The sequence below is a fragment of the Megasphaera sp. SW808 genome (assembly GCF_012027795.1).
Lineage (GTDB): Bacteria > Bacillota > Negativicutes > Veillonellales > Megasphaeraceae > Megasphaera > Megasphaera stantonii.
Genome location: NZ_SJOT01000009.1, coordinates 1 through 57048, shown reverse-complemented (window position 1 = coordinate 57048; position 57048 = coordinate 1). Strand labels below are relative to the sequence as shown.

Below are 57048 nucleotides of genomic sequence, written 5' to 3'. Positions count from 1 at the left end.
ATATCGGCGAAACGCCGCCTCTCCGTTCATGCCGTCCCCCTCCTTTTTCTCCTTATTGTACACTATTTTCCCGCCCTTTGCCTACTCTTTCCGCCTATGCAAAAACCAGCCTCCCCCTAGCGAGGAAAGACTGGTTTCTCTTGCGCCTATTATTTTAAGAAGCCCTGGATGATCATTTCTTCCGCTTCTTCTGCCGTAAGGCCTAACGTCATGAGCTTGGTCAGCTGTTCGCCGGCAATCTTGCCGATAGCCGCTTCGTGAATCAGGGCCGCGTCCGTATCGTTGGCCGTCAGCTCAGGAATCGCCGAAATCTTGGCGTCGTCCATGATGATGGAGTCGCAGGCCGAATGGCCGTGGCACTGGGCGTTGCCGATGACCTTGGCCCGGAAAATCTGGTGGGACGTGCCGCGGGCAACGGCGCGGGATACGACGTCCGTGCTGGAATCCTTGCCGTTCAGTTCAACTTCAAACTCCGTTTCGGCAAACTGCACGCCGTCGGTCATGAGCTTTTCCTTGACGATAAACGTCGCGCTGGCTGCCAAATCAGCCTTCGTGACGCGCTTCGTCGAGTCGACGCCCTTGATCTGCGTCGTTTCCATTTCCATATAGCTGCCTTCTTCCATATGGACGATGGTTTCCGGGTTCATGATCTTCTGGCCCTTGCCGTCCCCGTCGCCGTAGTGCTTTTCTACATAGCGGACGCGGGCATTCTTGCCGATATGGAAGGTATGAATGCCGTCGTGCTGCGAGCCGTCGTCGCTACCGCAGTGGATGCCACAACCGGCGACGATAACCACATCGGCCCCTTCTCCGACGTAAAAATCATTGTATACGACATCCTTGAGACCGGCCTGGCTCAGGACGACGGGAATATGCACGGCTTCGTGCTGCGTTTCCGGCTTAATATACACGTTGATGCCCGGACGGTCTTTCTGCGGTTCGATTTCGATATGAGCCGTTGAAGCGCGGCCGACGCTCTGGCCGTTCGAACGGATATTATATGCGCCTTCAGGAATGCCATGCAAATCGGCGATGACTTCCAGCAAATGTTCTTGATACTTATCCATCAGTCTTCCTCCTTATAAAACTTGCAGTTTCCTACGACGTCCATCAATTCGGGAAGAACTTCTTCCTTCGTGCCGACCTTGCGGACCGTGCCGTCGGCAATGAGGACGATTTCATCGGCAATGTTGAGAATGCGTTCCTGATGGGAAATGATGAGAATCGACTGCTTCTGATCGTGCATTCTTTCAAATACCTTGATGAGTTTATGGAAGCTCCACAAGTCGATACCTGCTTCCGGTTCGTCAAAAATAGCCAGCTCCGTGTTCTTGCGGGCTACGATCGTAGCGATTTCAATGCGCTTCAATTCGCCGCCCGACAAGGACGCGTCCACTTCGCGGTTGATGTAATTTTCCGCGCAAAGGCCGACTTCGGACAGGTATTGACAGACGACGCATTTGTCGAGCTTCTTATTGCCCGCCGCCAGACAGAGCAGGTCCATGACGGTGATGCCCTTGAAGCGCACAGGCTGCTGGAAAGCGTAGCCGATGCCGTTCTGGGCCCGCTTCGTAATGTCCCAGTCCGTAATGTCCTGGCCGTTGAAGAAAATCTGGCCGCTCGTCGGCTTTTCAATGCCGGCGATTAATTTAGCCAGCGTCGATTTGCCGCCGCCGTTCGGGCCGGTAATGACGACGAATTTCTGTTCGTCGATGACCAGATTGATATCTTTTAAAATTTCCTTTGTATTTTTCGTACCATTTTCGTCGGGAACGGAAAACGATACATGGCGTAATTCTAACATGTATTCTTTCACTCCTTTAATGGTTAGGACTGACTTTCGTCATTCATACAGTAGTATATCATACTAATATGGTGATGTATACATAAAAAAATATAAAATTCCGGATAAAATTGTTTCTCCACCTCGGCAGATAAAAAATAATTCCCTGCAGCTGATTCACTGTACCAACTGCAGGGAATTCCCAGAACAAAGGAGCTTATATGTCAGGATAAAATTACGCTTTTACCATGCGGCGAGACACGCCGAGAATGCGCACGCTGTTCAATACGACGGCCAGCGTCGCTGTATTGTGGATGACTGCGGCCCATAAGGGGCTGATGCGCCCCAGCGCGCCGAGAAGCATAGCCGCTGAATTGACGACAATCGTCGCCGTAAAATTCTGATTGATGACCTTCATGGTCTGCCGGCCAATCTTCAATGCATCATACAATTTTCCCGGATCTTCGGAGCGAATCGTAATAGCTGCCGATTCAGCCGCTATATCCGTCTTGTTGCCGCCCAGGCTGACGCCGATATCGGCAAAGGCCAGTGCCGGTGCGTCGTTGATGCCGTCGCCGACCATCATGACGCTGCCCCGCTTCTGCAGCTTCATGACGTAATTAGCCTTATCTTCCGGCAGTATTTCAGCATGATAGGAATCAATGTCCATTTCGCGGGCCACTTCTGCCGCCACTTCCTTGGAATCGCCAGTCAGCATGATGACTTCGTCTACGCCGATGCGGCGCATTTGATTGAGAGTCTTCTTCATGGCCGGGCGAACCGGGTCTTCAATCGTCAGGCAGCCGATATACTGCTTGTCCCGCGCGACAAACAACAGATTTTTTCCCCATGATTTGTCGCTTTTTTCCGGCATGCCCTGCACGCATTCTTCCTGCATGAAGCGGCGGCTTCCGACGAGGACGTCGCCGCCGGCAAAGTCTTCAAAGGGAGGCACGGAGGCCCTCATGCCGCGGGCAACGACCGTCTCGGACATATCGTGATGCGGTACGTCCCAGCCGTGAGCCTTGACGTATTTCTGCACCGCTACGGCCAGCGGATGAACGGAGTGCATTTCCGCCGACGCAGCCAGTAAAATCATTTCCTTTTCATCTACTCCGGGAACCGTAGAAATATGGGCAATCTGCGGTACGCCCATGGTAATCGTGCCGGTCTTATCGAGGACAACCGTGTCAATATCGGCCAGATTTTCGATGTAGTTGCCGCCTTTAATGAGAATCCCCTTGCGGGCCGCCATGCCGATGGCCGCAGAAATGGCCGTCGCCGTCGACAGCTTCAGGCCGCAGGAGAAGTCGATGAACAGCAGGTTCAGCACGCGCTGCCAGTCCTTCGTCGCCCCATAGACAATGGCCGCGCCGATAAAGGAAATAGGAACAAGCATATTGGCCATTTTATCGGCAAAATTCTGCACCGGCGCGCGGCGGGTCTGCGCCTCTTCGACCAAGTGGATAATCTGGGCCAGTGACGTATCGGCGCCGACCTTTTCGACCTTGACGACGAGGTCTCCGGCTTCGATGACGCTGCCGGCATATACAAAGGTTCCGGGCTGCTTGATAGCCGGATTCGATTCGCCCGTAATGGAAGCCTGATTGACTGCCGCATTCCCGCCGACGACTTTCCCGTCCACGCAGATCTTTTCACCCAGATGAACGGCAATCGTATCGCCTACCTTCAGTGAGTCGACAGGAACCTTTCGTTCCCGGCCATTTTCCACGAGCCATACGTCCCGCTGATCCAGCTTCAAGAGGCCCGAAATCTGGCGGCGCGCCCGCTCGGCCGCATATTCCGTCAGCATTTCCGCTCCATTGGAAAGGGCCAGCAAGGTCAGGCTCGATTCGGGCTTGCCAGCCAGGACGGACGCGGCCACAGCCGTAGCGGTCAGCGTATCGGCATTAGCCTGCTTGTCCCGGATAACGCCCATGACGCCGTTCTGGATAAACCGCCGGGCGATAAATAAGGTAAACAAGCGCCGGAACAGGAGAATGCCGTCGTAAAATTCCGGATTCGTTTTGCGTAAAATATTCATGGCGATAAAGCCGCCGACAGAAATAATCGCTTCGCGCCGGTATGCCGCTACGTCCCATTCTTTTTTATCTTCCTTAGCTTTTCCGTATTTCTGCTCAAAGGAGCGGACCAACATGCGGATAATCCGCAGATCCACCTTCCCCTGGTAGTATATGGTCAGCTTTTGCTCGTCAGACGAGGCGGCAGCCACGCCGGGAATCTGGCGCAGCTTGACGCTCAGGATAGAGCGCATGCGCAGGGGCAGCACGCTGTGAAGCGGCAGGGTACAACACGTATACATCTTATCTCCGCCCCCTCATCAGCGACGTAGCCCACCACAGCATCTGCGGTCCCGACGGGCGCTGATTCTGGCCGATCATCTTGCGCATGCCCCGCACGGCCAAAAAGAGAGACAAGAGGGAACGCAAATCAAAGACGTTGGCCGTCTTCTGCGATACGGCAGAATTCAAGAAATTCAGCGTCTCATACAGCACATCCGTATAAGCCGACGCAGCCGTTTTCGTCTGCACAGGCGCCGGCACATACGGCGGAGCCGGAACAGCGGGAAAAATACGTTCCCCTAAATAACGTTCCAACGCATCCAGAGCCCCTTCATTATCCGAGCATACCAGAATACTCCCTGTCGCCGCATTGACTTCCACGCGCCGCGCCGCCGGCAAACTGCCGAGAGCCTGCTGCAGAAGCTCGGCCAGGGGCTGATTCTGCACTAATGCGGCAGCCCGATATCGGCGTCGGCCCCGTGTAGAAGATACACAGGCAAAAGCCGGTATATTCGGTCTGACAGGCGCGGCAGGCATAGCCGGAGCCGCATAGGGAGGATTGGCAGCCTGTTTTCCCATTCCCTTGCCCCTTCCTCCGGCTGGAGAAAATCCGCCGCCGGACACCATGTTATGAATCGCCTTTCCGATAGAAGCTCCCAACATAAATCCGGAAGCATAAGACATAATCAACCTCTCCTTTCCGCATGGTTCATGATATACTGTTCCACCCGGGCCAATTCGGCATTGCTCCGCAGCGCCTGCGGCCTGTACAAAATCAGCACGGAACCGGTAACAATATTGATTTCTACCTTATCAATTTCCCTATAGCTGGCCACATAGGCATATATCTTTCCGGCCAGCTCCGCATTGCCGACCAGCTTGCGGCTGTACAAGCGGATGCGCCCCGGAAGATACGATGAAATGCGCACAGCGCGGATGATAAAATCCCATTTCGATACAGGAAGCACGTGAGTAAGCCGTCCCTTCTTATCAATGATTACCAGTGTAAAAAAGACCGTCACCGCCATGGCGACAGTCTTTTCTATAACGCTTCTTATTTTACCGCTGCTTCCTGCGCCGCAATCAAGTCTTCCAATTCTTCTTTTTGACGCTGTAATTCAGCCAAAGGCACATCGGCCGTAACCGTCCCGGCTGCCGGCTGCTGCAGGGCCAACAGCTGCTGCTCCCGTTCTGTAAGCAGTTTATACCCAAATACGCCGGCGACGACGCCAATACCTAAGCCAATCCAAAAATCGCTGTTCTGAAACATAGCCAACCTCTCCTTCGTAAATAGAAACTGATACTTATTACTCATTTATTATATATCAAATGAAGGCTGATGTAAATATTTTTGATAATAATTATTTTATTTAATATTGAAATTTGAACAAAAAAATGGAGAGTCCCTTTTGGTACTCTCCATTTCACGCATCCATTTATTTTGTCATCAAATCTTTCAAATACTTCCGGAAGGGCTCTCCCAAATCAGGACGGCGCAGGGCGTACTCGACCGTCGCCTTTAAAAAGCCCAGCTTATCGCCTACGTCGTAGCGTTTGCCTTTAAAGCAGTAAGCGTATACGGCTTCGCGCGACGCCATGGTCTGAATGGCGTCGGTCAGCTGGATTTCGCCGCCCTTGCCCGGCTCGGTGCGGGCCAGCACTTCAAAGACGTCGGGCGTAATGATGTAACGGCCCAGGACGGCCGTACGGCTCGGCGCTTCTTCGACAGACGGCTTTTCAATCATATTCGTAACCCGCAGGACATTCTTTCCTTCGACGGGAACGCCGGCTACGATTCCATAGGACGATACTTTCTCCAAGGGCACTTCCTGGCAGCCCAAAATCGTCGCGCCCAAGTCGTTATAAATGTCGATCATCTGGCGCAGAGCCGGGTTCGTTTCGTTGTATACGACGTCGTCGCCGAGAAGGACGGCAAAGGGTTCGTCGTCGATAAAGGACCGGGCGCACAAGATAGCGTCGCCTAAGCCGCGCATGTGCTTCTGCCGGATGTAGTGGATGTTGATTTCCGAAATACTGCGGACCATCTTCAGCAGCGACTCCTGCCCGTGGCTTTCCAAATGCATTTCCAGGCCCGGATTCGTATCAAAATGGTCCTCGATGGCCCGCTTGGCGTGGCCGCTGATGATCAGGATTTCTTCGATGCCGCTCTGCAGGGCTTCCTCTACAATATATTGAATTGTCGGCTTATCGACGATAGGCAGCATTTCCTTCGGCGTAGCCTTCGTCGCCGGCAAAAAACGGGTGCCGAAGCCGGCAGCCGGTATGACGGCCTTGCGAATTTTCTTCATAGCAGATCCTCCTTATTCAAACCAGCGGGACAAATCGAATTCTTCGCCGATCTGTTCCTTGATATATCCCTGCGCTAAATACAAGCCTAAGAGCGACAAGGTGGAAATGCGCAGCATCGTGCTGTCCCAAATGTCGCCCAAATCGGCCAGTACCGGCGAAATATCTTCCATGATATCCAAGGCTTCTTCGCCGCCGAAGCCGGCAGGCCGTTTTTTCGCCAGCCGCAGCAGCTGCGACTGCATGGCCCTGTCGGAAATACCGGCCAGGCGGAAGAACCGCGTCGCCATGCTTTCGTCGATCATAGCCAGCTTCACCAGGGGCGAATTGAAGGAACGGACGATATATTCCGCCGGCATGGGCGTTCCCTTCAGCACCTTGCGCAGTTCCTCTTCCGTAAAGCCGCGGTAGCGGAACAAGAGCGGATACGAATCAGCCAGGATTTCAGCAAAGTGCGTTTCCTTGCCTTCAAAGGCCGTGCAGTGGAGATAATCGAGCTGCTGGTAATAGGGCCGTTCCGTCGGGAATCCGTCGAGGAAGGGCAGTACGTACTTGTCGATGTACTGGCCGAAGGTTTCGGCGTCGACGTTGTGGGAATTGCGCGAATACAGGAACAGCAGCAGGACAGACAGTATCTTATAGTGGTTGTCCGACAGATAAGGCATGATTTTCAAGGCGTCGACGGCGACGAGATGGCGCGTCGAAACAGGCGAGCCCTGCACGATATCGGCAAAGGCCTGCAATGCCATCGCCGCGACGTAATCCTTCGGATGGGCCACGTAGGCCTTTTGCACGTTCTGCAGCGCTTCCTGGGCCAGCAGCGACGACAGGACTTTCTTTCGTTCGCCGTCGGAGTGGCAGCCGATGCGGCGGAAGGCCGCCGCCGTAATCGAAGCAGCCTGCGCTTTCATATCCTCGGTCACCATGCCGAATTGACGCAGGAAATGAGCCGTGCATTGGGACATAAAGGGCGAATCGGCTTCGGGAGCCGCTTCCCAAATAGACGGCCGGCCGGCCATTGGCGCAGCTTTCGCCGCCGAGCGGGACAGGTCGTTGCCCCAGGGGCTCTTCTGCTGCTTCGTCTCGTTGCCGGCGTCAGTATGCGTATGCTGCCGTACCGGCGGCATGACGGCCGTTTCGTCGCTTGCCGGGGCCGCGCCGGTCTGACGCACGGCATCAGACAAGCGGCCTGCGTCGAACATAACTGTTTCGTCTGCCGCAGCAGCCGTTTCTTCCTGCTTTCTGCGCAGCTCGGCCGGACTGATGACCTGCGTTTCGTCGGAGACGCTTTTGGCGGCAGCCTTGGCCGTTTCAGCCATGACTTCCTGCACGATGCGGCGTCCCGGCCGCACCGCGGCTTCGCCCTGCGATTTCGCCTCTAAATCGGCGGCTACGACGGCGGCCATATCGGCCAAGGCGGCGCGGGGAGCCTCTTCGTCTTCCCGTTCTCCCTCAGACCGTTCAGCGGCTTTGGCGCTCCGCAATGTTTCAGCCATGTCTTTCTTCTTGGCTTCTTCTTCCTTCGCCTTGTGAGCCGCAGCTTCTTCTTTATCGATTTTATCCATGGCTTCTAATATTTCTTCGCGCGACAATACCTGTGTCGCGTCGAGATGTTCCTGCTTCTTAGCCGGACGATGCGGTTCTTCGTATACGATTTTTCCGTCGCGGCGTACGGCTTCTCCCTTCGTCGTCACGAAGGCCGTTTCGTCGGGATTTTCCTGACGCTCCCGCACGGTTACGTTAGAAATGCGAGGAATGGGCGCCGTATCTTCCCTGACGGGCTGCTGCGGCTGCGCCGAGCGTCTTTTTTCCGCCTCGTCATACCCAAGGGACGACTTGCCCTGGCCTGGCCGTTCGGACACGGCGCGGCTGTGGCGGTTCTTTCCTTTTTTCTCTTCCTTTTCCGAGCTGCCGCCGGAAAATAAAATATAGCATACTACAAAAAAGACAACTGCAATGCCAGCTACAATAGCATATGGTAACAAATTTGCCATATCAACCTCTCCTCTATCTTGCTCTATCAAATATCTTTCCCTATTGTATCATACTGCATCTATTTTAGCACTAGCCTATTTAGGTTGAAGCCCCATGAATTTAGGAAGCTATCGCCGTTGGACAAAGACCGCCGGGAACGGTATACTATGGGTATACTGCGCAAAGGAGGCGGGCCGTCATGCCCCATGAAATAAACCATTCGTACAAAGCCGTCATCTTCGATATGGACGGCACGGTTCTCGATACGTTGTCCGAGCTGACTCATAGTCTAAATCATATATTCAGGCTCCACCAGATGCCGGAGCTCCCTCCGCAGGAGGTGCGCCTCTGCCTGGGCTACGGCTATACGGGATTGATCGAGCGGGCCGCTCCGTCCGTGCCGGCCGACGAGCAGGCCCTGTTAGCGGAAGAGTTCAAGCAATATTACAGCGCCCACTGCCAAGGCAATACCCGTCCCTACGACGGCGTCGCAGACATGCTGGCAGCGCTGCGGAACGGCGGATACAAGACGGCCATCGTTTCCAACAAAGGACAAGGCGCCGTATCGCTCCTCCACGACGAGTTCTTCCGCCAGCTCGTCGATTTCTCCATAGGCGAATCGCCGCAGTACCGCAAAAAACCTGCGCCGGACATGATAGAAAAAGCCCTGCACCTCTTGAACTGCCGGCCCGAGCAGGCCGTCTACGTCGGCGATTCGGAAGTAGATAAGGAAACGGCGGACAACGCCGGCCTGACGTCGGTCCTCGTCACCTGGGGCTTTCGGGATTCGTCCTTTTTAGAAAGCCTTCATCCTGATTACCTCGTCCATTCCTGTCAAGAACTGACCCACCTATTTCTCCCCAACGACTAAAAACCGACCCTTCAAAGTGAAGCCTGAAACGCTGACTTGGAAGGGTCGGTTTATTTTAGTTTCCTTTTTTTTAATTCATCACGTCGTTTTCCACGTAAGCGATGGCGTTGGACGTCGCCTGGTCTACGAGGGGCGAATAGCTGATATTGTCGTGACGGCGGCCGCGGCGGTCCACGTCGTAGCCTTCGCCGTCACCGCTGCGATTTTCCTGCACATGGACGGCCTTTCCCGGAGCGGCCAGGGTTTCAATGCGGATAACGCCTGCTCCCACCCGCTCGGTCAATGCCTTGAGGGTCTGCTCGCTCACCGGGCGGCGGACCGTAACGACGACCTGCTCGTTGACGTAATCAGGAATGGAGCCGACGTAGATCTGTACGCCTTCCGTCCGCACGATCGTATTAACGGCGCTGTTCAGAATGCGGTCGTAGTCGCTCCGGCTCAAGCGGACGCGGCGAATAGACACGGCGTCGGCGCGAGTCACTTCATGCTCAATGCGGTCTTCCAAATACCGGCCTGGGCTGCCTTTTATACCTAATACGAGGGTGTTGCCTTCCCAGTACATCGTCCCATACCGGAAATAGGCCACGGCCGAGCCGTATTCGGCGTTGAGGCATTTCATGACCTGCATTTCCACCTGCACGTGGGATACGTAGTCTTCGTCCGAATGGAGCAGGCGGTATATGACCTCGGCCGCTTCCATGCGGGTAATGCCGTCTTTCGGACGGAAATAGTTATCGTCGGGCACCATGATATTCTTGCTGTGCAGCACCTGAACGGCCGTCAGCTCAGCCGGCGATACGTCGCTTTCATCGGCGTATGCTTCCACTTCACCGTCGGCGTCCGCCAGGCGGCAGTACTGCAGATACCGGTACAGGACGCCGGCAAATTCTTCCCGCGTCACTTCTTTATCCGGCTGGAACGAGCCGTCTTCATAGCCCGTCAAAATGCCCTGGGCCGCTACGGCCGCCATGGCGTCGGCAGCCCGTCCTGGCTGGACGTCCTTAAACTCCGGATTCGCTAACGGCATATTGGCAGCAGCGTTGTAAATGAGCTGGGCCAAATCGCCGCGAGTCAACACGGTATTCGGATGAAACTGATCGCCCGTAACGAAGGTCAGGCACTGCGTATCGTACAAGTAGTCGACGGCAGCCCGCTGGGGCAATGCGTTCAAGTCCGTATACGGCGCTTCTGCCGAAGCAGCGCCTGCGGATAGTATAGCGGCGGTGCCTAAAACCGCCGCCAAGGCTCTATATTTCATGCAAATGTCTCCTTTTGCGACAATATTTACTGAACTACGATGCGCAGCGCACCGCCGAGGGCGTCGTCCAGGTTGGCCCGCGTTTCTTCCGAAATGGACTGTACGGTGAGGACGACTTTTTCATTGAGATAGTCGACGTCGGTCTTGACGACGGCATCTGTAGCTTCCGTAGCTCTGTATACTTCTTCGGCTTTGGACATCATCTTCTTATAGTCGTCATAGCTGTATTTAGCCGTCTGTACGTATACGACATTTTTCGGTATCGTCTTATCCGCCGCCAGGACGCTTTCCAGTTCGTCCTTATTCTTCTGCGTCTTCACGCCGATGTGGAGGGTATCGCCCTGCCAGTACATAATGCCGTCGCCGGCAAATTTCTTAATCGAACCATAGGCCTCTGTAATATCCTTAAATACTTTCGTTTCCAGGGACGCTTCCTCCGGCGTTGCTTCCGGCGCCGCCGCCTGAGCCGAATCGGCAGTCATGACGATGCGGTACAATACGTTGACCGCTTCGCCGCGGGTGACGTATTCCCTCGGATTGAAGATGTTGTTGGAGCCCGTCATGTAGCCTGCCGCGCCCATCGCGTTGACGGCTTCCTTAGCCCACGGAGAAATCTTGGCTTCGTCGGCGAAGGGGACGGTCTGCTCGCCCGTCGTAGCCATGCCTTTATAGCTCATGTAATTGTAGGCGATAACGGCGAACTCTTCCCGCGTGATTTTCTGAGTCGGCCGGAAGGTGCCGTTGCTGTAGCCGCTCATAATCTGCTTATCGACAAGAGAAGAAATGGCCCGTTCAGACCAGCGGCCCTTGACGTCCTTAAAGTCCGTCGTCACCGCCGCCGAATCTTCGCCGATCATGTTGTTGATAATCGCCGCGATGCCTTCGCGGGTAATATCCTCATTCGGGCGGAATTTTCCGTTTGTGCCGCTGACATAATGGCGGTCATAGAAATACTGTACGGCCGCTTTTCCCCAGTAATTGTCGATGTCCGTCAGCTGCGACGCATTATTCGCCGCAAAGGCGGCCGTGCTGAGGCCGGCAGCCAAGGCAGCTGTTATGAAAACTTTCGCATATTTTCTCATCGTGCATCTCTCCTGTCCATACTATATAGTTCACAGCATCGCTGTATACGTTATTCTCATATCTTTTTTATTTTATCACACTCAAAACGAATAGGGAATAGGCCGTCCTTGGCCAATCAGTATTCCCGGAAGGCCTCTTTGATCTCCTGGATATTCCTCGTTTTGAGCAGGGCCAGCTGCAGCAGGATTTTTGCCTTCTGCGGCGTCAGCGTATCGGCGCAGATCGTGCCCTCGTATTCAGCGATAGGTGTAACGGCCCCGCCCAGGGTCCGGCTGGCCCGCACGACGACGAGGCCCTCTTTCATTGCTTTCTGCAGGGACTGCCATACGGCTCCGGGCATGCGGCCGTGGCCAAAGCCGGCCAGCACGAGGCCGCAGACACCCTGCGGGACGAGGGATTCTATCCAGCGTTCCATGCCGACATAGGCGTAGGCAACAACGACGGTCGGCAGGGCGGCACAGCCGCTGCAGGACAAGCCGGACTCATAGGTATGGCGGCGCAGCGGGGCTTGATAAAACATGGGCATTCCGTCCTGCATCAGTCCTATATAGCCGAGCTGACGGCTTTTAAAGGTGTCGACGTGAGTCGTATCGGTCTTTTCTACAAACCGGGCGCTGCAAATCGTCCCGTTCATGACGATGACGACGCCGTAACGGCCCGTTTCGGCCTGGGCCGCCGCCTGCACGGCTTCCAGCAGATTTAAGGGACCGTCGGCGCTGATAGCCGTCGCCGGACGCATGGAGCCGACGAAGACGACGGGCTTTTCCGTATGGACGGCCAGATTCAGAAAATACGCCGTTTCTTCCATCGTATCGGTGCCGTGGGTAACGACGATACCGTCTACGTCGTCCCTGCCGGCCAGCTCCTGCACCCGGGCGGCCAAGGCCAGCCACAGCCCTTCGCTCATATCAGAGCTGTCTATGCTGCAGAATTGCTCGCCCCGAATCCGGGCATACTGATGAACGGCGGGCACAGCCTGCAGCACCTCGTCTATCGTCGCCGCTCCGGCAGTGTATCCTGTCAAATCTTCTTCTGTCGCCGCCTTTCCGGCAATTGTCCCGCCGCAGGCTACGATGTATATATTAGGCAAAGCCATACATAATTTCCTCCAATCGTCTTTATATGAAAAAAGACCGGCATCGCACAGACGCCCAGTCTTTTTCCATGATTCAGTGTATTTCCGCAAGCCGGCTACCTCACGGGAACAGCCAGCGCTTCATCCAGCCATTGCACGGCGTCGCCCATCATATTCGTCGTCACGAAATGGCCCAGGCCGTCGTACGTCCCGTAACGGCTGATAACCTGGCTGTCTTTCGCCAGCTTCTCCATATACAGCTCCTGAGCCTTATTGTCGACGACGTCGTCGGCGCCGCCGTTAAGAGCCAGGACGGAGCGGCCGGCCAGCTTATGCGTATAGGCGTAGGGGTCCATGGCCTGAATCTGCATGGCCAGCACGCGGTAGCTTCTCGGCTTTTCGATGTGGAGCGCCGCCCGGAACCGGCGGTCCGATTCATCCCACCAGCCGGAGCCGTTCAGGGCTACGGCCGTACGGAATTCGGTATAGTGAGTCATGACGCCCAAGGCCGTAAAGGCCCCCATAGAATGGCCCATGACGGCGCACGGCACATGCCGCCGCCACTTGCGTATGTACTTGATGATCGACGGCGCTTCGCGGATGTTTTGAAAAATCGTCTGCCAAAATTCACCGTACGACGCAGGGCTGTTGTAGTCGATGGGGCCGCGCTCGCCGTGGTTTACGGCTTCGGGAATGAGCACGTCGTATCCGTAAGCTGCCAGTAGATGGCCGCGGACGGACTGATATTCCTTCTGCGACGTCCAGCCGTGATAAAACAGCACGACGCCTTTCGGCATATCGCCGCAGGTGATCTGCAGGGCCGGAATGCCGTCTATATTAATTCGAGTTTCTCGTATCATATCCTATCCTCACTTTATCTCATTATGTCCGATGGAGGACCTTAGCGCCGGTTGCGGCGGCGGGCCAATGGCGGCTGCAGCAGCTCTTCCCATACGAGGCCGGCGTAAAGATCCCGTGCTTCGGGCGTCAGGCCGCTCCACGGTTCTGTTTTTGTCTTGGCCAGCCGAACCGGCGCAGCCGATTTGGGCTGAGGCGGCAGCGACGCGGCGTATGCCGCCAGCTGTGCCGCAGCGGCAGGAATGGCGGCAGCTGGTTCTTCTGCCGGCGCCTTGACCTTTCGCGACCGTATAGGAACGCGGCGCGGCGCCGTTCGGACCGGTTCCGGTTCTTTCTTAGCCGGCGCAGGCGGCTGCGGTTTCTCTGCCGGCGGGGTCTGACGCTTCGGATAACGCCGCTTTTTACGCATGGCGTCGGGCAGAGAAAACAGGATAATCATAATAATGGGTATGACGTAATTTAAGAGGCTGCCGTCGAATATATCCATGGTATCACCTGCTTATTCTTCCGCCTCAGACGTAAATCCGCCTTTATGGCCTTCGTCCTTCGCCGGCGCCGGCTTCGCCTTGGGGATGCCGGCCTGGGCCACAGCCGAGCGCATTTCCGTATCAGCCATGATATTTTTCATATTATAGTAGTCCATCACGCCAAGCGTTCCGTCCCGCAGGGCCTGAGCCAAGGCCAAGGGAACTTCCGCCTGTGCTTCGACAACTTTGGCCTGCATTTCCTGAGTATAAGCCTGCATTTCCTGTTCCTTCGCTACAGCCATGGCCCGCCGTTCTTCCGCTTTGGCCTGGGCGATCTGCTTATCCGCTTCCGCCTGGTCCGTCTGGAGGCGCGCGCCGATGTTGCGGCCTACGTCGACATCGGCAATATCGATAGACAGGATTTCAAAGGCCGTACCGGCGTCGAGGCCTTTGTTCAGCACGGTCTTGGAAATTTCATCGGGATTTTCCAGCACCTGTGAATGGTCGCTGGCCGAGCCGACGCTGGTAACGATGCCTTCGCCGACGCGGGCGATGACCGTCGCTTCGCCGGCGCCGCCAACGAGGCGGTCGATATTGGCCCGGACCGTCACGCGGGCCCGTACTTTCAGCTCGATGCCGTTTTGGGCGACAGCCGAAATAAAGGGCGTTTCAATGACCTTGGGGTTGACGCTCATCTGCACGGCTTCCAGTACGTCGCGGCCGGCCAAATCGATGGCGCAGGCCCGTTCAAAGGTCAGGGCCATCGTAGCCCGGTGCGCCGCAATGAGGGCGTCGACGACGCGGTCTACGTCGCCGCCGGCCAGATAATGGGCTTCCAGCTGGTTGGCATTGACGTTGAGGCCCGCTTTATTCGCCTTGACCAGCGGCAGGATAATCTTCGACGGCACGACGCGGCGCAGGCGCATGCCGATGAGATTGACGATGCCGACGGACACGCCGGCAGCCATGGCCGAAATCCACAAGCCGATGGGCACGAAGTGCAGAAACAGGGATATGGCCACAATGGCTATGACGATGACGATAATCGGTACGGCAAGAACTGATAATATGGACATAAGGTACCTCCTTTACTCGCTGCGTTTGGGAACCGGCTCGACGACGACGCGCGTTCCTTCTACTTCTACGACGCGCACTTCTACGTCCCTCTCGATGAACGAGCCTGCCGATACGGCGTCGACTCGCTCCTTGCCGATGCGGATGGTGCCGGCCGGCCGTAAAATAGTAATGGTTTTTCCCCGCTGATACAGGTACTTGCTCTTATCAGACTGGGACGAATAGCCTTTCTCCTTCGTCGACTGCGTCGTCAGCATGAACTTCGCCGCCAGCCGGCTCTTCGGCAGACGCTTGCCGACAAAATAAAACAAAACTAAAGACAAGACGGTTCCGCCGGCTAAAATGTAGACGGAATCTATAGTCGCCCCCAGCGTATAAAATAAGCTGCCGAAGAGCAGCAGCACGCCCAGGACGCCGAAAATCCCCATGCCGGGAGACAGGATTTCCATCCCGACGAAGAACAGGCTGCCGATAAACGCGCCTAAGACGATCAGGCTGTCGCCCAGGGAATCCTCGCCGGATAAGAACAGCAGGCCGCCTAAGACGATGGCCGTGATGATGCCTACGCCGATGCCGGCCGTCTTGATTTCTACGAAAATCGCCATCAGGATGAGGGCGATGACGACCATGCGGACGTACTCGTTCTGCAGGATGCCGATGATGCTGTCCTTCCAGCTCTTTTCTTCATACTGCACCGATGCGTCGCCCAAGCTGAACAGCTTCAGCGCTTCTTCCGGCGAATTGGCCGTCCCTTCAGAAATGCCGAGCTCCTTGGCCTGCATATCCGACAAGGACAATATCTCGCCGGGCTCGGCGTAGTCGGGATAGCCATGGGTCTTGTCAACCATGGCTTCAGCTACGCGGGGATTGTGGCCCATGTGGGAAGCTGTCGCGCTGAATTCCGATTTCATAGCGGCGATATTTTTCTCCGTATTGGGAATCGGCTCGGCTGCACCGATGCTGCTTCCCGGAGCCATGACGATGTGGCGGCACGATAAGGCGATGAGGGCGCCTGCCGACCAGGCCCGCGACTTGACGAAAGCGATCGTCGGCAAAGATGTGCTCCGCAGCATATCCCGTATTTTGAGGGCGCTGTCCGCCCTGCCGCCCATGGTGTCGATAGACACGACGACGGCCGTATCGCCCGACTCTTCTGCCAGTTCCAGGCCACGCCGCACGAGAGCGGCCTGGCTCCCGTCGATTTCACCGGAAATGACGATAGCCCGCACCGAATCGGCCGCCTGAACGGACGGCAGCGCAGCCGCCGAACATATAATAAACCATCCAAGAACAACTAAACAAATGCGCCGCACTGCACTCATAGGCACCTCCTTTGGTCACTCCTCGCCTTCCGGCGCGTCGACGCACCGGAAATATCCGGCCTGCCGCAGCGTATGCAGCTCTTCCTGCGACAGCGAATGGGCCGCCTGCTTTTCCAATTCCTCTATCGGCTTGGCTTCCATCGCGCGAACGCGCTCCGCCACGGCCTCGTATACGGCGGCCGGCTTATTTTCCTTCATCCATTCCAGCATATGGTCCAGCCACTTCCGGCACGACCACGACTCGTCGCCGTGATTATGGCCGCGCAGGATCTGTACCTGTTCCTTTTCCGGAATTTGAGATAAAAACCAGTTCCATTTTTCCCGAGCAATCACATAGCGGTACATGGCGTCCACATCGCGCAGATGCCGTTCATGCAACTCTAATGTATATCTCGACCAAAATAAACTGAGCGTCATAAGGACTACCTCCACTTACTAAAGTATATTTGCCTTATTTATTATACGTTTCCACACTCGGCAGGTAAATACCTTCTTTTTCAAAAAAATTTCCCGCCGAAATGCATATACTATATGTATCAGCATATGATCCTTATTATACTAAATATACAACTTGTATCGCAAAATATTTTTATAAAAAAATAAGGCTTGCCGATCGAAAATCGGTAAACCTTATTTTCTATTTCTTTAAACTCTTGTCAGCCGGAATGATTCATTTCATCCAGGGACAAGGAAAAACTCGGCGCGTAGTCGGCCAAGAACATATCGACTTCCGGCATGCCCAGCTGTTCCAGCCGTGCCTTCAGCGACGAGAAGGCCTCGGCAAACTCGCGGTTTCCCGCCGCCAGTTCCTGCCGGCATTTCAAATACGCGCTCAGCGTATCGGCCGCCTTGACGAAGGGCCACGCCGGATCCTCCTCGGCGCTGCAGATGAGCGGCTTGTAATGGGCCTGCAGTTCCTCCGGCAGCGTCTGAACCAGCTTTTCCTGGGCCATGGCCTCTACGTCGCCGTAGGTACGGCGCATCTTTTCGTTGAAATATTTCACCGGCGTCGGCATATCTCCCGTAAAGATTTCCGCTGCGTCATGATACAGAGCCAACACGGCCGCCTGCTTCGGGTCCGTCCGGCCGCCGAAATGCAGGTTGCTGAGAAGGCAGAGATGATAGGCAATCATAGCCGTCTGCAGCGTATGCTCCTGGATGTTTTCTTCCTGCGTGTTGTGCATCAGGCTCCAGCGGCGAATGAATTTCATCCGCGCCAGGAGCGCAAAGAAATGGCTCATGACGGCCTCTTATTTCCGGTTCAGGCCCATAGCGCGGACGACTTTTTCGTACGTTTCGCTGGCCTTGGCATGGGCTTTCGCCGCGCCTTTGTCGAGAATTTCGTCCAGTTCCGGGTCGTTGACCAGCTGGGCGTAGCGGGCCTGAATCGGCTCGAGGGCGGCGATTACGGCTTCGGCCACGTCTTTCTTGAACGCGCCGTAGCCCTTGCCGGCATACGCTGCTTCGACTTCTTCATGAGTATGATCCGTCACGGCCGAGAAAATTTCAATCAGGTTGGAAATGCCCGGCTTGTTTTCCCTGTCGTAGTGGACGGAGTTTTCGCTGTCCGTCTGGGCCCGCTTGATTTTCTTTTCAATGGCCTTCGGTTCATCGAGCAGATAAATCGTCGCCGTCGTATTGTCGTCGGACTTGCTCATCTTCTTCGTCGGTTCCTGGAGGCTCATGACGCGCGTGCCGTCGTGTCCCAGGTAAATATCGGGAATCGTAAATACTTCGCCGTACAGGCGATTGAAACGCTGCGCCAGGTCGCGGGTAATTTCCATATGCTGCTTCTGGTCATCGCCGACGGGTACGTAATTGGTCTGATACAAGAGAATATCCGCAGCCATGAGAGGCGGGTAGACGAGCAGGCCGGCAGGAATCGAATCGCCCCGCTTCGCCGCCTTATCCTTGTACTGGGTCATGCGTTCCAGCTCGCCTACGTAAGACTGGGTCATCATAATCCAGCCCAGCAGGGCGTGTTCCGGCACTTCGGACTGTACGAACAGCGTAGATTTTTCCGGGTCGAGGCCCGATGCGATGTAAATAGCCGCCAGAGCCCGCGTCCGTTCATGGAGAAGCTTCGGGTCCTGGGGCACCGTAATGGCGTGCTGGTTGACGACGCAGTAATAGCATTCGTTGCCGTCCTGCATCTTCGAAAAATTGCGCAGGGCGCCTAAATAATTTCCCAATGTAAGATTGCCGCTCGGCTGAATGCCGGAAAAAATAATCGACATAGTATCATCCTCCTCAAATTCAACACATTGCTATGCTATAAAAAAAATCCTTCCATCCCTCTATGATAGGGACGAAAGGAAAGACATTTCCGCGGTACCACCCTGGTTGGCAAGCTGCCCGGCTCATACGCGCACGTTTCATGCGCTCTTCCTCATAACGGCGGAAGTCCCGGCGGCGCCTACTCGTCGTTCAGACCGCATCTCCCGGGCCCATTCCCGCCTGCGTCCTCATGCCGGCCTTCCACTGCCGCCGGCTCGCTGCAAAGGGTGCCGCAAGGGTACTTACTCCCGTTCATCGACATTCTCTATTACGTTCAATATTGTATATCCTGCACATCCCCTTGTCAAGCGCCGCAGCAGCACCGATTTAAGGGCATGCCATGCCTCCATCGTATTTCTTGCCATAAAAGGCAAGCATTAGACATGATCAGATTTAAAACCTATAATGTAATTAGTAAGAATACCTTATGTTAAAGGTCTTGACTTAAAGCAAACTCCATGTGATATGATAAAGTTCATCTCAGGATATACACCGCAAGGAGGGCTGCAAATGAATAAAAAGAAACTGTTGAAACGAATTGTTCCCGTATTGCTCATCGCCTGCGCCGCCGCGTACGCCTTCATTCCCGGCGTCAAGACGGCAGCCCAGCAGAGCCTTCGGACAACGAAGTCCCTGGCCGCTCATTACGAGCTCACCAGCAATGTAGACGCCATGAACATACGCCAGGTCATTACGAAAAACAGCGAGACGTCGCGGACCATCATGTGGCAGTCGGCAATGGCCGAAGACGATGCTGTCGTAGAATATCATGAGCAGGGACAGGACGAGGTCTACGCTGTCGCGGCGACGAGCGAAGCCTTTACGGACGACGGCGTAACGACGTATATCCATAAAGCAACGCTGACGGAGCTGTCGCCCGGCACAGCCTACGAATACCGCGTCGGCTACGGCCAAAAGCGAAGCGCCTGGATTCGCCTGCACACGGCAGAAGGAAACGAATTTAAAGCCCTGATATTTCCCGACTCGCAATCCAGCGATTACAGCGTATGGGCCGCCACGCTGGACCCGGCCTGGCAGGCTCATCCCGACGCCCAATTCGCCATCTCTATGGGCGACCTCGTCGACAACGGCCAGGATCATTACCAGTGGAATGCCTGGTTCGACGCTGCGGAGGATATGATCAGCAAGATCCCCATCGCGCCCGCCATGGGAAATCACGAAACGTACAACCGCGACTGGAAGATCCGCATGCCCGAAGCCTATCTCCGCCTGTTCGCCCTGCCGGCCAACGCGCCTGAGCCGTATCGGAACCAATTTTATTCCTTTGATTACGGCGACGTCCACTTCGTCGTCCTCAACACGCAGATTTCCGAAATGGCTCAGTTCCAGCCCAAGCTGCTGGAAGATGAAATGGCCTGGTTCCGCCAGGACATGGCCCGCACGACAAAGAAATGGAAAGTCGTCGTCATGCACAAGGATGTCCTGCAGTACGGGTTCCAAAACCGCCCGCAGCCCCGCGAAGAAGGCTTTTCCGAAGAAGGCCGCCAATGGATGCCCCTCTTTGACGAATACGGCGTCGACGTCGTATTATCAGCCCATCTCCACAGCTATCGCGACCGCGGCCATATCCGCAACTTCCAGCGCGATGCTTCAGGTCCGCTGTACATCCTGACGGGCGTAGCCGGCAGTGTCCAATATCCCGGCCTATGGAAAAACCATTCCCTGGACGAATACGCAGCGCCTCAGCCGGAAACGGAAAACTACCTGGTCATGGAAGCCTCCGACGCTGCCCTTACCTTTACGGGGTACCTGCCTTCCGGAGAGGAACTCCATACCGTCTCCATCCAAAAATAATATATATCGGTCTGCACAGCCCTTCCCCAACAGCATACTCGGGGAAGGGCTTTTTTATCGGCGCGGCATAGCATACTGGCAGCGCCGATAGTCTGCGTTCTTCCCTTTGAGAAACAAAAAACATCCCGCCTGACGAAAGAGCAGACGGGATGCATACGAATAGAATATTTACTTATTTCAAGACGGAAACGCAGCGTGCGCACAGCGTCGGATGTTCGGCATCAGCGCCGACGGTTTCACTGTGAATCCAGCAGCGTTCGCATTTTTCATGAGTCGACGGAGCGACGACGACCTTCATATCGCCATGGTCTTCGCCGGAAACGGCTTCAGCCGGGGCCGCTTCGTTCAGCAAGGAAACTTCGCTGACGATGAGCAGCGTCGCCAGCTGGTCTTTCCACTGGCTGAGGAAGTCGTAGTCTTCGCCGGAGGCGTAAATCGCAACGGCAGCGTCCAGGGCATGGCCGATCTTCTTATCCTGACGAGCGCCTTCAAGGATACGCGTCAAATCGCGGCGGTACGACAGCAGCGTATTCCAGCGAGCTTCCAAATCGGCGTTCAAATATTCCGGATGAGCTTTCGGCCAATCCGTCAGAAGAACGCTTTCTTCCTTGCCGGGAATCTGCGGCATGTTCTGCCAAACTTCTTCTGCCGTGAAGGACAATACGGGCGAAATGATCTTGACCAGCGTATCGAGAATCTGGTACATTGCCGTCTGGGCGCTGCGGCGGACCTGCGAGTCGGCCTTTTCCGTGTACAGGCGATCTTTGATGACGTCGAGGTACATAGCGCTCAAGTCGACGGTGCAGAAGTTGTGAATCGCATGGTACATGACGTGGAACTGGTAGTTTTCATAGGCTTCCGTAACCGTTTCATATACTTGTTCCAGACGCATAAGAGCCCATTTATCGAGTTCGGTCATATCGGCATAAGCGACGGCGTCCGTTTCCGGATTGAAGTCGCTGAGGTTGCCCAAAAGATAGCGGAAGGTGTTGCGGATCTTGCGGTATACGTCAGACAGCTGCTTCAAAATCTTCGGGGACAGGCGGATATCGCCCTGGTAGTCGGCCGAGGATACCCACAGGCGCATGACGTCGGCGCCGTACTGTTCGATGACTTCCTGCGGAGCTACCGTATTGCCGACGGATTTACTCATCTTGCGGCCTTCGCCGTCGACGGTAAAGCCGTGAGTCAGTACGGATTTATACGGAGCGCAGCCATTGACGGCCACGGACGTCAGCAGGGACGAGTTAAACCAGCCGCGGTGCTGGTCCGAGCCTTCCAGGTACATTTCGCAGGGATAATCCAATTCCGGATCGTTGCAGAGAACGCCCTGATGGGTGCAGCCGCTGTCGAACCATACGTCCATGATGTCGCTTTCCTTCTGGAAATGGGTGCCGCCGCAGTGGGGGCACGTAAAGCCTTCGGGCAGCAGTTCCTTTTCATCGTGCATCCACCACGTATCGGAGCCTTCTTCGGCAAACATCGTCTGCAAATGAGCGATCGTTTCGTCGTTGATGATGTGTTCGCCGCAGTCCTTGCAGTAGAAAATAGGAATCGGAACGCCCCATACGCGCTGACGGGAAATACACCAGTCGCCGCGGTCGTGAATCATGTTGTAAATGCGGTCGTGACCCCAGCCAGGAATCCACTGTACCTGGTCAATCGCTTCCAGCGCTTTCTGACGATAGCCGTCGACAGAGGAGAACCACTGTTCCGTCGCGCGGTAGATAATCGGGTTCTTGCAGCGCCAGCAATGGGGATACTGATGGCGGAAGGTGCTCTTGGCGAAGAGTGCTCCCATTTCAGCCAGCCGCTTGATGATAGGCACGTTCATATCGAAGACAAACTTGCCTTCATAATCGGGAACCTTATCTGTATAGCAGCCGTTGGAGCCGACGGTGCCGATCGGCTTGACACCCCAGGATGCATATTTCACGCAGACGTCAAAGTCGTCCTGGCCGTGGTCCGGAGCCGTATGGACGAGGCCCGTGCCGGCGTCGAGCGTAACGTGGTCGCCGAGAAGGACGGGAACCTTGCGGTCTGCGTAGAAGGGATGCTGGAAGACGAGGCCTTCGATCTGCTTGCCCGTCATGACCTCAGGCAATACTTCGTAGTCTTCTGCCTTGCCGGCCTTCATCGTCGCTTCGACGAGTTCCTTAGCCATGAGCAGGTATTCTTCGCCGATTTTGACCCATACGTATTCAAAGTTTTCATTGGCGCAAATGGCCATGTTGGCCGGAATCGTCCAAGGTGTCGTCGTCCAAATCAAGGCGAATACCTTATCCGGATCGGCACCCTTCGGCATGTGGCAATTCAAGTCAACAGCCTGGAATTTTACATAGATGGAGAAGGATTTGTCGTCCTTGTATTCGATTTCAGCTTCAGCCAGGGCCGTTTCACAGTGCGGGCACCAGTAAACGGTTTTGAGGCCTTTGTAAATATAGCCCTTCTTGGCCATTTTGCCGAATACGCCGATCTGAGCCACTTCGACCTGCTTATGAAGCGTCAGGTAGGGATGATCCCAATCGCCGAGAACGCCGAAGCGGATGAAGTCCTGCTTCTGTTCTTCTACGCGTTCCAAGGCATAATCGCGGCATTTCGCCCGCAAATCGAGGGCAGACATTTCATGGCGGTTCAGGCCCGTATCCTTAATGACGGCGTGTTCAATCGGCAGGCCGTGCGTATCCCAGCCGGGAATATACTTCGTATAATAGCCCTGCTGCGTCTTATATTTTAAAATAATATCCTTTAATACTTTATTTAAAGCATGGCCGATATGGAGCTTGCCGTTTGCATACGGAGGGCCGTCGTGCAGAATAAATTTCGGCGCGCCGTCGCGCTTCTGCAGCCGTTTTTCATAAATCTTGTGTTCTTGCCAGAATTTTAAAAAGTCCGGTTCCCGTTTCGGCAGATTGCCGCGCATGGGGAAATCCGTTTTTGGCAGATGTAAGGTCTTGCCGTAGTCCATTGTGTTTCCTCCTCATTCAGTAAAAAAAATAACGCCTCCATCCCTAAGGGACGAAGACGTAATCACCGTGGTACCACCCTATTGACTGCAGTGCAGCCACTCTATGCCCGTAACGGAGCTACCCGTCGGCTGGTTCACAGCCGAAGCTTCCAAGTGATCCGCCTGCATACCGTCTTTCCCGGGCTCACACTCTTCCCGGTTCGCTGTAAAGACCTCCGATGCAGGCCGTCTTGTTCATCGCATTTTAATATACATAAACTTGTATATAGCCGTATTTTAATAGTTTATATGATATTTGTCAAGACGTTTCAAAGATGAACCCGAAACGAAGGGCTCCTACATGCGCATCCCGGCCGCTGTGCGGCAAAAAAAAATAAACCTTACTATGAACTAGTAAGGTTTACGTGTGTGGTGGGCGGTAATGGATTCGAACCATCGACCCCCTCGATGTCAACGAGATACTCTAACCAACTGAGCTAACCGCCCTCAACAGTGCCGCTCCATGCGACTTGTTTATTATACGGCAAAATCAGCGAATTTGTCAATAGTAATTTTATAACTTTTTCACGCTGCCATCAACTTTTTTCCCTTCCTACCATCGATGCAGGAACCATGGTGAATAGGCACCAAAAAGGAATTTCCATCGAGGCCTATTCTGCCAATCCAAACGGGAATATCAATACGGACCAGCCTTCTGAGCGCAGCAACTCGCAACCCAAGGCTTTCGCCCAATACGTCACGGTTCCATCCCTCTTTCCACCATATAAGCCAACGATCTTTCATCGGGCAGCCCTGCGACTCTGTCGGAAATGGCTCCGCCTTTGCGGATCATGACGCACTGCGGGACTTCATATACGTTATAGTCGTCGGCGACAGACAAGGCGCCCGTATAAAAGGGCATGGCATAGGCATGCTGCAAATAAAAGGAGCGGGCTTCTTCTGCCGTGCTGCCGAAAGAAAGGGCGACGACATGGATATCATCGCCGTACCTTCGGTATATATTTTCCAGCACAGGCATTCCCTCTTTGCTGTCGTCGCTCCAGGGCATCCAGAAATAGATGAGCACGGGCTTGTCGTTATATAAATCTCGTATTTCTGTATCTTGCCCGTCCATGGCGCGGATATGGCCGTTATGAGCCAAGATTTCCGTATCGGCTATCATGGCTTCTTCCGCTGCTTTTTCATAGGCCTCCAGCGTCGCCTCTTTCTCCGTCCCCATCCAGAAAGAGACAAAATACGCCGCACAAGCGACGGCGAGGGCCGCGATGATTTTATTTTTTATACCGGCACGTGTTTTATTCATGACATCACCTTATCGTATTTTTTTCAGTATATCATACCCCGTCAAGGACAGCGAATTTCCATCCGTCTCTTGACTTATAGTAAACTCCATACTGTATAGTAAGGGTACTAGGAGGGAATCTATCATGAAAATCAAAGAAGTAAGCGAGCAATACGACATTACGCCGGACACGCTGCGGTATTACGAACGCATCGGCCTGATCCGCAACGTCCCGCGCGATAAAAACGGCATCCGCAATTATTCAGAGGAAAACTGCAATACCATCGCCTTTATTAAATGCATGCGTTCGGGCAACGTATCCATCGAAGGCCTGACGGAGTACATCGAGCTGTACAACCAGGGCAGCCGCGAGACCTATGAGGCGAGAAAGGCCATCCTCGTCCGCGAACGGGACCGTCTCAAAGAGCGGATGAGCGCCATGCAGGAAGCCTTGGCGTATTTAAATCGAAAAATAGCGACGTACGACCGCTGGAGCAAGTGACAAACTCCAGAGCCGACGGAGCAGGTGCTTTTTACAAAAAAAATGGCGTACACCTCATGGGTTACGCCATTTTTGATTGCATAGGTTTTAGAGTAGTTATTATGAAAATGATTAACGTTTGGAGAACTGAGAAGCCTTGCGGGCTTTCTTCAAGCCGTATTTCCGACGTTCTTTTTCACGAGGATCGCGAGTCAGGAGACCAGCCTTTTTCAAGGACTGACGGAAATCCTGGTCGACTTCCAACAGCGCGCGGCTGATGCCGTGACGGATTGCGCCGGCCTGGCCGGACGGTCCGCCGCCCTTTACGTCAGCGATGACGTCGTACTGTTCCGTTACGCCAGTCAGTACGAGGGGCTGTCTAATGATCAATTCCAGCGTTTTACGGCCGAAATATTCGTTCAAATCTTTTTTATTAACTGTGATTTTGCCTTGACCCGGAACCAGACGAACTCTGGCAACGGAGGTCTTTCTACGGCCAGTGCCGTAGTACTGTGCTACTGCCATGAAATCTTCCTCCCGGTATGATTAACGAATGTTTAAATTCAGAACTTCAGGTTTCTGAGCCTGATGCGGATGTTCTGCACCAGCGTACACATTGAGCTTGCGGTACATCTGTTCGCCTAATTTGTTTTTCGGCAGCATACCGCGGATAGCCATTTCTACGACCCGTTCCGGACGGTTTTCGAGCATGTGGCCGAGCTGCGTGAATTTAGCTCCGCCGGGATAACCGGAATGACGGAAATATGTTTTCTGAACCAATTTTTTGCCAGTTACTTTTACTTTTGCTGCGTTGACTACGATAACATAGTCGCCTGTATCTACATGCGGGGTAAATGTAGGTTTATGTTTTCCCCGAAGAACTTTGGCTACTTCGGCAGCAAGACGTCCTAATGTCTGGCCTTCAGCGTCAACAACAAACCATTTGCGTTCGATGTTGCCGGCATTAGCCATAAATGTAGTTTTCATGCTGTGTGATTCCTCCCTGATACGACTAACTAACCAAGCTTTAAGGCTCTTTCTCCGGGGCTAAGTGGAGTCCAAGTGAAAAGCTTACCTAATTATTTTACAGATTACGGCACCCCTTGTCAAGTGATTTTTTCGTAAATTTACCGGCCCTCCGCAGGCCCTGCCGAAGAACCGCATTGGCCGAAAGAATAGACGGATTATCTCGATTTTCCTTTATTCGTTATCGTTGGCCTCGAAGATGATTTCAAATTTTATTTGACAAACGGCTCATTTGATGCTAAACTTAGCGTCAACAACTTGATAGTATTGCAATGAAGAGAAGAGTACATGAAAAAGAACGGCACAGAGAGTTCCCGCTGTGGTGAAAGGGAATCCGGGGCGTTTCATGGAAGATGGACTCCGAGCAGGTTAGTCGAATCATTAGACTGCCCGGGCGCGCCCGTTACAGTGCTATGGTATTCAGGGCTTCGGCCTGCGTACCTGAAGAGGCCGGTCCTGCGAAGGTCCGGTGAAATTGGGTGGTATCACGGTGCTTCCGTCCCTTTGGGGACGGGAGCTTTTTTTATTGCCTGCTATCGGCTTGTCATATATCTTTTTACAATGGGAGGAACACATCATGAACCCTATCGACACCTATGAATTTGAAACACTGCAGCAGCACGCCGGACAAATTCCCGATCCTGCGACGGGAGCCCGGGCCGTCCCCATTTATCAGACGACGTCGTACGTCTTCGCCAGCGCCCAGGACGGTGAGGATATCTTCGCCCTGCGCAAGCCCGGCTACATTTACAGCCGCCTGACCAATCCGACGCAGGACGTGCTGGAAAAGAGAATCGCCGCGCTGGAAGGCGGAACGGCCGCCTTAGCCGTCGCCAGCGGTTCGGCAGCCATCGCTTACACCATACTGAACCTTGCCGGCGCAGGCGATGAAATCATCGCGGCCCCGACTTTATATGGCGGCACCTTCGAATTATTTACGGAAACGCTGCAGCGCTTCGGCATTACGACCCGTTTCGCCGACGCCGACGACCCGTCGACCTTTGAAGCCCTCATTACGGATCATACGAAAGCGTTGTACATCGAAAGCCTGGGCAATCCGGCCATCAATATTCCCGACTTCGAAGCCCTGGCCCATATCGCCCACCGAAACGGCCTGCCCCTCGTCGTCGACAGCACTTTCGCCACGCCGTATTTATTCCGCCCCTTCGAGCACGGCGCCGACATCGTCGTCCATTCGGCGACGAAATTCATCGGCGGCCACGGCACGACCCTCGGCGGCCTCATCGTCGAAAACGGCGCCTTCGACTGGACGTCGGGCAGATTTCCCAACATCGCATCGCCGGACCCGTCGTACAACGGCATCAATTTCGCGACCGATATGCCCGGAGCCGGCTTCGTCACCCGCATTCGTGCCAAAAGCCTCCGCGATCTCGGGGCCTGCATCAGCCCCTTCAACGCCTGGCTCCTCCTCCAAGGGATGGAAACGCTGTCCCTGCGCATGGAGCGCCACGTCGCCAACGCCCAAAAAATCGCCGAATACCTGGAAAGCCACCCCGCCGTCGCCAAGGTCAACTATCCGTCCCTGCCCTCTTCGCCGTACTGCGCCCTGGCTCAGAAATATTTCCCCAAGGGAACGGGTTCTATTTTCTCCTTCGAGCTGGCAGGAGGCTATCATGCAGCCCGGGCCTTTATCGACCACGCCGAGATTTTTTCCAATTTAGCCAACGTAGGCGATTCCAAATCCCTGCTGGTTCATCCGGCTTCGACGACGCATCAGCAGCTGTCGGAAGAAGCGCAGCGGGCCTGCGGCATCACGCCCGGCACAGTACGCATCTCCGTCGGCCTGGAAAACGTCAACGACCTGCTGGCAGATGTCGAGCAAGCCCTGTCCGCCGCCAAATAAAGACAAATTTACTTGCAAAGGAAGATAGCCATATGCCCATTAAAATTACAGACGGCCTGTCGGCCAAAGAACTGCTGCATGAAGAAGGAATATTTACTATAGACAAGGGCTCGGCCCTCCGTCAGGATATCCGCCCCCTTCGCATCCTCATCTTCAATCTCATGCCCCTGAAAAAACCGACGGAGCTGCAGCTCCTCCGCCTGCTCGGCGATTCGCCCCTCCAGGTTGAAGTAGATTTCTGCCGCACGACGAGCCATGATAGCGTTCATACAGACCCGTCGTATTTGGAACAAAATTACTATACCTTCGACGACATTAAGAATAACTATTACGACGGCCTGATCATCACCGGCGCGCCTGTCGAGCAGATTCCCTTCGAAGACGTCGACTACTGGCCCGAGCTGACGACGTATCTGGACTGGTCTGCAGGGCACGCCTTTTCCACCTTGTATTTCTGCTGGGGCGCACAGGCGGCTCTCTATCATTATTACGGCGTCGAAAAGCGCCTGCTGCCGGAAAAATTATTCGGCATCTTCGAATACCAGCTCACGCAGAAAGGCCATCCCCTCCTGCGCGGCTTCGACGACAGGTATTTCATTCCCCAATCCCGTCACACCGCCATCGACGATATCAAGGTGTACAACACGCCGGCCCTGGACATCTTATCCCGTTCTCCGGAAAATGGCATCAACATCATCGGCACCGCCGACCATCGTCGCTTTTTCGTCCTCGGTCACTTCGAATACGACCGGCGGACGCTGGAAACCGAATACCTGCGCGACAAAAACAAAGGCTTGCCCATCAGCGTTCCCAAACATTACTATCCCAAGGACAACGACAAGAACCGGCCGGTCTTCACCTGGTGCAGCTACGCCCATCTGTTCTACCATAACTGGCTCAATATCGTATATCAGGAAACGCCGTACTGCCTGGAGGACATCGGCCGCGGAAAATTCTGCGTCCGCTGACAGCCGGCACGGCTCCTGCATACAGAAAAGGCTGGATACCTTCTGCCGTATCCAGCCCTTTCGTTTCGTATATCCAATATAGAATGGTTCTTGTTACTTCGTGCCGAAAATCCTGTCGCCGGCGTCGCCGAGGCCGGGAACGATATAGCCGTGTTCATTCAGCGTATCGTCCAGGGCCGCCACGTAAATGCGCACGTCCGGGTGATCCTTATTGACCCGCTGCACGCCCTGAGGCGCCGCAACGAGGCACATGAGCTTAATATTCTGCACGCCCTTGTCCTTCAGCAGGGTAATCGCCGCCGACGCGCTGCCGCCCGTAGCCAGCATGGGGTCGACGATGATGAAATCGCGGTCCTGCACATCGGGCAGCTTGCAGTAATATTCGACGGGCTCCAGCGTTTCCGGATCCCGGTACAGCCCGATATGACCGACTCTGGCCATGGGAATTAAATTGAGCAGGCCCTGCACCATGCCCAGGCCGGCGCGGAGAACGGGCACGATGCCCAGCTTCTTGCCGCTGATCTGTTTTCCCGTCGTCGGCGCAACAGGAGTCTCAATGGCAATATCTTCCAGCGGCAAATCCCGCGTAATTTCATACCCCATGAGCATTGTAATTTCTTCCAGCAAATTGCGGAAATCAGTAGAACCGGTTTCCTTCTTCCGCATCAGCGTCACCTTGTGCTGAATCAGCGGGTGATCCATTACCTGTACCTGCATACTCTGCGGCTCCCTTCCCAATTATTTGTCCATTTCCGTAATCATCGCAACGCGGTCGGCATGACGGCCGCCGTCGAAACCCGTCGTCAAGAAGACCCGCACGATTTCTCTGGCAACGCCCGGCCCGATGACCCGGCCGCCCATGGTCAGGATATTAGCGTCGTTGTGGCGGCGGCAATATTCCGCCGAGAACAAGTCGTGGCACAAAGCGGCGCGGATGCCGTGCACCTTATTCGCCGCAATGCCGATGCCGATGCCCGTACCGCAGAACAGGATGCCCCGGTCAAAGGTACCGTCCGCTACGGCTTCGGCCACCTTTTTGGCGACTTCCGGGTAATCGCACCGTTCGCCCGTGAGGGTACCATAATCGGTAAATTCGATTCCCTGTTCGTTCAAATATTCCTTGATGTTTTCTTTCAAATCAAAGCCGCCGTGATCAGCGCCAAGTACTAATTTCATCGTCGTTCCTCCTTATGTCTCCGGACATATTATATATAGTATATATTCATTATACTCTGCAATAGAGAAGATGAACAGATTGAAATACAATTTATAAGATGATGACGTTGCCGCCGGCGGCTTTCTTCATGCGGTTCATAATCGCCATGCCCAAGCCGTCGCCGTCGACGCCTTCCGCCAGAATGAGGTCTACCTTGTCCGTATCGAAGGACAGCAACCCCGTATACAGCTGGTTGGCCAGGGCTACCTTATCGCCCCGCCGTCCCCATATGTACATATCGTCTTTTGGGAAATGAGCGCCCACTTCCTGGCTGACTAAAAAGCCAACTGTTTTTCCATCGGCCAATGCGTCTTCATACAAGTCTTTCAACTTAGCCGTTACGGCTTCTTCCGAGCCTACGACGACGGTCATCGGAGCCGACGGAGCGTAGTGGCGGTATTTCATGCCCGGCGCTTTGGGAGCGCCCTGGCCGGTCACTAGGTTCGTATCCAGACGCACGTACGTGACGACTTCCTTCAGCATGTCCATCGTAATGCCGCCCGGCCGTAGAATCGTAACGGAATCGTCTCCGTCGCATTCGACAATCGTCGATTCGACGCCGATGCAGCAGGGTCCTCCGTCGATAACCATGTCGACGCGCCCGTCCATGTCGTGCATGACTTCTTCCGCCGTCGTCGGGCTGGGACGGGTCGATAAATTGGCGCTCGGGCCGGCAACGGGAACGTCGGCGCAGCGCAGGAAGGCCCGGCATACGTCGTGATCCGGACAGCGCAGGGCGACCGTATCTAATCCGCCCGTAGCCGCGTCGGGAACCTGGGGCTGCCGGGGAAAGATAATCGTCAACGGCCCCGGCCAAAAGCGGTCCATCAGCTTTTTCGCCGTCGGCGTAATGCAGGCCGCCACTTTTTCCGCCCCGTGCTGATCCGGCACGGTTAAAATCAGCGGATTATCGCTGGGCCGGCCCTTCGCGGCGTATATGCTCCGGCAGGCGTCGGCATCGAGGCCGTTGGCGCCGATACCGTACACCGTTTCCGTCGGAAACACGACCAGCCCGCCGGCGCGGATGATGCGTCCCGCTTCTTCCAGTACGGCTTTATCTTTTTCGATGTCTGTAATATGTACAAGTTTTGTCTGTTTCATCTACATCTGCTCTTTTCGTATAAATAAGATGACCCGTTCTATTCCGCCGTAATCGGTTACGGTTTTCTCATGACCATAGGCTCCCGTATCCGTAAAGATGCGCACGACGTCTTCCGTCTGACCCGCGCCGATTTCTACGGCGCAGCAGCCGCCAGGCCGCAGAAAGGCCGGGGATTGCTCCGCAATGCGCCGGTAAGCGTCGAGCCCGTCGTCGCCGCCGAACAGCGCCTGCGGCGGATCGTAGCGGACTTCCGGCTGGAGCCGCTCCATGTCGTCCCGCGTCAAATACGGCGGATTCGATACAATCCAGTCAAATCGCTGTTCCGGCAGCGCGGCGCACACGTCGCTCTCCACCCAGGTCACGCGGTCGGCCAGTCCCAGGGCCTCGCCGTTTTGACGAGCGACGGCCAGTGCCTTAGGAGAAATGTCGACGCCCGTGCCTGCCGCCTCGGGCAGGTAATGAAGGAGGCTCAGGATAATCGCGCCGCTTCCCGTGCCGATATCCAATATCGACGCCGGCGGCTGCGATTTCGCCGCGTCCAGCATCGTCTCGACGAGCATTTCCGTCTCTGGCCGCGGTACCAGCACGTCCGTCGTGACCTGGAAGTCGAGTCCCATAAAGGCCTTCGTGCCTAAAATATGGGCGACGGACAACCGGCCAGCCCGCTTCTTGACCATTTCCCGGTACGCCGCCAGCTCCGGCGGGTTCATAGGCTGGTCGTAGTGGGCGTATAAATAAATCCGTTCCTTCTGCAGGACGTGGGCCAGCAATATTTCCGCATCCAAACGGGGCGTATCAACGCCCTTTTGGGCGAAATACTCCTGCGTCCACTGCAGGAGGCTCCCAATAGTCCACAGCTTATTCATGATTTTCTTCTTTCATGAGCTCGGCCCGGCGGGCTTCAGCCAAGGCCTGAATGAATTCGTCGATATCGCCGTTCAAAATATTTTCCAGCTTGTACAGCGTTAGGTTAATGCGATGGTCCGTCACGCGGCCCTGGGGGAAGTTGTAGGTACGGATTCGTTCGCTCCGGTCGCCTGTGCCGACCTGGCTGCGCCGTTCCTCCGTAATTTCCGCATCGGCAGCCTGCTGGGCCTGGTCCAGCAGCCGTGCCTTTAATACCCGCATCGCCTTGGCCCGGTTTTCCAGCTGCGACCGTTCGTCCTGGCATTCTACAACCATGCCTGTCGGAATATGGGTCATGCGCACGGCCGAACTCGTCTTGTTGACGTGCTGGCCGCCGGCGCCGCTGGCGCGGAAATAGTCGACGCGGACGTCGTCCATGTTCAAATCGACTTCTACGTCTTCTGCTTCCGGCAGGACGGCGACAGTCGCCGTCGACGTGTGAATACGGCCGCCGGCTTCCGTCACCGGCACGCGCTGTACGCGGTGTACGCCCGATTCGTATTTCAGCTTGCCGAATACGCCCGAGCCTTCGACGGAAAAGATAACTTCCTTAAAGCCGCCCAGCTCCGGAGCGTTGGAGCTGATAATGCTCGCCTTCCAGCCAGGCTGTTTTTCAATATATTTCATATACATGCGGAACAAATCCCCGGCGAACAGCGCCGCTTCATCGCCGCCGGCGCCGCCGCGGATTTCCATGATGACGTTTTTATCATCCCTCGGGTCCTTGGGCAGCATGAGGATATGGAGCTGTTCTTCCAGCTCGGCCAATTCCTTCGACGCTTCGCCGAGCTCTTCCTTCGCCATGGCGATGAGGTCGGCGTCGCTGTCCGGATCGTTCAGGATGTCCTTATCTCCCTCGACGGTATTGGCGACTTCCTTATATTTCCGGAATGTTTCTACCAGCGGCATGAGCGACGCGTGTTCCTTTGTCAGCTTCTGCCATTCGTCCTGTCGGGCAATGACCGACGGGTCGCTGATGCGCTGCTCCAAATCCATGAATTTATTTTCCACGTCCTGCACTTTATCAATAAACACCTGTATCTCTCTCCCATCCTATGCGTATATCCCCTAGCGAAGGTCCGAATCGGCCCGCGCTTCCTGCTTTTCTTCCGGCTTAGCCGCTTCCAGAGCCCGAATAGCAACTTCGATCTGGTCGTCGTGGGGCTCTCTCGTCGTCAAATACTGCAGCCACAGGCCCGGCTTGAACAAGGTCTGCAGCAGCTGGCTTTCCGTCCGGCTGGCCAGCCGTATCATTTCATAGCTGATTCCGGCTACGACGGGCATGAGGACGATGCGCGACGCGACGCGTTCCAGCAGGCTGGGCCAGCCCAAAAAGGCAAATACGAAAATCGACACAACCATGACGATGAGCAGGAAATTCGTACCGCAGCGCGGGTGAAGGCGGCTGTGGCGGCGGACATTTTCCACCGTCAGCTCCTGTCCCGATTCGTAGGTCCAGATCGTCTTGTGCTCGGCTCCGTGGTATTCAAATACGCGCCGAATATCTTTTGTCAGGGATATGCCCCATATATACAATAAAAAGATAGCCAGCCGCAGCACGCCTTCTACAATATTCATCCACACGGCGCTGTGCTCAATGCCGGGAATAAATTTGACGGCGTACGTCGGGATAAGCAAAAAAAAGACGACAGCCAATACGATGGAAAAAGCCATCGTCAGAGCCATTTCCGTGTTGGTAATCTGTTCGTCTTCCTCTCCGGCAGCCTGCGCCGAATAGGACAAGCTCTTCATGCCGTATACCAGCGACTCGCACAGGGCGACGGTGCCGCGCAGGAAGGGCTTTTTCAGTATCGGATACCGCTCCGTAATCGAATGGACCGTATCCTTTTTTACGGTAATCTCGCCGGACGGCGTTCGGACCGCCGTGGCGATATACTCGGGGCCGCGCATCATGACGCCTTCGATGACGGCCTGTCCGCCTACATATATCTTCGTCTGCTTCACTGCTTGTCCCCCTTATTTATTTCTGCATATACAAAGAGAGCAGAGCATCGCTGCTCTGCCGCCAACTTTGTACTTCTTATTTAGCTTTTTTACCATAACGTTTATTGAACTGTTCGATACGGCCGCGAGCCTGCTGTGCACGCTGCTGACCCGTAAAGAACGGATGGCATTTAGAGCAAATTTCAACGCGCAGTTCGGATTTCGTCGAACCGGTTTCAAACGTATTGCCGCAAGCGCACGTAACTACGGCAGTGCCGTACTTCGGATGAATACCTTCTTTCACTATTCACACCTCTTTCTTATCTATCATACCAAACCTATGCTAAGATAGTATAGCATAGTGCCCCATGAAATGCAAGGACATAAATTTACAAATTTTACGTCCCCTGTCCCGGACCTTATCTCCCATCCGGCCAAAGAAGCACGGCCTTTCCGGCCTCGCGGCTTTTCGCCACGTCGATAACCCGCTGGTTCGACGAGCCGCGGAAATACAATCCCGGGTCCTTCAGGGCGTCGACGAAGGGGCCGTCGACGAGGACATCGCAGGCCGCCAGCAGAGCTTTCCGAGCCGGCTGGGCCAGGATTTCTTCGTACAAAAATCCCGAATACACCCAGATGCTTTTTCCCGGCACGGCGCGGCGGACGGCCTGCACCAGCTCCAGCAGGTCTTCGGCATTTTCCATCGGCTCTCCGCCGAGAAGGGTCAGCCCGCTGTTCGTATCGTCCTGCAGATAGGATATGAGCCGTTCTGTTTCGGCCGCCGTCCATTCGCTGCCGGCGTTAAAATCCTGATATTCTTCATTGAAGCAGTTGACGCAGCGCCGGCTGCAGCCCGTCACAAATACGGTCGCCCGTATGCCCGGACCGTTGGCGATGTCGTACTGCCTGATTTGTCCATATCTCATGACCCGGCCTCCTAGATATGCAGGACGCGGTTCTTAATTTCCTGCGTTCGCCCTTCGTTCCAGAAATTTTCTCCCAAATAGCCGCAGGTCCGCCGGATAACCGTCAGCTTGGAGCGGTCCCGGTTATGGCAGCGCGGGCATTCCCACTCGTTGTCGCCGTTGAGGACGATTTCCCCGTCAAAGCCGCATTCGTGGCAGTAATCCAGCTTCGTGTTGAATTCAGCGTAGGTAATGCGATCGTAAATATATTGGATCATCGTCAGGACAGCGGGAATATTATGAGCCATGTTCGGGATTTCCGCGTAGCTGATGCAGCCCCCTGTCGATTTATCTTCAAATTCCGCTTCAAAGGCAAATTTGTCGAAGACGTTGATAGGCTCGCGGACGTCGACGTGGTAGCTGTTCGTATAGTACCCCTTGTCGGTCACGTCCTTAATGACGCCAAAGCGGGCCGTATCGATTTTGCAGAAGCGGTTCGTCAGGTTTTCCGCCGGCGTGCCGTACAGGGCGAAGCCGATGTTCGTTTCTTCCTTCCACCGCTTGATGTGGGCGTTGAATTCGTCCATAATGCGGTGGGCAAACCGCTTCCCTTCCGGAGCCGTATGGGAGCAGCCCTTCGTGAGAAGCGTCGCTTCATATATGCCGATATATCCCAGGGATAAGGTCGCATAGCCGCCGTACATAAATTTCTCAATCGACTCGCCCGGCTTGAGTCGTGCGATGGCCCCGTACTGCCAGTGGACGGGCGACACGTCGGACGTGATCTTTTTGAGCAGCTCTACGCGCAGCAGCAGAGCCTTTTTGCAAAGCTCCAGCCGCTTATGGAGAATCTGGAAAAACTTGTCTTCGTCGCCGTCGGCCAGAATGCCGATTTGCGGCAGGTTAATCGACACGACGCCCATGTTGAAGCGGCCGTCGAATTTATACTTGCCGTTTTCGTCTTTCCAAGGGCTCAGGAAGGAGCGGCAGCCCATGGGGCTGAACACGTTGCCTTCGTAGGTTTCGCGCATCTTCTTGGCCGAAATATAGTCGGGATACATGCGCTTGGCCGTGCATTCGGCAGCCAGCTCGGTCAGGTAGAAATAGGGGCTGCCCTTACGGACGTTGTGCTCGTCCAATACGTATATCAATTTCGGAAAGGCCGGCGTGACGTAGACGTTGGCCTCGTTTTTGATGCCCTGAATGCGCTGGCGCAGCAGCTCCTCGTCGATCATAGCCGCTTCCCTGGCATATTCATAGTCAGGCTGGAAATACATAAACAACGTCACAAACGGAGCCTGGCCGTTCGTCGTCATGAGCGTATTGATCTGATACTGAATCGTCTGGATACCGTCTTTAATCTCTTTTTTCGTCCTCTTCCAGGCAATTTCTTCGGCTTTCTCCATGTCCGGCTCGATGCCGTAAACTTCCTTCTGCTCTTCTACGACGGCTTCCATGTATTTATTGAAGGATTTGCGGACGTAAGGAGCCAAAATGCGGTCGATGCCGTTGATGGACTGGCCTCCGTACTGACCGCTGGCTACCTGGGCGATGATCTGCGTCGTCACCGTACAGGCTACCTGAAACGATTTCGGCGTGTCGATTTTCTTGCCGTTGATGACCGTGCCGTTGGCCAGCATGTCTTCCAGATTGATGAGGCAGCAGTTGAACATAGGCTGGATGATGTAATCCATGTCGTGGAAATGAATGGCCCCGCTGTCATGAGCCTGGACGATATCGGCCGGAATGAGCTTGCGGCGGGCAATATCCTTAGACACCTCGCCGGCGATCAAATCGCGCTGCGTCGACACGACGTGGCCGTTTTTATTGGAATTTTCATCAAGGACCTCGAGATTGGTATTGTTCAGCAGGCCGAAGACGTCCGAATCAGTCGTATTGGTCTGGCGCTTGAAGGCCTGAATGGCTTTGTAATTTTCATAGGCCCGGGCCGTCGCCGGATTGTTGTATTGAATCAGGCGGTAATACACCTGATCTTCAATGGCATATATGGTCATATCCTTGTGCATGGTCGAGGCATAGGCTTCAATCTCCCTGGCGATTTTCTCCGCCTGGCCCTCTTCATAAATGCCGCTGCTGCTGTTCATGGCTTTTTCTATAGCCGCGACGATTTTATTGCGGTCAAAGGGCGCTCTCTGCCCGTTGCGCTTGATGACTTCCAACATGTGCATACCTCCCATGATATAGTGTATATTTACCTAAAAATCAACGCTGCATATACAATATATATGATTTCTCTTTCGTAAAACAGTGCACACCCATATTACTATATCTGGTATATGTTGTCAATCGCCCAATACTTGATACTGTTGTTATCAAGTCCTATCAAAAAGAGCGGCAAGCCTTCAAAAAAACTGCGTTTCTGAAAGCCTGCCGCCTGTGTATAACTCGATAAAAAATTTTTTATGGGATTTGGAGAAGATCCCGTATCACCGCTCCGGCTAAAATGAGTCCGGCTGCCGACGGCACGAAGGAAATACTGCCTATGCCGGAACAGCCTTCTTCCCGCCGTACTGGCCGGGGCGGCTCTTTGGAATATACGACCTTGACGCGGCGGATATTCCGCTTTTTCAGCTCCCTCCGCATCACCTTGGCCAGGGGATCGACAGACGTCTTCTCGATCTCGGCAATTTCAAACAGCTCCGGATGGAGCTTATTCCCCGCTCCCATAGCGGAAATGACGGGAATACCGGCCTCATAGGCTTCTGCTATGATATCGACCTTCGCCGCTACTGTATCAATGGCGTCAACGACGTAATCAGCGCCCGACTGCGCAACCAGGCCCGGCCGCTCTGCCGGCAGGTAAAACACGTGATGCGTTTCGACCTCTATGTCCGGATTAATCGACAAAAACCGCTCCTTCATGACCTCGACCTTAGGCCGGCCAATAGCCGGCACAGTCGCCCCAAGCTGGCGGTTTACATTAGACGGGTCGTATACGTCGCCGTCGACGAGAGTCAAGCGGCCGATGCCGGCCCGGCAAAGAGCCTCGGCCGCAAAGGAACCGACGCCGCCGACGCCGAACACCAGCACTGCTTTGCCCGCTAGGGCTTCTACCTTATCCCATCCCAGCAGTAGCGCCGTCCGCTGGGCGTATTCCTCCCTCACGGCTTACCGTTCCGGAACGACTTCCAGCCAGTAGCCGTCGGGGTCGACGATAAAATAAATGCCCATAGCCGGATTTTCATAGACGACACAGCCCATTTCCTTATGTTTGGCCAGGGCCGCATCCATATCCTTGACGGAAAAGGCCGTATGGAACTCGTTTTCGCCGAGATTATAGGGCTCTTTTCTGTCTTTGAGCCACGTCAGCTCCAGCTGGAAATCAGAAACGCCGTCGCCGAGATAAACAATCGTAAAATCAGGCTTTTCAATACGGCGCACTTCCGTAAGGCCCAGGGCTTCTTTGTAAAACTCCATGCTGCGCTGCAAGTCCAGCACGTTAAAATTAGTATGTCTGAATGTAAACTGCATGTGTAGGTTCCTCCTTATGCTTCTTCCTGCCAGCCTTTGGAAACGTCGACCCAGCCTTGAGACCGGGCGTAGAGTTCCAATTCCGGCAGCGTCAGTTCGATGGCGCTGTTGCCGCTGCCGCAGGCCGGAAAAACCGTTTCAAACCGCTTCAGCGATTCGTCCAGATATACGGTCACGCCGGGATTAACGGCAAAGGGGCAGACGCCGCCGACGGGATGTCCAATTAACCGTTCCACGTCGTCATGCTTGATCATCGTCGCCTTTTTATGGAACCGCGCCTTGAATTTATGGTTGTCCACGCGGGCGTCGCCGGCAAACAATACTAAAATTGGCCCGTCTTCCAATAAAAACGACATGGATTTGGCGATGCGTCTGCCTTCCGTATGAAGGGCCGCCGCCGCTTCGTCGACAGTCGCGCTGGACTGATCCAGTTCCAACACGCGGTCAGCCATGCCCCACTGGGCAAAATACTCCCTTACCTTCTGAATAGACATCCTTTCTGTCCCCTCCTGTATCATAGCGTTATTAGGTTTCATTATATTACCATTTGGAAAGGGATTCAAATAATTTTTACGAATTACGGCAATTCGAAGTCAGCCGTACTGCCCCTGTCGGTCTTGTGGACGGCCAGGCGCGCGTCGATTCGCTCTCTCAGCTCCGGTACGTGGGAGATAATGCCGACGAGACGGCCGCCCTGCTTGAGCTCCATCAGAGCCTTTAAGGCGAAATCCAGCGTTTCTCCGTCGAGAGTACCGAATCCTTCGTCGATAAATATCGTATCGAGGTGAATGCCGCCGGAATAGGCCTGTACCACGTCGGCCAGTCCCAGGGCTAAGGCCAGGGAAGCCAAAAAGGTCTCGCCGCCGGAGAGCGTATTAGCCGGGCGGGCGTATCCCGTATAGTTGTCGAATACTTCGATATCCAGGCCGATGCGCCGCACGCGCTTGTCGTCCCACGAGCGGGAGCGCTGCAGCTCATACCGCCGGCGGCTCATCAAATCGAGGCGGGCGTTGGCCGCCACCAAGACTTCGTCGAGAAGTGCTCCCAGCACATACCGCTCGAAGTTGACACCCGTATGCTGGCCGGAAATCAGTTCATATATGGAACCGACTGCCTCATACCGAGCCGACAGCTCCGCTTGCTCTCCCTGCCAGGCAGCAATCTGCTCCCGCCCCCGGCACAGTTCCTGTCGGCGTATCGCCGCGGCGGCACAGGATTCAGATAATCGCTGGCACAGCTTGTTTTTTTCGTCAAGCTGCGCCTTATATGCCGCCATATCCGGCTCCGGCTGCGAGGCGACGGCCTTTTCTTCCTGCGCTATCCGGCCCTGTATCTGCTGTACGTCCCGGTTATACTCGTCGACAGCCTGCTGCTCTCTGTCGATGGAGCCTACAAAGGGCTGCAGTTCCCGGCATTGCTGCAGGCTGTCAATTCCAGCCTGTCGAACCCGTTCCTTCAAATCGGCGGCGTACTCTTTATATTGCTTTCGCAGAGCCGTTACCTGTTCCTGCAGCAGGCGTTCCTGCTCCGTCCAGCGCGCGGCCTCCTTTTCGGCGTCGACAACGGCCTTTCGGCTTCGTTCTGCCTGTTCTTCATAGGCTTTAACGCGCTGGCTCAAATCAGCCATATGCCGTCTCAGTACGGCGGCGTCCCGATATTCTGCCGGTACGTCCGCTTCGGCTTGTTTCTTCGCCAACTGGCTCTGCGCGGCGGCGAGTCGAGCCGCTTCCGCCTGCTGGCGGGCCTGCTCTTCTTTTTGTATCCCTTCTTTTTGCTTCATCTCCCATTGCGTCACGGCGGCCCTCGTCCGTTCTGCCCGGGCGGCTTGTTCGCCCAGGAGGCTAACCTTCTGCTTCTGCGTGCCCAGCCGTACCCGCCATTGGGCGGACGTACATTCAAAAGGATACTGAGCACGCAGGTCGTCGCGCTGCCGCTTCAGACTTTGGAACTCCGCCTGTACGCGCTGGAGAGTCAGTTCAGCCTGACAGCGCTCCTCATCGCGCTGCTGAACCTGCCGTTTCCGCGCTTCTACGTCCTCCTTCCGCGGCATATGGGCCGCCAAAGGAGCCGGCATGGGATGCTCCGTCGCGCCGCAAACAGGACAAGGATCTCCGGCTTTCAGCTCCTTGGCCAGCAAAGCAGCCTGTCCCTGCAAAAACAAGGCTTGTACGCCTTCGTAATCCAACTGCGCCTGCGCCGCCCCGGCGGCAGCCCGGCTGCAGGTGTCCTCAGCGGCCCGGCACGCTGTATCCCGCTGCGCGATTTCCTCGGACAAGGCCTCTATCGACGCTTCCCGGCTCAGCCGTTCTTCCCAGGCAGCGGCCTGCCCTTTAGCCTGTTCCCACGCCGCGGCCAGCTCGGGCTGGTTAGCTACCTCTGCTCGTCCAGCGTCTATTCGGGCCTGCAAGGCCTCCCGTTCCTTCTGCAGCGCCGCCAATACCTCATCGGCGTGCCGGCTCTGGTCCGCCAGCTTCCGGGCCCTGCGGCACAGCTCTCCATACTGCTCAGCTTTTTCCGCCATGTTCTGCAGCAGGACGAGCTGCCTTGCGTCGGCGTCATGCGCCGCGCCCTGCGCCTGCAGTACTTCGGCCTCTTTGCGCACGGCCTGAAGGCGCTGCAGCGCCCGTTCGGCTTGTACGGCAGCTTCGCCGGCTTTTTGGCCGGCAGCGACGCCCTGGGCCTGTATCTCGTCGAGCTGGCGGCACGGTTCCGCCAGCAGCTGGGCGCGGCGCAGCACGTCGATATAGGCCTGTTTCTCCGCCATAGCTGTTTCCTGCTGACGCAGCTGTTCCCGCAGCCTGCGGCTTTCCTTCAAATTCTGCCAATGGCTGTACACTACCTGCGCGTCCTGGACTGTTTTCTGATAGATATCGCGGTCGGCTATGGCCGCGTCCAATTCACCCTGACGCAGCCGCTGTTCTTCGTCTGCAGCTTGTTCCATAGCAGTCAGCGCCGCTGCATCGCCGGCTCCCAGGCTCTGCAAAAGCTGAGCGATGCGCTCCTTGCGCAAGTCGTACTGCGACAGGATATCGTCGTATTTTTCCTTTGCCAGCTCCTGCAGCCGGGCGTAGCGCTGGGTATGAAACAAGGTCTGCATAATCTGCTGGCGGTCCGCCGAGCTGGCCAGCAGCAAACGGCGGAAATCTCCCTGGGGCAGCAGGACGACCTGCCGGAACTGCTCGGCCTTAAAGCCCAGCAGCCGTTCCACCTCTTCGCCGACCTTTTTCGTCGCGATGACCGCCGTCTTTTCTCCCCTTTCATCTACGGCGTATAAGGCGGCCGACGCCGCCGATTTCTTTAAGCCAGTGCCGCGCTTTTTCGCTATCTGCTGCTCCGGCCTTCGCTCGACGCAGTACCGCGCCGGTCCAATGGCAAAGGCAAAGACGACGTACGTCTCCTCTTCCGGCGAAGCATATTCACTGCGCATATGGGCGCCCGAGCGGCGGTTTCCGCTCGTTTCGCCGTACAGGGCATAGCACATCGCATCCAGTACCGTCGTCTTGCCGGCGCCGGTCGGCCCATATATCAAAAACAGCTTATGATCTTCCAGCCGGCGGAAATCAATAACCTGACGCCCGGCATAAGGACCGAAGGCGTTCATTTCCAAATATAATGGTTTCACAACAAGCCGTCTCCTTCCCGCTGCAGCATATCCGTCCACAAGTCGTCCATGCAAGCCTGCTCGGCCTCCGTCAGCGGCCGGTCCGGCATCATGGCCGCGGCAAAGCTCTCAAACAGCTGCCGCTCCGTAGTCCTGTGCAGGTCGAAGTCCCGTTCTCCCGTGCCGCCGCTTTGACGGTTCGGCATTTCCAGCGCCGCCGCTCGCGGATATTTCTGCCGCAGCTTAGCCATGCCGTCCAGAATCGGAGCCGTATCGGTCAGGCGGAACAGGATATAGTCGTCGGTATGCAAGTCTTCGCCGGCCATGATATCCTCAAACAAGCCCTCGACGACGCGTACGTCATGGCGGGGAGAAAAGGGCAAAAACGACGTCGCCGTCCCGCCCTTTTCGTCTATATCCACGATGACGGCTCCTTTTTTCTGCCTCCATTCGCCGAAGGAATATTTCAGCAGGCTGCCGGCATAGCGCACGTTCGGCCCGCCCACCTGCTGCGGCCCGTGGAGATGGCCCAGAGCCGTATACGTATAGTCGGAAAACAAGGCCGGCGAAACGGCGTCGCTTCCGCCGATCGACAACGGGCGTTCTGAATCGCTGCTTTCGCCGCCGGCAGCGAAGACATGGGCGACGCAGACCGTCCGCATCGCCGTTCCGGCGCGCCGGCTGTCTATGAAACGGGCTAAGGCGTCCTCATGGCTGCGGATCGTATCGTCGCCGAAATACAGCCTGGCCGCTGCCGGCTCGATAAACGGCAGGAGCACAAAGGCCACGGGTCCATAGGCGTCATGCAGGACGACCGGCCCGATCAGCTTGTCGAGTTCCCCGGCAATATAAAACCCCTGTTTTTCCAGCATCCGGCTGCCGAAGGACAGGCGGGCCGCGCTGTCATGATTGCCGCTGATGACGAAAAAGGGAACCCCCGCTTCCGCCGTAATCTTCGTCGCGATTTCATCAAACAAGGCCACGGCGTCTGCCGGCGGCAAGCTGCGGTCGTATACGTCGCCGGCCAGCACGACGGCGTCGATGCCCTCGTCCCGGATCATCGGCAGAAGCTGTTCCGTCAGCACATAGGCCTGGTCGTCCGTCAGGTAATCGCCGTAAAATAGTTTTCCTAAATGCCAATCTGCCGTATGCAGAATCCGCATAGGCAATCCCTCCTTATTCGCAGTATAAATCCCGCAGCATAGCGATTTCCCTGGCGTAGCCGTCTAACTCGTTAGGAGTTTCCAGATAAAACGGCAGCGTCCGCAGGGCCGGATGGTTGATAATCTTCCGAAATGCCTCCAGTCCGATATGGCCTTCGCCGATTTTTTCATGCCGGTCCTTGCGGCTGCCCAGGGGATTCTTGCTGTCGTTAATATGAACGGCCTTCAGCCACTCCAATCCGATAAGGCGGTCAAACTGCTCCAGCACCTCATCCAGGCGCTCCGTAATGTCATAGCCGCCGTCAAATACGTGGCACGTATCCAGGCAGACGCCTACCTTATCAGAAAATTGCACCTTGTCGATAATAGCCGCCAGCTCTTCAAAGCTGCGGCCTACTTCCGTCCCCTTGCCGGCCATGGTTTCCAGCAGCACCGTCGTCCTTTGTCCTGAAAACATGCATTGGTTCATCATGGACGCAATGAGGCGGATTCCCTCGTCCGCGCCCTGCCCGACGTGGCTGCCGGGATGAAAATTGTAACGGCAGTTATCCAGATATTCCAGCCGCTGCAAATCCTCGCTCATCGCTTCGACGGCAAACTGCCGCGTTCGCTCCGTCTTGGAGCAGCCGTTGAGCGTATACGGCGCATGGGCCAGAATAGGCGCAAAATCATGGGCCGCCATGAGCTTGTTCAGCTGCTTCATATCGTCTATATCCAGCTTTCGGACACTGCCGCCGCGGGGATTGCGCGTAAAAAACTGAAACGTATCGGCGCCGATGGTCAGAGCTTCCTCGCCCATATGGCGAAAGCCCTGGGAAACGGACAGATGACATCCTATATGCAGCATATTTCTTCACCTCGCATAAGAAAAAGGCTGCAGCAAATAGTATGTCACTTCGCTGCAGCGCTCTTCGTATTTTTTATTATTCTGCCTCCTGGCAGTCCTTGCATACACCCAGGAAAGACAAACTCACGCCGCTGACAGAAAATCCTGTCTGCGCCTCGGCCTGTCTGGCCAGCTGGCCTTCGTCGATATCGACGTCGAGCACGCGGTTGCATTTGACGCACCGTATATGGGCGTGCTGGGATGTATTATAATCGTAGCGGTGGGCGTCTTCGCCGCACTGCAAAATTTTTACTACGCCGATTTTTGCAAAAATCTCCATGGTCTTGTACACCGTCGCCAAGCTCATCGATGGATACTGGGGCTGGAGCTGCTGGTAAATGGATTCTGCGTTGGGATGGGTCATATTATGATCGATCGCATCGTATACAGCCAGCCGCTGCGGCGTAACCTTGTAGCCGTTACTCCGTAATAATTCGGCAATATTCATATCGTTTCCCCCCTTTTGTGCAAGGATACTGAGCATACTAACTAAACATATAATATGCGAAAGTATTCTCTATTACATTGTAACGGTTATTAATAGATTTTTCAATATAAATAGATAAAATTTTTTAATTTGACGAATACAAAATTTGCAAGCATAATATATACTGTATTAGAAAGGAGTTTTCCATGACAGACCAACACATTATTCAAACAATCGCTCATACGATACACGTGTCAGAAAAGCAAATCCAGACGGCCCTGAGCCTCCTGCAAAGCGGCAACACGATTCCCTTTATCGCCCGTTACCGCAAGGAAGCGACGGGTATGCTGAACGAAATACAGCTGCGCCAAATCCAGGAGCAGTACGAATATGAACAAGCCCTGTCCAGCCGCCGCGAAGCCGTACGCCAGTCCATTATGGAGCAAGGCCAGTGGACGGAAGAATTAGGACGTCTCCTAGACCAGGCCGGCAAGCTGCAGGAAATCGAAGACCTTTACATGCCTTATAAGCCGAAAAAACGGACAAAAGCGTCCATGGCCCGCGACGCCGGGCTGGAGCCGCTGGCCGACATCTTCTGGCAGCAGGATCCCCACGGGCCGTCTCCGGAAGAGGCCGCCGCATCTTACCTGAATGAAACGATACCGACAATCGAAGACGCCATTGCCGGCGCGGCCAATATTTTAGCGGAACGCATGTCCGAGCTTGCGCCGTACCGTCAGTATCTCCGCCGCGCCTTGTGGAAAACGTCAAAGCTGGAATGCGCCCTGTTAGTCGAAGAGGACGAAGCCAAGGCCATGCTGACCTATAAGGACTTCAGCGGCCGCATCGCCTCCCTTCCCAGCCACCGCATACTGGCCATCAACCGAGGAGAAGCGCAGAAGCTGCTGAAGGTAACTCTGACCGACACGCCGGACGCCAACATCGGCAAGCTCATACAAGACGTAACAGTCTGCGATTCGCCTTACGGGCAGATCATCGCCGCAGCAGCAGCCGACAGCTATAAGCGCCTCATCTTCCCCCAGTTGGAACGGGAAATCCGCAGCGACCTGACAGAACGGGCCGAAAAGCAGGCCATTTCTATCTTCGCCAAGAACCTGCGCAGCCTGCTCCTCCAGCCGCCCTTTGCCGGACAGGTAATCTTAGGCCTGGACCCGGGATACCGCACGGGCTGCAAGGCCGCCGTCATCGACGCGACGGGCAACGTCCTCGATTACGGCGTCTGCTATTTGACCGGCTCGGAAAAACAGCGCCGCGCCAGCGCCGACACCCTCCTGAGCATGATTCAAAATCACGGCGTAACGCTCTTATCTATCGGAAACGGCACGGCCTCTTATGAAACGGAGCAGTTCGTAGCCAGCCTCATTCAGGAAAACGACTTATCCTGCCGCTACATCATCGCCAACGAATCAGGCGCGTCGGTCTACTCTGCGTCCGATCTGGCTAGGGAAGAGCTGCCCGACCTGGATGTCACCATCCGCGGAGCCGTATCCATTGCCCGCCGGATTCAGGATCCCCTGGCAGAGGCCGTCAAAATCGACCCGAAATCAATCGGCGTCGGCCAATATCAGCACGACGTCAACCAAAAGTCCTTATCAGCCGCCCTGGACGCCGTCGTCGAATCCGTCGTCAACTACGTCGGCGTCGACCTCAACACGGCGTCGGCAGCCCTGCTGCAGCATGTATCGGGCTTGACGGCGGCCACGGCGGCCAATATCGTCGCCTACCGCAAGGAAAACGGCCCCTTTCACAGCCGGCAGGAGCTGCTGTCGGTCAACCGCTTAGGCCCGGCTACCTTTACGCAGTGCGCCGGCTTCCTGCGCATTAAAGGCGGCGACGAACCCTTGGACAACACGTCGGTCCATCCCGAATCGTACGAGCTGACAGAAAAAATCATCAGCCATTATGGCCTGACGAAAGCAGACCTCCACGACGAAGAAAAACTCCGCGCCCTGCAAAGCAAGGTGCAGATGAACGCCGTCCCTGTCCTGGCCGCCAAATTCCAGGCCGGCGAGCCGACGATCCGCGATATCCTGGAAGAGCTGCGCAAGCCGGGTCGCGACGTCCGCAGCGAATTTCCCTTGCCGCTGACGCGCCGCAACGTCGTATCTCTGGACGAATTAAAAATAGGAACCGCCGTCCGCGGCACCGTCCACAACGTCGTCGACTTCGGCGCGTTCGTCGACTTCGGCTTAAAGACACCGGGGCTGATTCACCGCTCCGAGCTGTGCAATCATCCCTTCCGCCACCCGACCGACGTCATCAGCGTCGGAGACGTCGTCGATGCCGTCATCATCTCCGTCGACAGCTCCCGCGGCCGCGTCGGCTTATCGATCAAAAAATTAAAGCAATCCCTGAAAAGACCAACAGAATCCTGACACAACAGCCAGATGTGCCCCGGCATATCTGGCTGTTTTCCATATTAAAGTATATCTCCGTATACGAAAAAAACGCTAGTGCATCACTGCACTAGCGCTCTCGAGTCTGGTGGGCGATAACAGGATCGAACTGCTGACATCCTGCTTGTAAGGCAGGCGCTCTCCCAGCTGAGCTAATCGCCCAAATAGTGGTGACCCCTACGGGATTCGAACCCATGTTCTCGCCGTGAAAGGGCGGTGTCTTAAACCACTTGACCAAGGGGCCATGGCTCCTCAAGTAGGACTCGAACCTACGACAAATCGGTTAACAGCCGATTGCTCTACCGACTGAGCTATTGAGGAATAACTCATGTGTTCTCACTGGAACGATATTTATTATACTAGTAAGAAAGAAAAAATGCAAGTACTTTTTTGAAATTTTTTTGATGAATTCTGACGCCTCTATGTCCCAGCCTGCTCGCCGGCCTTATACATCCATTTTACCGCAATTACCCTTGTTTCAGCCGTTTGATAAAGCTGAAAATACAATACGCCGACGCAGCAGCCGCCAAGCCGCCTCCGGCATAGCCGATATAGGCAATAGAACTGTACGTAGAAACCATGCCGCCAATCCAGGTGCCGCTGCCGATTCCCAAGTTGAAGATGCCGGAAAAAATAGACATCGCCACGGCAGCCGCGCTGAGAGACGTATGCTGAATTAGTTCGGCCTGGAAAGATACGTTGAAGATCGTAGCAGCCATGCCGAGGACCGCGCATAATATCATGACGGCATACAAGCTGCCTGAAGCCGCGTGCAGCAATAATGGCGGCACAGCCATGCAGATAAACGACAGGCGAAGCATTCCGAAGCGAAAATGGCCGTAGCCGCGCGAAAACAAGACGCTGCCGCCTAATCCGCTGAGGCCGAAAAGAATCAGCGTCAAAGTAATCCACTCTTCCGACATACCGGCAATCTGCTGCAAAAACGGTTCGATATAGCTGTAACTCGTATAATATGCCGTCGCCATGACTACGGTCAGCCCATATAAACGAATCAAGACGGGATTTTTAACGAGCTCCGGCAGCTGCCGTACCGAGAAGGCCGAGCGGCTGGGAATCTGCGGAAATACGCGCCATATATAAACCAAGGTGAGAAAAGATATGATGCCGATCGTCAAGAAGGTCATGCGCCAGCCAATATACAAGCCGATAACGCGGCCTAAAGGCAGGCCTAAAATCATCGCGATAGAGGTTCCCGTCGCCACCATGCTCAGCGCCGTCGAGCGATGTTCCTTTTCTACGAGCTGAACGGCCATAGGAGCCGCAATAGACCAAAAGACGGAATGAGCGCAGGCCACGCAGATGCGCGACGCCGTCAGCAATGCATATTGGCTGGAAAAAGCCGATAGTGCCTGCCCCAGACAAAACACGCCCAGCGTCATCAGCAGCAGCTTGCGGTATTCTACCTTGCAGGCCAGCAGCATGAGAGGCAGCGATAAAATCGTAACCGCCCAGGAATAGGCCGATATCATGACGCCGGCCTGCGCTTCGGTAATCTGAAAGTCCGAAGCGATGCTCGTCAGCAGTCCAATCGGCATAAATTCCGACGTATTAAATAAAAAAGCCGAAACGGTAATCCCCGCCAGGGGCAGAAATTGACGCAATGAAATACGGTGGTTCATAAAAAAACGACATCTCCTGATATAGCTAAGAATTGAACTTCCCTATCATATAAAATTTTAAGCGAAAGGTCAAGAAAAATGCACGTAAAAAAGCTCTCGCGAAAAATCACGAGAGCTTTTGCAATTACATTTACACAGGTAAGAGCAACTCTTACATCATGCCAGGCATGCCGCCCATGCCGGGAGCTGCCGGGGCTGCCGGAGCCGGTTCCGGTTTGTCTGCAACCAACGTTTCCGTCGTCAATACCAAAGCGGCGATGGAAGCAGCGTTCTGCAAGGCCGTACGCGTAACCTTAGCCGGGTCTACGATACCGGCTTTTACCATGTCGACGTATTCTTCCGTCAGCGCGTTAAAGCCAACGCCCTTATCGGATGCTTTAACCTTCGCTACGATAACCGAGCCTTCCAAGCCTGCATTAGCGGCAATCTGACGAACCGGTTCTTCAATAGCGCGTTTTACGAGGTTGATGCCCGTCTGTACGTCGCCTTCTTCATGGAATTCATCCAAAGCCGGGAGAATGTCGATGAACGTCGTGCCGCCGCCGGCTACGATGCCTTCTTCAACAGCTGCGCGCGTAGCGTTCAAGGCGTCTTCGAGGCGAAGCTTCTTATCTTTCAATTCAACTTCCGTCGCAGCGCCGACTTCGATGACAGCTACGCCGCCGGACATCTTGGCCAAGCGTTCCTGCAATTTTTCTTTATCGAAATCAGACGTCGTTTCAGCGATCTGCGCTTTGATCTGCGCAACGCGGTTTTTGATTTCTTCAGCGTTGCCGTGACCTTCAACAATCGTCGTTTCGTCCTTCGTAACGCGAACCTGACGGGCCGTGCCGAGGTCTTCCATCGTAATGCTGTCAAGTTTGCGGCCTACGTCTTCTGTAATGACAGTAGCGCCGGTGAGGATAGCGATATCCTGAAGCATTGCTTTGCGGCGGTCGCCGAAGCCCGGAGCCTTAACGGCAACGGCTCTGAAGGTGCCGCGGAGCTTGTTGACTACCAACGTAGCCAACGCTTCGCCTTCTACGTCTTCTGCGATGATGAGGAGTTCTTTCCCAGCCTGTACGACTTTTTCGAGGACAGGGAGCATTTCCTGAATAGAAGCGATTTTGCGGTCCGTAACGAGGATGTACGGTTCAGTCATAACGGCTTCCATCTTATCCGGGTCCGTTACCATGTACGGGGAAATGTAGCCGCGGTCGAACTGCATGCCTTCGACGACAGACAGCTGCGTACCCATCGTCTTGGATTCTTCAACGGTGATGACACCGTCTTTACCAACTTTTTCCATAGCGTCGGCAATGAGGCCGCCGATTTCTTCGTCGCCTGCGGAAATAGAAGCTACCTGAGCAATAGCAGCTTTATCGGAAACGGCGATGGAACGCTGTTTGATTTCTTCTACCAATTTAGCGACAGCTTTTTCAATGCCCCGTTTCAAAATCATCGGGTTCGCGCCGGCCGCTACGTTGCGCATGCCTTCCTGGATCATAGCCTGAGCCAGCAACGTAGCCGTCGTCGTGCCGTCGCCTGCTACGTCGTTCGTCTTCGTAGCGACTTCTTTGACGAGCTGTGCGCCCATGTTTTCAAAGGGATCTTCCAATTCGATGTCGCGGGCAATCGTTACACCGTCGTTCGTAATCGTCGGGGCGCCGAATTTCTTATCCAATACGACGTTGCGGCCTTTAGGTCCCAACGTAACTTTTACTGCGTTTGCCAAAGCGTCGACGCCTTTGCCCAAAGCGCGGCGTGCTTCTTCATTGAACAAAATCTGTTTTGCCATTGTTAAACACTCTCCTGTATGTAAAGTAATCTAGGTTCTATAAAATTAGCAAATAGCCAAGATGTCGCGTTCGCTGACGATCAAATATTCAGTGCCTTCATATTTGACTTCCGTGCCTGCATATTTGGAGAAAATAATCTTGTCGCCGACTTTTACATCCAATGCAACGCGGCTGCCATTGTCCTGCACTTTGCCGGGACCTACGGCAACGACTTCGCCCTGGCTCGGCTTTTCTTTAGCCGTATCAGGCAAAAAGATGCCGCTGGCAGTTTTTTCTTCTTGTTCCAGTACGCGGATAACAACGCGATCTCCTAACGGTTTTAACATTTTATATTCCTCCTCAATCATACACTGTATCTTTCATCTTGTTAGCACTCGCTGTATCCGAGTGCTAATTACAATATATATATTACTCATGAAAGGTGAAAAAGTCAAGACTTTTGTCTTCTTTTTTTCGCAACCCTTACGTCGAGCCGCCGCGGCGCTGCTCTGCGCTGGCAACGACCGCCTCAGCAACAGATTTTAACGAACGGCGCTTTTTCATGCTGTATTGCTGCAGACGGCGATACGCCTCCTGTTCGGATATCTTATACAGCTCCATCAAGTAGCCCTTTGCCTTTTCGACAACTTTTCTCGTCTCTATGCGCTCGTTCATTTCCCAGAGCTGCCGCGCCGTTTCTTCCTGCCGTTTAAACTGAGATATGGCGATTTCCATGGCAGGAAACAGGTTGACCGGGCTCACGGGCTTGACCAAATACCCCAGCACACCCGAATCCTTGGCTTGCTCAACGACGTCCTGCTGGCTGTAAGCCGTCAGCAGCAAAACCGGCGCAATGCGTTCGTGACAGATCATTTTAGCCGCATGGATGCCGTCCAGCCGCGGCATTTTGATGTCCAGCAATACGATATCCGGCTTTTCTTTCCGCGCCAATTCCAGCGCTTCCACGCCGTCGGCCGCTTCCCCCACGACCACATGGCCGGCTTCTTCGAGCATTTCGCATAAATCCAGCCGGATGATAGATTCATCGTCCCCAATTACGACGCGATACCCCATATTCGTTATCCCCTCTCTGCAATAGAAAACTGTATTCGTACTTCCGTGCCGTGCGGCACAACGGGAGTAAACGACAACTCTCCTTTTAAATCCTTTTCTACCAACGTGCGGACGATTGTCAGGCCCAAATGCTTGCGCCCTTCGCCGCCTTGCGGCAAGGTCATGCCGACGCCCGTATCGCTGACGGTCAGCGCGCACGTCGTCCCTGCCTGCGTCACGGCGACGCGCACTTCCCCTTCGTCCAGCCCCTCAAAGCCGTGGATGATGGCATTAGTAATCAGTTCATTCAGCACTAACGCCAGCGACGTAGCCATATCCGACGGCAGGGGCAGCTCGTTTCCGGAAAACGACGTCCTGACGCGGCATTCCGCCCCGGCCATGCCATGAGTCAGCAGCGACAGCAGCTGTTTGGCGACTACGCAGATATCAATAGATTCTTCGTCGTGGTGCGATAAAATTTCATGAACCAAGGAAATGCTGAGTATGCGGTTTACGCTTTCCTGCAGCACATCCTTCGCCTCCCGGCTTTCGGTCCTGCGCATCTGCATGCGCAGCAGGCTGGCGACAGTCTGCAAATTATTTTTTACGCGGTGGTGAATTTCCTTGATAACCGACGTCTTGATCATCAGCTCTTCTTCTTTGCGGTACAACTCAGTCCGCTCCGTCAAAATAGCTATGACCCGATATACCTTGCCGCGCCGCAGCAGAGGAATGACCCGCCGCGTGACGACGACTTCCCCGAAGGTAATGTCCTCGGCAAAGCCTTCCCGCGTCGCCAGGGCCTGCTTCGCGCCGGTCAGATTGGTCCGGCTGTTGTAGATATTAGAGCCGACCAGCATGCCGGAATATCCGCGCATGTGCATGATGCTTTCCGCCATTTCGTCTGCGTAAATCACGACGCCGTTGCAGTTGATGAGGATGACGCCGTCCTGCACGGATAAGGGGCGGTATAGCTTGCGGAAATCCCTCTCGATGGGGACCTGCAGAGCCAAAAAAGCCGTTTCAGTCAGCATATCGCGGTTGCTTTCTATCGTGCCGACAAAGGCGACGACGGCGATCGTTTCCCCGCCGTTATCGACGAAGGGATAGGCGAACAGCGGCTCAATACGCCCATAATCTACCTCTTTGCTGCCTTGCATCATCTGCCCCGTCTGCAGTACCTGCAGCACGACCGGTTCTTCGTACCCGGCGCAGACTGTTCCAGCTTTTTTTCTATTCGCCTGCGTTTCCGCCGGCTGCAGCAGCGGAAGGCGCTGCGCCGCCAAGACTACCGTGCCTGCCTTCTGCCCCGGCACAAAGACCAGCAGCTCCCGATGGGATAAGTCGCTGGCAAACTGCAGCAAATCTTCGCTGTTTTTTAGAATATGAATTTGTACGTCCGACAAGGCGCTGGCACTGCGGCAAATCGTTTCAATAGAAGACATAATCAGGACCTCTTTAATACGAGGAAATCGCCAAGGCCGGCTTGGCGTTGAGCGTCAGATCGGCGAAATGCCCTTCCAGGGCCATGTAATAAGCCCGGCATCCAATCATCGCCCCGTTGTCCGTACATAAAACGGGCTCTGGCCGATAAAACGAATACCCGTGGGCTGCGCAGGCCTGTTCCATCGCCGCGGCTAAGGCGCTGTTGGCCGAAACGCCGCCGGCAACGGCAATCTTGTTCATACCGCAGTACGCCGCTGCATCCATGGTCTTTTCTACCAGCGTTTCCACTACGGTCTTTTGGAAGCTTGCCGCAACGTCGTGTACATCATAGGGCTGCTTTCGCTGTTCCTGTGTATGAAGGTAATTCAGCACCGCCGATTTTAAGCCGCTGAAACTGAATTCAAAGTTATGCTTTTCATGCAGGGCCTTAGGAAATGCAATGGCGTCAGGATTTCCGTCCTTCGCCAGCTTGTCGATCTGCGGGCCGCCAGGATAGGGATAGCCCATGACGCGGGCAATTTTATCGAAGGCTTCCCCCGCCGCGTCGTCCCGCGTCTGCCCCAGCAGCATAAACGTATTGTATCCTTCAATTTTTACCAGCTGCGTGTGGCCCCCCGACACGACCAGAGCCAAAAAGGGCGGCTCCAGCTCGGGATGGCTGAGGAAATTGGCAAAAATATGCCCTTCCATATGGTTGACGCCGACCAAGGGCTTATCCAAGGCAAAGCTCAGGGCCTTGGCGGCCGCGACGCCGACCAGCAGCGCTCCGACTAACCCCGGCCCATAGGTAACGCCAATGTGGTCTACCTCCTGCAGCGACACGTGGGCCGTATCGAGGGCTTCTTTGATAATCGGCATGACGTATTCGATATGCTGCCGCGAAGCAATTTCCGGGACGACGCCGCCGAATTTACGGTGAATCGGCACCTGCGTCGATATGATATTAGAAAGAATCTGCCGTCCGTCCTGAATAACGGCGGCCGACGTTTCGTCGCAACTCGTTTCTAGTGCTAAAGTATACATCCTTACTCATCCTTTTTATATGAATTGGTAATCCACTGATAATTTTCTCTTTTGCAGTCCATTACATAGGCGTCTTCTTCCGGCTCGGAATAATAGTTTTTCCGTACCGACAGGACCTGATATCCTAATTTGCGGTACAAATGCAGCGCCCCGATATTAGAAACGCGCACTTCCAAAAAAATATCACTGCATCCGTCTTCCCAAGCCGCTTCCATCAAGACCCGCAGCAGCAGCTCGCCATAGCCCTGCCTGCGGTACTGCTTTCTCAGCGCAATATTCGTAATCTGCCCTTCGTCAAGAACGCGCCATAACCCGGCATATCCGGCAATGGTTCCATCTTCATCGGCTAATACATAATACATAGTCAAACTCGGATTGGCCAGCTCTCGGCTTATGGCTTGCAGCGACCACGGCACGGAAAAAGATTCTGTCTCTACGTCGAAAATGCCCTGGGCGTCAGCCCCTTCTGCTTTTCTTACAATCATAGGCACCGTTGGCCTCCATGACGTTTTTCCCACAATACCTCCGCCTCGCTCCGGCGCTTGTACGCCGGCGTCAAGGTCATACAGTCGTCTGCCTCTCCGGCAGCCAGGCGCTGCTGCCCGGCCAGGGCCAGGCTTCCTGCCCGAGGAATGACCATCGTCGGCGGAGCGATGCGGAATAAATCGCTGGCAACGGCGATCTTCTGCCGCCCCAGCAATGCCCCGTCTCCGCAAAATACGACAGGTTCCCCCTGTTTCTGCAGCCGTTCCAGTACGTCGTCCAACGGCATGATAGACACCTCGTCCAATGTTTCCAATACACTTCTGTTCCACTTGTATACCGATGCGTATACGTTTCCCTTCTGCGCGTCGATAAGAGGACAGATTTTATCCGCATTTCCCACAAAATTCCAAGCCAAGCTCGTCGGCGTTTCTATTCCGACAATAGGCGTCTGCCAGGCAAAGGCCAATCCTTTAGCCGTCGCCAAGCCGATGCGCAGCCCCGTAAAAGACCCCGGTCCAATAGATACGACGATCCCGTCGATATCGGCTTTACCGACCGACGCCTTGTCCAGCATATCGGCGATATGCGGCATCAGCTGCTCCGAATGAGTTAATCTTGCTTGTATCGTAAGTTCCGCCCGCAGCGTCTGTTCGTGCAAAAGAGCCACGCTCGACACAAGGCTGGAGGTTTCAATGGCTAACAACATAAGACTCTACCTCTTTTTCCGCGGCAGCCCAGCGGGCGCCGTTAAATTCAAAATGAAAGATGCGTTCCGTCAAACCCTTCTTTTCGATAAAAACGCGAGCCGCGTCCTCCGGCAGTCGTTCGGGGAATTTTTCCGACCACTCGATAACGGTCACGCCTCTCGTCAAGTAATCGTCAAACCCCAGGTCGTCTAATTCATATTCGTCTTCCAGACGATAAAAATCAAAATGCTGCAACGGAACGGCATGTTCATAATAGTTCAATATAGTGAACGTCGGACTGACGACGGGCTCACCGATGCCCATTCCCTTAGCAATTCCTTGGACAAAATGCGTTTTTCCCGCACCCAAATCCCCCTGCAGCGCTAATACGTCGCCGTCGGTCAAAACTCGTCCTAACGCGGCGCCTAAGGCAATCGTATCTTGTTCTGAGCGTGTTTCTATATCTATCATGATGCATCTCCTCAGCTATGAAAATGATTCCAGCCAGTCGGCTGTAATACAGACGTCTTTCCCTCGTGCCGGACGTATACCTGCCCCTTGCCGGGCCGTACCTGCCCAATGGCCGTCACATAGGGACACTCCTGCCGCAGGGCTTCGAAATCTTCGGGAGCCATCGTAAAGATCAACTCATAATCTTCTCCGCCGTTAAATACATAGGCATATATATCTTTCTGTACGACCCGGGCCCATTGCCGCAGCTCCTCACTGCAGGGAATCGCCTCTTTATCCAATATTAAATCGACGCCGCTGGCCTTGGCAATTTCATTCGACTCGCTCGCCAATCCGTCGCTGATGTCATTCAAGCTATGGGCGCGATATGCTACCAAAGCACGTCCTAGTTGTATCTGCGGCGTTGGAAATTGATGAGCTTTTTTCAAATGAGCATACCCATCTATCCCATGAAGAAGTACATCCAGACCGCCGGCAGAATCGCCAATCGTATGCGAAACGGCGACGACATCGCCGGGCCTGGCGCCGCCGCGGCAAATAGCTTTCCCGGACTCTACTTCGCCAAAGGCCGCCACGGTGATGACTAAAGCACCTTTAGACAAAACCGTATCCCCGCCAATAATATTGACGCCGTAGGTTCTGCATATGTCTTTCATTCCCTCATACAGTGCCGTCAAATCAGCCATTTCCATATCCGTGGGAATAGCTGTAGACAGCACGATGTGCGTCGGAATACCGCCCATCGCGGCGATATCGCTCAAATTAGAGGCCACAGCTTTATACCCGACGTCAAACCAGGAAGCCGTCTTCCCTATAATGAAATGACTTCCCTCGACCATCGTATCAATGACAGCAATTTGCTCCATACCTTCTGTCGTCTTATACACAGCTCCGTCGTCGCCAATTCCCACGACGACAGAAGAAGGATTAAACAATGTTCCTTCCTTGACGGCATCGATGAACCCAAATTCGCCGATATCTGAAATCTTCATGTCAGTACTCCTCATATATTTAGACTTTTGAATATATTTTAATAGAAACAAAGTCAAAAGTAAAATCATTAGGCATATTTAGATATACAAAAAAACAGCTCATACAAATTGCATGAGCTGTTCTGTGGTGACCCGGTAGGGATTCGAACCCTAGACCTACTGATTCGTAGTCAGTCACTCTATCCAGCTGAGCTACCGAGTCATGAAAGGGATTCAAACTCTATGAATAGAATCCCTTTTTTGGCAGGGGCAGAAGGACTTGAACCCTCAACCGACGGTTTTGGAGACCGCTACTCTACCAATTGAGCTATACCCCTATAATAATCAGCGGCTTCCTATCCTCCCAGGGGGCCTCCCCCCAAGTACTTTCGGCGTTTGC

General features: G+C 54.7%; 55 protein-coding genes, 6 tRNA genes and 1 other annotated feature (1 of these 62 only partly in view). Of the genes, 6 read left to right on the top strand and 55 right to left on the bottom strand.

All coding sequences use genetic code 11. The annotated features are described in order from the left end of the window. The 9 genes from E0L13_RS05250 to E0L13_RS05210 all read right to left on the bottom strand — a co-directional run. Positions 1–30: the beginning of a sigma 54-interacting transcriptional regulator gene (locus tag E0L13_RS05250; RefSeq protein WP_168060809.1), read on the bottom strand. Its footprint begins 1704 nt before the window's first position; 30 of the gene's 1734 nt are visible here — the first part of the coding sequence; it begins with the start codon at positions 28–30; its stop codon lies beyond the left edge, outside the window. 119 nt (positions 31–149) lie between these two features. Beyond that, entirely contained in the window at positions 150–1067 is a 918-nt protein-coding gene (locus E0L13_RS05245) for a SufD family Fe-S cluster assembly protein (RefSeq protein ID WP_087478027.1), read from the bottom strand. After that, on the bottom strand, positions 1067–1804 hold the full coding sequence (locus E0L13_RS05240; RefSeq protein ID WP_087478026.1) for an ATP-binding cassette domain-containing protein: 738 nt from the start codon (positions 1802–1804) through the stop codon (positions 1067–1069). The genes E0L13_RS05245 and E0L13_RS05240 overlap by 1 nt, the downstream gene beginning before the upstream one ends. Before the next feature lie 214 nt (positions 1805–2018). Continuing rightward, positions 2019–4106, bottom strand: coding sequence for a cation-translocating P-type ATPase (locus tag E0L13_RS05235; protein WP_168060807.1), 2088 nt, complete (start codon positions 4104–4106; stop codon positions 2019–2021). Between the two features lies 1 nt (position 4107). Beyond that, complete coding sequence (locus E0L13_RS05230) at positions 4108–4770, bottom strand: HMA2 domain-containing protein (RefSeq protein WP_095629513.1); 663 nt, start codon at positions 4768–4770, stop codon at positions 4108–4110. A 2-nt stretch (positions 4771–4772) separates the two neighbouring features. Next, positions 4773–5114, bottom strand: a complete 342-nt coding sequence (locus tag E0L13_RS05225; protein WP_087478023.1) for an HMA2 domain-containing protein — start codon at positions 5112–5114, stop codon at positions 4773–4775. 26 nt (positions 5115–5140) lie between these two features. Then, positions 5141–5356 (bottom strand): 50S ribosomal protein L9, encoded by a 216-nt coding sequence (locus tag E0L13_RS05220; protein ID WP_168060805.1) that lies wholly within the window; start codon positions 5354–5356, stop codon positions 5141–5143. Positions 5357–5522: 166 nt separating this feature from the next. Beyond that, positions 5523–6395, bottom strand: a complete 873-nt coding sequence (galU, locus tag E0L13_RS05215; RefSeq protein ID WP_168060803.1) for a UTP--glucose-1-phosphate uridylyltransferase GalU — start codon at positions 6393–6395, stop codon at positions 5523–5525. Positions 6396–6407: 12 nt separating this feature from the next. Then, positions 6408–8387 (bottom strand): LPO_1073/Vpar_1526 family protein, encoded by a 1980-nt coding sequence (locus E0L13_RS05210; protein ID WP_168060801.1) that lies wholly within the window; start codon positions 8385–8387, stop codon positions 6408–6410. 179 nt (positions 8388–8566) lie between these two features. Between E0L13_RS05210 and E0L13_RS05205 the strand changes: the two genes are divergently transcribed. Beyond that, positions 8567–9238: an HAD family hydrolase gene (locus tag E0L13_RS05205; RefSeq protein WP_087478019.1), complete on the top strand. Its 672-nt coding sequence runs from the start codon at positions 8567–8569 to the stop codon at positions 9236–9238. Positions 9239–9308: 70 nt separating this feature from the next. On the opposite strand, the gene E0L13_RS05200 is transcribed toward E0L13_RS05205, so the two are convergent. The 10 genes from E0L13_RS05200 to trpS form a co-directional block, all read right to left on the bottom strand. Continuing rightward, complete coding sequence (locus E0L13_RS05200) at positions 9309–10496, bottom strand: S-layer homology domain-containing protein (protein WP_168060799.1); 1188 nt, start codon at positions 10494–10496, stop codon at positions 9309–9311. Between the two features lie 26 nt (positions 10497–10522). Beyond that, on the bottom strand, positions 10523–11578 hold the full coding sequence (locus E0L13_RS05195; RefSeq protein ID WP_168060797.1) for an S-layer homology domain-containing protein: 1056 nt from the start codon (positions 11576–11578) through the stop codon (positions 10523–10525). Positions 11579–11694: 116 nt separating this feature from the next. After that, complete coding sequence (locus tag E0L13_RS05190; RefSeq protein WP_168060795.1) at positions 11695–12675, bottom strand: asparaginase; 981 nt, start codon at positions 12673–12675, stop codon at positions 11695–11697. 95 nt (positions 12676–12770) lie between these two features. Further along, positions 12771–13514 (bottom strand): alpha/beta fold hydrolase, encoded by a 744-nt coding sequence (locus tag E0L13_RS05185; protein WP_168060793.1) that lies wholly within the window; start codon positions 13512–13514, stop codon positions 12771–12773. A gap of 41 nt (positions 13515–13555) precedes the next feature. Next, positions 13556–13999, bottom strand: coding sequence for a hypothetical protein (locus tag E0L13_RS05180; RefSeq protein ID WP_087478014.1), 444 nt, complete (start codon positions 13997–13999; stop codon positions 13556–13558). A gap of 12 nt (positions 14000–14011) precedes the next feature. Beyond that, positions 14012–15055, bottom strand: a complete 1044-nt coding sequence (gene floA, locus E0L13_RS05175) for a flotillin-like protein FloA (RefSeq protein WP_087478013.1) — start codon at positions 15053–15055, stop codon at positions 14012–14014. Between the two features lie 12 nt (positions 15056–15067). Continuing rightward, positions 15068–16375 (bottom strand): NfeD family protein, encoded by a 1308-nt coding sequence (locus tag E0L13_RS05170; protein WP_168060791.1) that lies wholly within the window; start codon positions 16373–16375, stop codon positions 15068–15070. A 15-nt stretch (positions 16376–16390) separates the two neighbouring features. Then, a complete protein-coding gene (locus E0L13_RS05165; RefSeq protein WP_095629524.1) occupies positions 16391–16792 on the bottom strand; it encodes a hypothetical protein in 402 nt (133 codons plus the stop codon). Between the two features lie 239 nt (positions 16793–17031). Then, complete coding sequence (gene yfbR, locus E0L13_RS05160; protein ID WP_087478010.1) at positions 17032–17616, bottom strand: 5'-deoxynucleotidase; 585 nt, start codon at positions 17614–17616, stop codon at positions 17032–17034. A gap of 9 nt (positions 17617–17625) precedes the next feature. Continuing rightward, complete coding sequence (trpS, locus tag E0L13_RS05155; RefSeq protein WP_087478009.1) at positions 17626–18612, bottom strand: tryptophan--tRNA ligase; 987 nt, start codon at positions 18610–18612, stop codon at positions 17626–17628. 550 nt (positions 18613–19162) lie between these two features. Between trpS and E0L13_RS05150 the strand changes: the two genes are divergently transcribed. Beyond that, positions 19163–20467, top strand: coding sequence for a metallophosphoesterase family protein (locus tag E0L13_RS05150; protein ID WP_095629526.1), 1305 nt, complete (start codon positions 19163–19165; stop codon positions 20465–20467). A 172-nt stretch (positions 20468–20639) separates the two neighbouring features. Here E0L13_RS05150 and ileS read toward each other — a convergent pair whose 3' ends face one another. From ileS to E0L13_RS05135, 3 genes are all read right to left on the bottom strand, one after another. Beyond that, positions 20640–23435, bottom strand: a complete 2796-nt coding sequence (gene ileS / locus E0L13_RS05145) for an isoleucine--tRNA ligase (protein WP_154876554.1) — start codon at positions 23433–23435, stop codon at positions 20640–20642. Between the two features lie 409 nt (positions 23436–23844). Beyond that, positions 23845–23921: transfer RNA gene (locus E0L13_RS05140), tRNA-Val, on the bottom strand. A gap of 250 nt (positions 23922–24171) precedes the next feature. Then, positions 24172–24738 (bottom strand): TlpA disulfide reductase family protein, encoded by a 567-nt coding sequence (locus tag E0L13_RS05135; protein WP_168060789.1) that lies wholly within the window; start codon positions 24736–24738, stop codon positions 24172–24174. A 124-nt stretch (positions 24739–24862) separates the two neighbouring features. Here E0L13_RS05135 and E0L13_RS05130 point away from each other — a divergent pair, with 124 nt between their 5' ends. Next, positions 24863–25219: a MerR family transcriptional regulator gene (locus E0L13_RS05130; RefSeq protein WP_087478005.1), complete on the top strand. Its 357-nt coding sequence runs from the start codon at positions 24863–24865 to the stop codon at positions 25217–25219. Between the two features lie 111 nt (positions 25220–25330). Here E0L13_RS05130 and rpsI read toward each other — a convergent pair whose 3' ends face one another. Together rpsI and rplM are read right to left on the bottom strand one after the other, a co-directional pair. Further along, on the bottom strand, positions 25331–25723 hold the full coding sequence (rpsI, locus tag E0L13_RS05125) for a 30S ribosomal protein S9 (RefSeq protein WP_087478004.1): 393 nt from the start codon (positions 25721–25723) through the stop codon (positions 25331–25333). 21 nt (positions 25724–25744) lie between these two features. Further along, entirely contained in the window at positions 25745–26185 is a 441-nt protein-coding gene (rplM, locus tag E0L13_RS05120; protein ID WP_087478003.1) for a 50S ribosomal protein L13, read from the bottom strand. Positions 26186–26487: 302 nt separating this feature from the next. After that, positions 26488–26731, top strand: a binding site (T-box leader). A 70-nt stretch (positions 26732–26801) separates the two neighbouring features. Here rplM and E0L13_RS05115 point away from each other — a divergent pair. Then, positions 26802–28088, top strand: coding sequence for an O-acetylhomoserine aminocarboxypropyltransferase/cysteine synthase family protein (locus E0L13_RS05115; RefSeq protein ID WP_168060787.1), 1287 nt, complete (start codon positions 26802–26804; stop codon positions 28086–28088). Between the two features lie 32 nt (positions 28089–28120). Next, the gene (metA, locus tag E0L13_RS05110; protein ID WP_168060785.1) at positions 28121–29056 is read left to right on the top strand and encodes a homoserine O-succinyltransferase; all 936 of its coding nucleotides are present in this window, start codon (positions 28121–28123) and stop codon (positions 29054–29056) included. Positions 29057–29149: 93 nt separating this feature from the next. On the opposite strand, the gene upp is transcribed toward metA, so the two are convergent. The 16 genes from upp to E0L13_RS05030 all read right to left on the bottom strand — a co-directional run bounded on the left by upp (position 29150) and on the right by E0L13_RS05030 (position 44719). Continuing rightward, positions 29150–29773 carry a uracil phosphoribosyltransferase gene (upp, locus tag E0L13_RS05105; protein WP_107196432.1) on the bottom strand — a complete coding sequence of 208 codons (624 nt, stop codon included), beginning with the start codon at positions 29771–29773 and terminating at the stop codon, positions 29150–29152. Between the two features lie 21 nt (positions 29774–29794). Beyond that, the gene (gene rpiB, locus E0L13_RS05100; RefSeq protein ID WP_087477999.1) at positions 29795–30232 is read right to left on the bottom strand and encodes a ribose 5-phosphate isomerase B; all 438 of its coding nucleotides are present in this window, start codon (positions 30230–30232) and stop codon (positions 29795–29797) included. A 91-nt stretch (positions 30233–30323) separates the two neighbouring features. Beyond that, positions 30324–31373 carry an L-threonylcarbamoyladenylate synthase gene (locus E0L13_RS05095; protein ID WP_087477998.1) on the bottom strand — a complete coding sequence of 350 codons (1050 nt, stop codon included), beginning with the start codon at positions 31371–31373 and terminating at the stop codon, positions 30324–30326. Then, positions 31374–32240: a peptide chain release factor N(5)-glutamine methyltransferase gene (gene prmC, locus E0L13_RS05090; protein WP_168060783.1), complete on the bottom strand. Its 867-nt coding sequence runs from the start codon at positions 32238–32240 to the stop codon at positions 31374–31376. It lies immediately after the preceding gene. Continuing rightward, the gene (gene prfA / locus E0L13_RS05085; protein WP_168060781.1) at positions 32233–33315 is read right to left on the bottom strand and encodes a peptide chain release factor 1; all 1083 of its coding nucleotides are present in this window, start codon (positions 33313–33315) and stop codon (positions 32233–32235) included. The genes prmC and prfA overlap by 8 nt, the downstream gene beginning before the upstream one ends. A 33-nt stretch (positions 33316–33348) precedes the next feature. Beyond that, complete coding sequence (locus E0L13_RS05080) at positions 33349–34194, bottom strand: DUF1385 domain-containing protein (protein ID WP_206081533.1); 846 nt, start codon at positions 34192–34194, stop codon at positions 33349–33351. Between the two features lie 127 nt (positions 34195–34321). After that, the gene (gene rpmE, locus E0L13_RS05075; protein ID WP_087477995.1) at positions 34322–34528 is read right to left on the bottom strand and encodes a 50S ribosomal protein L31; all 207 of its coding nucleotides are present in this window, start codon (positions 34526–34528) and stop codon (positions 34322–34324) included. A gap of 115 nt (positions 34529–34643) precedes the next feature. Further along, positions 34644–35150, bottom strand: coding sequence for an anaerobic ribonucleoside-triphosphate reductase activating protein (gene nrdG, locus E0L13_RS05070; protein WP_168060777.1), 507 nt, complete (start codon positions 35148–35150; stop codon positions 34644–34646). Positions 35151–35161: 11 nt separating this feature from the next. After that, positions 35162–37312 (bottom strand): anaerobic ribonucleoside-triphosphate reductase, encoded by a 2151-nt coding sequence (gene nrdD / locus E0L13_RS05065; RefSeq protein ID WP_168060775.1) that lies wholly within the window; start codon positions 37310–37312, stop codon positions 35162–35164. A 238-nt stretch (positions 37313–37550) separates the two neighbouring features. Then, positions 37551–38255, bottom strand: a complete 705-nt coding sequence (locus tag E0L13_RS05060) for a tRNA threonylcarbamoyladenosine dehydratase (protein ID WP_168060773.1) — start codon at positions 38253–38255, stop codon at positions 37551–37553. A 3-nt stretch (positions 38256–38258) separates the two neighbouring features. Then, entirely contained in the window at positions 38259–38621 is a 363-nt protein-coding gene (locus E0L13_RS05055) for a VOC family protein (RefSeq protein WP_087477991.1), read from the bottom strand. A gap of 14 nt (positions 38622–38635) precedes the next feature. Next, positions 38636–39115, bottom strand: a complete 480-nt coding sequence (locus E0L13_RS05050) for a YbaK/EbsC family protein (RefSeq protein ID WP_168060771.1) — start codon at positions 39113–39115, stop codon at positions 38636–38638. Positions 39116–39198: 83 nt separating this feature from the next. Next, the gene (locus E0L13_RS05045) at positions 39199–42243 is read right to left on the bottom strand and encodes an SMC family ATPase (protein ID WP_168060769.1); all 3045 of its coding nucleotides are present in this window, start codon (positions 42241–42243) and stop codon (positions 39199–39201) included. Continuing rightward, a complete protein-coding gene (locus E0L13_RS05040) occupies positions 42240–43385 on the bottom strand; it encodes an exonuclease SbcCD subunit D (protein ID WP_168060767.1) in 1146 nt (381 codons plus the stop codon). The genes E0L13_RS05045 and E0L13_RS05040 overlap by 4 nt, the downstream gene beginning before the upstream one ends. 13 nt (positions 43386–43398) lie before the next feature. Then, positions 43399–44232 (bottom strand): deoxyribonuclease IV, encoded by an 834-nt coding sequence (locus E0L13_RS05035; RefSeq protein ID WP_168060765.1) that lies wholly within the window; start codon positions 44230–44232, stop codon positions 43399–43401. A gap of 76 nt (positions 44233–44308) precedes the next feature. After that, positions 44309–44719 (bottom strand): Fur family transcriptional regulator, encoded by a 411-nt coding sequence (locus tag E0L13_RS05030; RefSeq protein WP_087477986.1) that lies wholly within the window; start codon positions 44717–44719, stop codon positions 44309–44311. 185 nt (positions 44720–44904) lie between these two features. On the opposite strand from E0L13_RS05030, the gene E0L13_RS05025 reads away from it, so the two are divergent. Beyond that, complete coding sequence (locus E0L13_RS05025; protein ID WP_168060763.1) at positions 44905–47094, top strand: Tex family protein; 2190 nt, start codon at positions 44905–44907, stop codon at positions 47092–47094. 107 nt (positions 47095–47201) lie between these two features. On the opposite strand, the gene E0L13_RS05020 is transcribed toward E0L13_RS05025, so the two are convergent. From E0L13_RS05020 to E0L13_RS04950, 15 genes are all read right to left on the bottom strand, one after another. Next, a tRNA-Val gene (locus E0L13_RS05020) sits at positions 47202–47277 on the bottom strand. A 6-nt stretch (positions 47278–47283) separates the two neighbouring features. Continuing rightward, positions 47284–47359 (bottom strand) — tRNA-Glu (locus E0L13_RS05015). Between the two features lies 1 nt (position 47360). Further along, positions 47361–47436: transfer RNA gene (locus E0L13_RS05010), tRNA-Asn, on the bottom strand. Positions 47437–47582: 146 nt separating this feature from the next. Further along, positions 47583–48755, bottom strand: a complete 1173-nt coding sequence (locus E0L13_RS05005; RefSeq protein WP_107196421.1) for a sugar transporter — start codon at positions 48753–48755, stop codon at positions 47583–47585. Between the two features lie 151 nt (positions 48756–48906). Beyond that, positions 48907–50532 carry a chaperonin GroEL gene (gene groL, locus E0L13_RS05000; protein WP_087478854.1) on the bottom strand — a complete coding sequence of 542 codons (1626 nt, stop codon included), beginning with the start codon at positions 50530–50532 and terminating at the stop codon, positions 48907–48909. A 45-nt stretch (positions 50533–50577) separates the two neighbouring features. After that, positions 50578–50859, bottom strand: coding sequence for a co-chaperone GroES (gene groES / locus E0L13_RS04995; RefSeq protein ID WP_087478853.1), 282 nt, complete (start codon positions 50857–50859; stop codon positions 50578–50580). 136 nt (positions 50860–50995) lie between these two features. After that, positions 50996–51586: a response regulator gene (locus E0L13_RS04990; RefSeq protein WP_087478852.1), complete on the bottom strand. Its 591-nt coding sequence runs from the start codon at positions 51584–51586 to the stop codon at positions 50996–50998. 5 nt (positions 51587–51591) lie between these two features. Beyond that, positions 51592–53010: a histidine kinase N-terminal domain-containing protein gene (locus E0L13_RS04985; protein WP_095629542.1), complete on the bottom strand. Its 1419-nt coding sequence runs from the start codon at positions 53008–53010 to the stop codon at positions 51592–51594. Positions 53011–53023: 13 nt separating this feature from the next. After that, positions 53024–54034: a tRNA (adenosine(37)-N6)-threonylcarbamoyltransferase complex transferase subunit TsaD gene (tsaD, locus tag E0L13_RS04980; RefSeq protein ID WP_168060761.1), complete on the bottom strand. Its 1011-nt coding sequence runs from the start codon at positions 54032–54034 to the stop codon at positions 53024–53026. 2 nt (positions 54035–54036) lie between these two features. Beyond that, positions 54037–54519, bottom strand: a complete 483-nt coding sequence (gene rimI, locus E0L13_RS04975; RefSeq protein ID WP_168060759.1) for a ribosomal protein S18-alanine N-acetyltransferase — start codon at positions 54517–54519, stop codon at positions 54037–54039. After that, entirely contained in the window at positions 54516–55226 is a 711-nt protein-coding gene (gene tsaB / locus E0L13_RS04970; RefSeq protein WP_168060757.1) for a tRNA (adenosine(37)-N6)-threonylcarbamoyltransferase complex dimerization subunit type 1 TsaB, read from the bottom strand. Before tsaB ends, rimI begins: the two co-directional genes overlap by 4 nt. Continuing rightward, on the bottom strand, positions 55210–55677 hold the full coding sequence (gene tsaE / locus E0L13_RS04965) for a tRNA (adenosine(37)-N6)-threonylcarbamoyltransferase complex ATPase subunit type 1 TsaE (protein WP_168060755.1): 468 nt from the start codon (positions 55675–55677) through the stop codon (positions 55210–55212). Before tsaE ends, tsaB begins: the two co-directional genes overlap by 17 nt. Positions 55678–55688: 11 nt before the next feature. Further along, positions 55689–56669 carry a thiamine-phosphate kinase gene (gene thiL / locus E0L13_RS04960; RefSeq protein WP_168060753.1) on the bottom strand — a complete coding sequence of 327 codons (981 nt, stop codon included), beginning with the start codon at positions 56667–56669 and terminating at the stop codon, positions 55689–55691. Between the two features lie 125 nt (positions 56670–56794). Next, positions 56795–56871 (bottom strand) — tRNA-Arg (locus E0L13_RS04955). Between the two features lie 39 nt (positions 56872–56910). Then, positions 56911–56986 (bottom strand) — tRNA-Trp (locus E0L13_RS04950). Between the last annotated feature and the right edge of the window lie 62 nt (positions 56987–57048).

Excerpts from the sequence above, each read along its gene's own strand:
- E0L13_RS05205 (WP_087478019.1), top strand. The coding sequence starts at position 8,567 with ATGCCCCATGAAATAAACCATTCGTACAAAGCCGTCATCTTCGATATG.
- E0L13_RS05200 (WP_168060799.1), bottom strand. The coding sequence starts at position 10,496 with ATGAAATATAGAGCCTTGGCGGCGGTTTTAGGCACCGCCGCTATACTA.
- E0L13_RS05030 (WP_087477986.1), bottom strand. The coding sequence starts at position 44,719 with ATGAATATTGCCGAATTATTACGGAGTAACGGCTACAAGGTTACGCCG.
- trpS (WP_087478009.1), bottom strand. The coding sequence starts at position 18,612 with ATGTCGATTATTTTTTCCGGCATTCAGCCGAGCGGCAATCTTACATTG.
- E0L13_RS05040 (WP_168060767.1), bottom strand. The coding sequence starts at position 43,385 with ATGCGGATTCTGCATACGGCAGATTGGCATTTAGGAAAACTATTTTAC.
- E0L13_RS05190 (WP_168060795.1), bottom strand. The coding sequence starts at position 12,675 with ATGGCTTTGCCTAATATATACATCGTAGCCTGCGGCGGGACAATTGCC.
- galU (WP_168060803.1), bottom strand. The coding sequence starts at position 6,395 with ATGAAGAAAATTCGCAAGGCCGTCATACCGGCTGCCGGCTTCGGCACC.
- E0L13_RS05170 (WP_168060791.1), bottom strand. The coding sequence starts at position 16,375 with ATGAGTGCAGTGCGGCGCATTTGTTTAGTTGTTCTTGGATGGTTTATT.
- E0L13_RS05195 (WP_168060797.1), bottom strand. The coding sequence starts at position 11,578 with ATGAGAAAATATGCGAAAGTTTTCATAACAGCTGCCTTGGCTGCCGGC.
- ileS (WP_154876554.1), bottom strand. The coding sequence starts at position 23,435 with ATGGACTACGGCAAGACCTTACATCTGCCAAAAACGGATTTCCCCATG.
- E0L13_RS05130 (WP_087478005.1), top strand. The coding sequence starts at position 24,863 with ATGAAAATCAAAGAAGTAAGCGAGCAATACGACATTACGCCGGACACG.
- E0L13_RS05050 (WP_168060771.1), bottom strand. The coding sequence starts at position 39,115 with ATGTCTATTCAGAAGGTAAGGGAGTATTTTGCCCAGTGGGGCATGGCT.
- upp (WP_107196432.1), bottom strand. The coding sequence starts at position 29,773 with ATGCAGGTACAGGTAATGGATCACCCGCTGATTCAGCACAAGGTGACG.
- E0L13_RS05150 (WP_095629526.1), top strand. The coding sequence starts at position 19,163 with ATGAATAAAAAGAAACTGTTGAAACGAATTGTTCCCGTATTGCTCATC.
- E0L13_RS05180 (WP_087478014.1), bottom strand. The coding sequence starts at position 13,999 with ATGGATATATTCGACGGCAGCCTCTTAAATTACGTCATACCCATTATT.
- E0L13_RS05115 (WP_168060787.1), top strand. The coding sequence starts at position 26,802 with ATGAACCCTATCGACACCTATGAATTTGAAACACTGCAGCAGCACGCC.
- E0L13_RS05055 (WP_087477991.1), bottom strand. The coding sequence starts at position 38,621 with ATGCAGTTTACATTCAGACATACTAATTTTAACGTGCTGGACTTGCAG.
- nrdD (WP_168060775.1), bottom strand. The coding sequence starts at position 37,312 with ATGTTGGAAGTCATCAAGCGCAACGGGCAGAGAGCGCCCTTTGACCGC.
- prmC (WP_168060783.1), bottom strand. The coding sequence starts at position 32,240 with ATGAATAAGCTGTGGACTATTGGGAGCCTCCTGCAGTGGACGCAGGAG.
- E0L13_RS05135 (WP_168060789.1), bottom strand. The coding sequence starts at position 24,738 with ATGAATAAAACACGTGCCGGTATAAAAAATAAAATCATCGCGGCCCTC.
- groL (WP_087478854.1), bottom strand. The coding sequence starts at position 50,532 with ATGGCAAAACAGATTTTGTTCAATGAAGAAGCACGCCGCGCTTTGGGC.
- E0L13_RS05220 (WP_168060805.1), bottom strand. The coding sequence starts at position 5,356 with ATGTTTCAGAACAGCGATTTTTGGATTGGCTTAGGTATTGGCGTCGTC.
- E0L13_RS05025 (WP_168060763.1), top strand. The coding sequence starts at position 44,905 with ATGACAGACCAACACATTATTCAAACAATCGCTCATACGATACACGTG.
- E0L13_RS05240 (WP_087478026.1), bottom strand. The coding sequence starts at position 1,804 with ATGTTAGAATTACGCCATGTATCGTTTTCCGTTCCCGACGAAAATGGT.
- rpiB (WP_087477999.1), bottom strand. The coding sequence starts at position 30,232 with ATGAAATTAGTACTTGGCGCTGATCACGGCGGCTTTGATTTGAAAGAA.
- E0L13_RS05005 (WP_107196421.1), bottom strand. The coding sequence starts at position 48,755 with ATGAACCACCGTATTTCATTGCGTCAATTTCTGCCCCTGGCGGGGATT.
- thiL (WP_168060753.1), bottom strand. The coding sequence starts at position 56,669 with ATGAAGATTTCAGATATCGGCGAATTTGGGTTCATCGATGCCGTCAAG.
- groES (WP_087478853.1), bottom strand. The coding sequence starts at position 50,859 with ATGTTAAAACCGTTAGGAGATCGCGTTGTTATCCGCGTACTGGAACAA.
- rpsI (WP_087478004.1), bottom strand. The coding sequence starts at position 25,723 with ATGGCAGTAGCACAGTACTACGGCACTGGCCGTAGAAAGACCTCCGTT.
- E0L13_RS05230 (WP_095629513.1), bottom strand. The coding sequence starts at position 4,770 with ATGTCTTATGCTTCCGGATTTATGTTGGGAGCTTCTATCGGAAAGGCG.
- E0L13_RS05035 (WP_168060765.1), bottom strand. The coding sequence starts at position 44,232 with ATGCTGCATATAGGATGTCATCTGTCCGTTTCCCAGGGCTTTCGCCAT.
- E0L13_RS05235 (WP_168060807.1), bottom strand. The coding sequence starts at position 4,106 with ATGTATACGTGTTGTACCCTGCCGCTTCACAGCGTGCTGCCCCTGCGC.
- metA (WP_168060785.1), top strand. The coding sequence starts at position 28,121 with ATGCCCATTAAAATTACAGACGGCCTGTCGGCCAAAGAACTGCTGCAT.
- tsaD (WP_168060761.1), bottom strand. The coding sequence starts at position 54,034 with ATGTATACTTTAGCACTAGAAACGAGTTGCGACGAAACGTCGGCCGCC.
- tsaB (WP_168060757.1), bottom strand. The coding sequence starts at position 55,226 with ATGTTGTTAGCCATTGAAACCTCCAGCCTTGTGTCGAGCGTGGCTCTT.
- E0L13_RS05225 (WP_087478023.1), bottom strand. The coding sequence starts at position 5,114 with ATGGCGGTGACGGTCTTTTTTACACTGGTAATCATTGATAAGAAGGGA.
- nrdG (WP_168060777.1), bottom strand. The coding sequence starts at position 35,150 with ATGAGATATGGACAAATCAGGCAGTACGACATCGCCAACGGTCCGGGC.
- rimI (WP_168060759.1), bottom strand. The coding sequence starts at position 54,519 with ATGATTGTAAGAAAAGCAGAAGGGGCTGACGCCCAGGGCATTTTCGAC.
- E0L13_RS04985 (WP_095629542.1), bottom strand. The coding sequence starts at position 53,010 with ATGTCTTCTATTGAAACGATTTGCCGCAGTGCCAGCGCCTTGTCGGAC.
- rplM (WP_087478003.1), bottom strand. The coding sequence starts at position 26,185 with ATGAAAACTACATTTATGGCTAATGCCGGCAACATCGAACGCAAATGG.
- floA (WP_087478013.1), bottom strand. The coding sequence starts at position 15,055 with ATGTCCATATTATCAGTTCTTGCCGTACCGATTATCGTCATCGTCATA.
- E0L13_RS05210 (WP_168060801.1), bottom strand. The coding sequence starts at position 8,387 with ATGGCAAATTTGTTACCATATGCTATTGTAGCTGGCATTGCAGTTGTC.
- E0L13_RS05245 (WP_087478027.1), bottom strand. The coding sequence starts at position 1,067 with ATGGATAAGTATCAAGAACATTTGCTGGAAGTCATCGCCGATTTGCAT.
- E0L13_RS05095 (WP_087477998.1), bottom strand. The coding sequence starts at position 31,373 with ATGAAACAGACAAAACTTGTACATATTACAGACATCGAAAAAGATAAA.
- yfbR (WP_087478010.1), bottom strand. The coding sequence starts at position 17,616 with ATGAGCCATTTCTTTGCGCTCCTGGCGCGGATGAAATTCATTCGCCGC.
- E0L13_RS05080 (WP_206081533.1), bottom strand. The coding sequence starts at position 34,194 with ATGATGCGCGGCCCCGAGTATATCGCCACGGCGGTCCGAACGCCGTCC.
- E0L13_RS05185 (WP_168060793.1), bottom strand. The coding sequence starts at position 13,514 with ATGATACGAGAAACTCGAATTAATATAGACGGCATTCCGGCCCTGCAG.
- tsaE (WP_168060755.1), bottom strand. The coding sequence starts at position 55,677 with ATGATAGATATAGAAACACGCTCAGAACAAGATACGATTGCCTTAGGC.
- E0L13_RS04990 (WP_087478852.1), bottom strand. The coding sequence starts at position 51,586 with ATGGGGTATCGCGTCGTAATTGGGGACGATGAATCTATCATCCGGCTG.
- E0L13_RS05165 (WP_095629524.1), bottom strand. The coding sequence starts at position 16,792 with ATGACGCTCAGTTTATTTTGGTCGAGATATACATTAGAGTTGCATGAA.